This is a genomic window from Kitasatospora sp. NPDC048722 (assembly GCF_040650235.1).
Taxonomy (GTDB): Bacteria; Actinomycetota; Actinomycetes; order Streptomycetales; family Streptomycetaceae; genus Kitasatospora.
Map to the genome: position 1 here is coordinate 1 of NZ_JBEZGX010000046.1, position 57,671 is coordinate 57,671.

Annotated in this window: 46 protein-coding genes and 1 rRNA gene (1 of these 47 running past the window's edge); 29 read left to right on the forward strand and 18 right to left on the reverse strand. The window is 73.4% G+C overall.

Going from position 1 to position 57,671, the window contains the following annotated elements; genetic code table 11:
- From rrf to AB0C76_RS29050, 5 genes are all read left to right on the forward strand, one after another.
- Positions 1-92: ribosomal RNA gene (gene rrf / locus AB0C76_RS29030) — 5S ribosomal RNA — on the forward strand; the annotation flags it as partial.
- A gap of 186 nt (positions 93-278) precedes the next feature.
- Positions 279-1,268: a phospholipase gene (locus tag AB0C76_RS29035; RefSeq protein ID WP_359971253.1), complete on the forward strand. Its 990-nt coding sequence runs from the start codon at positions 279-281 to the stop codon at positions 1,266-1,268.
- A gap of 160 nt (positions 1,269-1,428) precedes the next feature.
- Positions 1,429-2,067, forward strand: a complete 639-nt coding sequence (locus AB0C76_RS29040; protein WP_359971255.1) for a hypothetical protein — start codon at positions 1,429-1,431, stop codon at positions 2,065-2,067.
- A 363-nt stretch (positions 2,068-2,430) separates the two neighbouring features.
- A complete protein-coding gene (locus AB0C76_RS29045) occupies positions 2,431-4,395 on the forward strand; it encodes an FG-GAP-like repeat-containing protein (RefSeq protein WP_359971257.1) in 1,965 nt (654 codons plus the stop codon).
- 213 nt (positions 4,396-4,608) lie between these two features.
- Positions 4,609-6,180 carry an FG-GAP-like repeat-containing protein gene (locus AB0C76_RS29050; protein ID WP_359971259.1) on the forward strand — a complete coding sequence of 524 codons (1,572 nt, stop codon included), beginning with the start codon at positions 4,609-4,611 and terminating at the stop codon, positions 6,178-6,180.
- 98 nt (positions 6,181-6,278) lie between these two features.
- Here the strand turns inward: AB0C76_RS29050 and AB0C76_RS29055 are convergent, their stop codons facing one another.
- Positions 6,279-6,731, reverse strand: coding sequence for a MarR family transcriptional regulator (locus AB0C76_RS29055; protein ID WP_359971261.1), 453 nt, complete (start codon positions 6,729-6,731; stop codon positions 6,279-6,281).
- A 186-nt stretch (positions 6,732-6,917) separates the two neighbouring features.
- On the opposite strand from AB0C76_RS29055, the gene AB0C76_RS29060 reads away from it, so the two are divergent.
- From AB0C76_RS29060 to AB0C76_RS29090, 7 genes are all read left to right on the forward strand, one after another.
- A complete protein-coding gene (locus AB0C76_RS29060) occupies positions 6,918-7,865 on the forward strand; it encodes a saccharopine dehydrogenase NADP-binding domain-containing protein (RefSeq protein WP_359971262.1) in 948 nt (315 codons plus the stop codon).
- Positions 7,866-7,870: 5 nt separating this feature from the next.
- Entirely contained in the window at positions 7,871-8,629 is a 759-nt protein-coding gene (locus tag AB0C76_RS29065; RefSeq protein WP_359971264.1) for an MBL fold metallo-hydrolase, read from the forward strand.
- Between the two features lie 94 nt (positions 8,630-8,723).
- Positions 8,724-10,856, forward strand: a complete 2,133-nt coding sequence (locus AB0C76_RS29070; protein ID WP_359971265.1) for a SpoIIE family protein phosphatase — start codon at positions 8,724-8,726, stop codon at positions 10,854-10,856.
- Between the two features lie 205 nt (positions 10,857-11,061).
- The gene (locus AB0C76_RS29075; RefSeq protein WP_359971367.1) at positions 11,062-13,689 is read left to right on the forward strand and encodes a SpoIIE family protein phosphatase; all 2,628 of its coding nucleotides are present in this window, start codon (positions 11,062-11,064) and stop codon (positions 13,687-13,689) included.
- A gap of 62 nt (positions 13,690-13,751) precedes the next feature.
- Positions 13,752-15,950: a glycoside hydrolase domain-containing protein gene (locus AB0C76_RS29080; protein ID WP_359971267.1), complete on the forward strand. Its 2,199-nt coding sequence runs from the start codon at positions 13,752-13,754 to the stop codon at positions 15,948-15,950.
- 17 nt (positions 15,951-15,967) lie between these two features.
- Positions 15,968-16,291: a hypothetical protein gene (locus AB0C76_RS29085; RefSeq protein ID WP_359971268.1), complete on the forward strand. Its 324-nt coding sequence runs from the start codon at positions 15,968-15,970 to the stop codon at positions 16,289-16,291.
- Between the two features lie 45 nt (positions 16,292-16,336).
- On the forward strand, positions 16,337-17,038 hold the full coding sequence (locus AB0C76_RS29090) for a hypothetical protein (RefSeq protein WP_359971270.1): 702 nt from the start codon (positions 16,337-16,339) through the stop codon (positions 17,036-17,038).
- Between the two features lie 70 nt (positions 17,039-17,108).
- Here AB0C76_RS29090 and AB0C76_RS29095 read toward each other — a convergent pair whose 3' ends face one another.
- Together AB0C76_RS29095 and AB0C76_RS29100 are read right to left on the reverse strand one after the other, a co-directional pair.
- On the reverse strand, positions 17,109-18,347 hold the full coding sequence (locus AB0C76_RS29095; RefSeq protein ID WP_359971271.1) for a trypsin-like serine protease: 1,239 nt from the start codon (positions 18,345-18,347) through the stop codon (positions 17,109-17,111).
- Positions 18,344-19,189, reverse strand: a complete 846-nt coding sequence (locus AB0C76_RS29100; RefSeq protein ID WP_359971273.1) for a hypothetical protein — start codon at positions 19,187-19,189, stop codon at positions 18,344-18,346. Before AB0C76_RS29100 ends, AB0C76_RS29095 begins: the two co-directional genes overlap by 4 nt.
- Before the next feature lie 291 nt (positions 19,190-19,480).
- Here AB0C76_RS29100 and AB0C76_RS29105 point away from each other — a divergent pair, with 291 nt between their 5' ends.
- On the forward strand, positions 19,481-21,730 hold the full coding sequence (locus AB0C76_RS29105) for a tetratricopeptide repeat protein (RefSeq protein ID WP_359971275.1): 2,250 nt from the start codon (positions 19,481-19,483) through the stop codon (positions 21,728-21,730).
- A gap of 110 nt (positions 21,731-21,840) precedes the next feature.
- Here AB0C76_RS29105 and pntB read toward each other — a convergent pair whose 3' ends face one another.
- The 3 genes from pntB to AB0C76_RS29120 all read right to left on the reverse strand — a co-directional run bounded on the left by pntB (position 21,841) and on the right by AB0C76_RS29120 (position 26,121).
- Complete coding sequence (gene pntB / locus AB0C76_RS29110; RefSeq protein ID WP_359971276.1) at positions 21,841-23,301, reverse strand: Re/Si-specific NAD(P)(+) transhydrogenase subunit beta; 1,461 nt, start codon at positions 23,299-23,301, stop codon at positions 21,841-21,843.
- A gap of 5 nt (positions 23,302-23,306) precedes the next feature.
- Complete coding sequence (locus tag AB0C76_RS29115) at positions 23,307-24,944, reverse strand: Re/Si-specific NAD(P)(+) transhydrogenase subunit alpha (RefSeq protein WP_359971277.1); 1,638 nt, start codon at positions 24,942-24,944, stop codon at positions 23,307-23,309.
- 163 nt (positions 24,945-25,107) lie between these two features.
- Complete coding sequence (locus tag AB0C76_RS29120) at positions 25,108-26,121, reverse strand: hypothetical protein (RefSeq protein WP_359971278.1); 1,014 nt, start codon at positions 26,119-26,121, stop codon at positions 25,108-25,110.
- A 99-nt stretch (positions 26,122-26,220) separates the two neighbouring features.
- Between AB0C76_RS29120 and AB0C76_RS29125 the strand changes: the two genes are divergently transcribed.
- Both AB0C76_RS29125 and AB0C76_RS29130 read left to right on the forward strand, forming a co-directional pair.
- Positions 26,221-27,987, forward strand: a complete 1,767-nt coding sequence (locus AB0C76_RS29125) for a gamma-glutamyltransferase (protein WP_359971280.1) — start codon at positions 26,221-26,223, stop codon at positions 27,985-27,987.
- Positions 27,988-28,192: 205 nt separating this feature from the next.
- Entirely contained in the window at positions 28,193-29,338 is a 1,146-nt protein-coding gene (locus tag AB0C76_RS29130; protein WP_359971281.1) for a serine hydrolase domain-containing protein, read from the forward strand.
- A gap of 30 nt (positions 29,339-29,368) precedes the next feature.
- Here AB0C76_RS29130 and AB0C76_RS29135 read toward each other — a convergent pair whose 3' ends face one another.
- Positions 29,369-32,176: a hypothetical protein gene (locus AB0C76_RS29135; protein ID WP_359971283.1), complete on the reverse strand. Its 2,808-nt coding sequence runs from the start codon at positions 32,174-32,176 to the stop codon at positions 29,369-29,371.
- Between the two features lie 609 nt (positions 32,177-32,785).
- Between AB0C76_RS29135 and AB0C76_RS29140 the strand changes: the two genes are divergently transcribed.
- The 3 genes from AB0C76_RS29140 to AB0C76_RS29150 all read left to right on the forward strand — a co-directional run bounded on the left by AB0C76_RS29140 (position 32,786) and on the right by AB0C76_RS29150 (position 34,379).
- Positions 32,786-33,298, forward strand: coding sequence for a hypothetical protein (locus AB0C76_RS29140; protein ID WP_359971285.1), 513 nt, complete (start codon positions 32,786-32,788; stop codon positions 33,296-33,298).
- 47 nt (positions 33,299-33,345) lie between these two features.
- The gene (locus AB0C76_RS29145) at positions 33,346-33,687 is read left to right on the forward strand and encodes a hypothetical protein (RefSeq protein ID WP_359971287.1); all 342 of its coding nucleotides are present in this window, start codon (positions 33,346-33,348) and stop codon (positions 33,685-33,687) included.
- A gap of 104 nt (positions 33,688-33,791) precedes the next feature.
- A complete protein-coding gene (locus tag AB0C76_RS29150; RefSeq protein WP_359971288.1) occupies positions 33,792-34,379 on the forward strand; it encodes a hypothetical protein in 588 nt (195 codons plus the stop codon).
- Between the two features lie 125 nt (positions 34,380-34,504).
- On the opposite strand, the gene AB0C76_RS29155 is transcribed toward AB0C76_RS29150, so the two are convergent.
- The 3 genes from AB0C76_RS29155 to AB0C76_RS29165 form a co-directional block, all read right to left on the reverse strand.
- A complete protein-coding gene (locus AB0C76_RS29155) occupies positions 34,505-35,683 on the reverse strand; it encodes an alpha/beta hydrolase (RefSeq protein ID WP_359971289.1) in 1,179 nt (392 codons plus the stop codon).
- 167 nt (positions 35,684-35,850) lie between these two features.
- Entirely contained in the window at positions 35,851-36,954 is a 1,104-nt protein-coding gene (locus tag AB0C76_RS29160; RefSeq protein WP_359971291.1) for a HAMP domain-containing sensor histidine kinase, read from the reverse strand.
- Positions 36,947-37,639: a response regulator transcription factor gene (locus tag AB0C76_RS29165; RefSeq protein ID WP_359971293.1), complete on the reverse strand. Its 693-nt coding sequence runs from the start codon at positions 37,637-37,639 to the stop codon at positions 36,947-36,949. Before AB0C76_RS29165 ends, AB0C76_RS29160 begins: the two co-directional genes overlap by 8 nt.
- A gap of 86 nt (positions 37,640-37,725) precedes the next feature.
- Between AB0C76_RS29165 and AB0C76_RS29170 the strand changes: the two genes are divergently transcribed.
- From AB0C76_RS29170 to AB0C76_RS29180, 3 genes are all read left to right on the forward strand, one after another.
- Positions 37,726-38,799: an endonuclease/exonuclease/phosphatase family protein gene (locus tag AB0C76_RS29170; protein ID WP_359971295.1), complete on the forward strand. Its 1,074-nt coding sequence runs from the start codon at positions 37,726-37,728 to the stop codon at positions 38,797-38,799.
- 209 nt (positions 38,800-39,008) lie between these two features.
- Entirely contained in the window at positions 39,009-39,386 is a 378-nt protein-coding gene (locus tag AB0C76_RS29175) for a hypothetical protein (protein WP_359971296.1), read from the forward strand.
- A 143-nt stretch (positions 39,387-39,529) separates the two neighbouring features.
- Positions 39,530-40,960 carry a WGR domain-containing protein gene (locus AB0C76_RS29180; RefSeq protein ID WP_359971369.1) on the forward strand — a complete coding sequence of 477 codons (1,431 nt, stop codon included), beginning with the start codon at positions 39,530-39,532 and terminating at the stop codon, positions 40,958-40,960.
- Positions 40,961-40,978: 18 nt separating this feature from the next.
- Here the strand turns inward: AB0C76_RS29180 and AB0C76_RS29185 are convergent, their stop codons facing one another.
- Complete coding sequence (locus tag AB0C76_RS29185) at positions 40,979-41,524, reverse strand: hypothetical protein (protein WP_359971297.1); 546 nt, start codon at positions 41,522-41,524, stop codon at positions 40,979-40,981.
- A gap of 156 nt (positions 41,525-41,680) precedes the next feature.
- On the opposite strand from AB0C76_RS29185, the gene AB0C76_RS29190 reads away from it, so the two are divergent.
- The 3 genes from AB0C76_RS29190 (at position 41,681) to AB0C76_RS29200 (ending at position 44,686) form a co-directional block, all read left to right on the forward strand.
- Complete coding sequence (locus tag AB0C76_RS29190) at positions 41,681-42,652, forward strand: winged helix-turn-helix domain-containing protein (protein ID WP_359971299.1); 972 nt, start codon at positions 41,681-41,683, stop codon at positions 42,650-42,652.
- A 168-nt stretch (positions 42,653-42,820) separates the two neighbouring features.
- Positions 42,821-43,894, forward strand: coding sequence for a hypothetical protein (locus AB0C76_RS29195; RefSeq protein WP_359971301.1), 1,074 nt, complete (start codon positions 42,821-42,823; stop codon positions 43,892-43,894).
- Positions 43,895-44,152: 258 nt separating this feature from the next.
- Positions 44,153-44,686 (forward strand): hypothetical protein, encoded by a 534-nt coding sequence (locus tag AB0C76_RS29200; protein WP_359971303.1) that lies wholly within the window; start codon positions 44,153-44,155, stop codon positions 44,684-44,686.
- Positions 44,687-44,940: 254 nt separating this feature from the next.
- Here AB0C76_RS29200 and AB0C76_RS29205 read toward each other — a convergent pair whose 3' ends face one another.
- From AB0C76_RS29205 to AB0C76_RS29225, 5 genes are all read right to left on the reverse strand, one after another.
- Complete coding sequence (locus AB0C76_RS29205) at positions 44,941-46,602, reverse strand: phospholipase D-like domain-containing protein (protein ID WP_359971305.1); 1,662 nt, start codon at positions 46,600-46,602, stop codon at positions 44,941-44,943.
- A gap of 156 nt (positions 46,603-46,758) precedes the next feature.
- A complete protein-coding gene (locus AB0C76_RS29210; protein WP_359971307.1) occupies positions 46,759-47,985 on the reverse strand; it encodes an acetylhydrolase in 1,227 nt (408 codons plus the stop codon).
- 169 nt (positions 47,986-48,154) lie between these two features.
- On the reverse strand, positions 48,155-48,415 hold the full coding sequence (locus tag AB0C76_RS29215; RefSeq protein WP_359971309.1) for a hypothetical protein: 261 nt from the start codon (positions 48,413-48,415) through the stop codon (positions 48,155-48,157).
- Positions 48,416-48,573: 158 nt separating this feature from the next.
- A complete protein-coding gene (locus AB0C76_RS29220) occupies positions 48,574-48,765 on the reverse strand; it encodes a WGR domain-containing protein (protein ID WP_359971311.1) in 192 nt (63 codons plus the stop codon).
- Positions 48,766-48,867: 102 nt separating this feature from the next.
- Complete coding sequence (locus tag AB0C76_RS29225) at positions 48,868-49,359, reverse strand: Lrp/AsnC family transcriptional regulator (protein ID WP_359971313.1); 492 nt, start codon at positions 49,357-49,359, stop codon at positions 48,868-48,870.
- Positions 49,360-49,526: 167 nt separating this feature from the next.
- On the opposite strand from AB0C76_RS29225, the gene AB0C76_RS29230 reads away from it, so the two are divergent.
- Together AB0C76_RS29230 and AB0C76_RS29235 are read left to right on the forward strand one after the other, a co-directional pair.
- On the forward strand, positions 49,527-51,200 hold the full coding sequence (locus AB0C76_RS29230; RefSeq protein WP_359971315.1) for a histidine decarboxylase: 1,674 nt from the start codon (positions 49,527-49,529) through the stop codon (positions 51,198-51,200).
- A gap of 178 nt (positions 51,201-51,378) precedes the next feature.
- On the forward strand, positions 51,379-52,326 hold the full coding sequence (locus AB0C76_RS29235) for a hypothetical protein (RefSeq protein WP_359971317.1): 948 nt from the start codon (positions 51,379-51,381) through the stop codon (positions 52,324-52,326).
- A 67-nt stretch (positions 52,327-52,393) separates the two neighbouring features.
- Here AB0C76_RS29235 and AB0C76_RS29240 read toward each other — a convergent pair whose 3' ends face one another.
- A complete protein-coding gene (locus AB0C76_RS29240; RefSeq protein ID WP_359971319.1) occupies positions 52,394-53,386 on the reverse strand; it encodes a DJ-1/PfpI family protein in 993 nt (330 codons plus the stop codon).
- A gap of 153 nt (positions 53,387-53,539) precedes the next feature.
- Between AB0C76_RS29240 and AB0C76_RS29245 the strand changes: the two genes are divergently transcribed.
- The 3 genes from AB0C76_RS29245 to AB0C76_RS29255 all read left to right on the forward strand — a co-directional run bounded on the left by AB0C76_RS29245 (position 53,540) and on the right by AB0C76_RS29255 (position 55,851).
- A complete protein-coding gene (locus tag AB0C76_RS29245) occupies positions 53,540-54,130 on the forward strand; it encodes an isochorismatase family protein (protein WP_359971321.1) in 591 nt (196 codons plus the stop codon).
- A gap of 542 nt (positions 54,131-54,672) precedes the next feature.
- Positions 54,673-55,038, forward strand: coding sequence for a hypothetical protein (locus AB0C76_RS29250; RefSeq protein ID WP_359971322.1), 366 nt, complete (start codon positions 54,673-54,675; stop codon positions 55,036-55,038).
- 33 nt (positions 55,039-55,071) lie between these two features.
- Positions 55,072-55,851, forward strand: a complete 780-nt coding sequence (locus AB0C76_RS29255) for a hypothetical protein (RefSeq protein WP_359971324.1) — start codon at positions 55,072-55,074, stop codon at positions 55,849-55,851.
- A 165-nt stretch (positions 55,852-56,016) separates the two neighbouring features.
- On the opposite strand, the gene AB0C76_RS29260 is transcribed toward AB0C76_RS29255, so the two are convergent.
- Positions 56,017-57,671, reverse strand: the 3' portion of a protein-coding gene (locus AB0C76_RS29260; protein WP_359971326.1) for a cellulase family glycosylhydrolase. Its footprint extends 274 nt past the window's final position; 1,655 of the gene's 1,929 nt are visible here — the last part of the coding sequence; its start codon lies off the right edge, out of view; its stop codon occupies positions 56,017-56,019.

Sequence of the window (57,671 nt, forward strand, 5' to 3'; positions counted from 1 at the left end):
CGCCCGGTTACATTCCGAACCCGGAAGCTAAGCCTCACAGCGCCGATGGTACTGCAGGGGGGACCCTGTGGGAGAGTAGGACGCCGCCGAACAATCATTCAAGAGAAGCCCCATCCGGCAAACCGGATGGGGCTTCTCTGTTTTTCGTGCTCCGGGGCCCGCGGCGGCGCCGGTCGGGATCGTACGTGGCCGGATCTCGTTTATCGATCGTTTGCCGTGTGTCAACATGCGCTTGGTGAGATCGGCTGAACGAACACCGACAAGAAGGAGTACGTACCTTGAGCACTCGTCTCAGGCGTGGCACCGGCCGGCGGCTGTTGTCGGCGCTGACCGCAGGGCTGTGCGGGATCCTCGGCGTCACCGCGCTCGGCACGACCCCCGCGGCGGCGGCCGACACGCGTCAGGCGGTCTACGCGATCGCGCACCGGGTGGACACGTTGGACGGTGTGGACGCGGCCCTCAAGCACGGAGCCAACGGGATCGAGATCGACGTCTGTTCCTGGTGGAACCCGAACGAATGGCGTGCCTACCACGACTGTTCCTCGGCCGGTGAGAACCGGCTGGGCCCGAGCTTCGACAGCATGATCGACCGGATCGTCTCCAACGCCAACGCGGGGCGCCGGCTGTCCCTCGTCTGGCTGGACATCAAGGACCCGAACTACTGCGGTGAGCAGCCCAACCGCACCTGCAGCGTCGCCGGCCTGCACGACAAGGCGCAGCGGTTGACGGCGGCCGGGATCCAGGTGATCTACGGCTTCTTCGAGTACCACGGCGGCAACACCCCGGACGTGGGCGGCCGGGGCTGGCAGAGCCTGGCCGGGAAGCTCGGGCCGCTGGAGGGCATGACGACCACCGGGTCCCGGGACAAGATCCAGAGCGCTTACAGCCAGTTCGGCGGTGGCGTCCCGGTGGGTCGCCGGGCGATGGACTACGGCGACTCGGACATCACCAAGGGTTTCGGCAACTGCACCGAGGCCACCTGGAACACCTGCGCGGAGCTGAAGAAGGGCGCGGCGGACCGGGCCGCCGGACGGCTCGCGGCCACGCTGTCGTGGACGACGACCTACAACGACCCGTGGTACGTCGACAAGTTGCTGGGCGACGCCCGGGTGGACGGCATCATCGCGGGTTACGGCGCCTTCACCGGGGTGCGCGAGTACGACGACAGCTGGCAGTGCGCCAACGCGATCTCCATGATCCGCGACTGGGTGAACCACCACAGTGGCACCCACCGCATGGCCAACAGCGGCGACCGGATGTTCCACTGATGGCCCCTCGCTGACCCACGGCGCCGGAACCGGGGACCGTACGCCCTTCCTTCGCGGGGAGCGCGTGCGGTCCCCGGTCGTTCGCGTTCGGCGCCCCGCCGTGACCGTGGAGGGCGCGGGGGATTACCCACCGGCCTCCCACCTGGGAGATCATTCCTCCATGGACACCGAGATCGACACCGAGACCCTCGTACGCACCCGCCGCTCCCTGCACGCCGTGGCCGAACTGGTCCTGGCCGGCCCGCAGTACCGCACCGACGGCACGATCCGGCTCAAGGCGAGTGCGGGCGGGTTCGCCACGTCCGTCGGGGCGGAGCTGCGGGTGGTCGGGGCGGAGCTGGTGGCGCCGGGGCAGGTGCTGTCCCTCGAATGGACCACGTGCGCTGCGCTCGGAGCGGCCCTCGGGCTGCAGCCCGGCGCACCCGCCGGGCTGTACGGGGACGGGGCGGGCCGGGCGGCCGACGACTCGATCGAGGTGGACCCGGCTGCCGCCCACCGGCTGCTGGAGGGCTTCGCGGTCGGCGACGCCGCGCTGCGCGGGCTGTTCCCGGGGTCGGAACCGGTCATCTGGCCCGAGCACTTCGACATCGGTGTGACCGTCGGTGACGTGAACTACGGCGTCTCGCTCGGCGACTCCTACCTCCCGTCGCCGTACGCGTACGTCGGCCCGCACACCCCGCGGGAGGGGGGCTTCTGGAACGCGCCGTTCGGCGCAGCCCGGCCGCTCGGTGAACTCGTGGGCGTCATGGGCGTGATGGCGTTCCTGGAGGAGGGGCACCGGCTGGCCGCCGGTGCCTGACGGGTCCGAAGGCCGTGACCCGAAGGCCGGTGCCCGGGTCGCGGTTCGGGTGGGCAGGAAGTTCCACTCGGGCCGCGGATACCCGGAGAGGGGCTGTGATACCGCTCACGGCTCTATTTCCCGCCGGTGATTTCACGTGCCCTGATTGCCCGATATACCAGTTTCATGGCCCTGCCGATGGCGGATTGACACCGGATTGACGGGCGGTCGGGCCGACCGCCCGTCAGTTCCCGCCACCAGCCGGGATCCGGTCCGTTTGACGTACGCGAAATGCACCCAGTAGCTTTCGGAAAGTTTGTTTGAACTTTGCCAGCTCGGGGGCGTTGGCGATTCCCCGGGCATGTCGATTTACGGGGAGTTGTTTTGCGAATAAGCCGGAGACTGATAGCGCCACTGGCGGCGGCACTGGCCGTTCCCGCACTGGCCACGTTCCCGTCCTCGTCGGCGACGGCGGCGGAGCCGGCCAAGCCTTCCGCGGCCGAGGACTTCTCCTACCCGGGTGCGGCGAAGGTCCTGGCGGACCGGAACATCACGCTCAAGGCGGGCGACGGGCACATCGTGCTCGCCGACTGCGCGTCGGGCCCGGGCCTGGTGGAGCTGTACAGCCGGGCGGCCACTCCGAGCCAGGTCTGTTTCAGGATCACCGGGCCGACGGGGTACCTGTCGCTGGAGATCCCGCAGATCTACAACATCAAGGGCGACGACCACACGATCAAGGCCACGCTGAACACCGCGGGCACCGTCAGCAGCGTCGACGTCAACAAGAACGCGTGGACCCCGGTCGGCGAGGGCGGCACCAGCGGCTCGACCACGCTGCTGGAGCTCAACGCCACCGACGGCCCCTCCACGACGCCCGCGGCCGGGCCCAACCCGGCGATCGGCACCGTCACGGTCGGGCAGCCCGGCCACCCGGGCTCGCGCTCCTGCACCGGCACGCTGATCGCCCCGCAGTGGGTGCTGTCGGCGGCCAGCTGCTTCACCGACAAGCCCGACGACCCGAGCACCGTTCCGGCGGGCATTCCGAAGGCCCAGACCACGGTCACCATCGCCGGTCACGGGTACGACGTCTCCACGCTCGTGCCCCGGAACGACCGCGACGTCATGATGGTCCGTCTGGTCGAGCCCGCCAACGGCGTCACCCCGGTGGCTGTCGCGACGGCCGCGCCGGCCGCGGGCGAGGACCTGCAGGTGCTCGGCTTCGGCCGCACCAAGACCGACTGGCTGCCGGCCCAGTCCCACAGCGCGACGCTGACGGCCGGTGCCGTGGCCTCTGCCAGCGTGGACCTCACCGCCAAGACCGTGGCCGACACCGTCTGCAAGGGCGACGCCGGTGCCCCGGCGGTGCGTGCCAAGAACGGCGGTGTCGAGCTCGCCGCCGTCATCAGCCGTGCCTGGCAGGGCGGTTGCCTCGGTGAGACCGAGACCCGCCAGGGTGCCACCGAGACCCGGGTCGACGACATCGCCGGGTGGATCGCGGACACCCGCGACCACCGGTCCGCGACCGCGAACGAGGTCGGCGGCAGCGGTCGGTTGCGGTTCGCCGACTTCGACGGCGACGGCAGGCCCGACTACGTCACCATCGAGGACGACGGTTCGGTCAACGCGTGGCTCAACCGCGGTGGTGACGGGGCCGGTGGCTGGCAGTCGCTCGGCAAGGTCGCGACCGGTGTCACGACCGACCGCAGCCGGGTCCGGCTGGCGGACTTCGACGGCGACGGCAAGGCCGACTACTGGGTGATCAACCCCGACGGTTCGGTCAACCTGTGGCTCAACCGCGGCGGTGACGCGGCCGGTAGCGCCGGTTGGCTGCCCCTCGGCCGTGTGGCCACCGGTCTGACCACCGACCAGGACCAGGTGCGGTTCGCCGACTTCGACGGCGACGGCAAGGCGGACTACTGGCTGATCAAGCCCGACGGCTCGGTCACCGTCTTCCTCAACCGCGGCGGTGACCTGGCCGGTTCCGGCGGCTGGCAGTCGCTCGGCAGGGTGGCCGTGGGTGTCACGACCGACCGCAGCCGGGTCCGGCTGGCGGACTTCGACGGCGACGGCAAGGCCGACTACTGGGTGATCAACCCCGACGGCTCGGTCAACCTGTGGCTCAACCACGGAGGCGACACGGCCGGTGGCTGGCAGCCCCTCGGCCGCGTCGCGACCGGCCTGACCACCAACCAGAACTCCGTGTACTTCACGGACTTCACGGGCGACGGCAAGGCCGACTACCTCTGGAACCCCGGTGACGGCAGCACTCGTGGGTTCGCCAACAAGGGCGGTGACCCGGCCGGTCCGAGCGGCTGGGCCGACCTCGGCCGGATCGCCAGCGGCGCCTGACCGCAGGGCTGCCCGAGTCCGCGGCGCCCGAGCCCGGGGCGCCCGACTCCGGCGCGGGTGGCGGCCGTTCGCTGCGGTCGTCACCCGCGCCGCCCCACCGGCCGGCCGCTCCCCCCGCCGCACGGCGCGCGGAGCGGCCGGGCCCACCCCGTGCACCACGTACCCCACGGCCGGCCAGAGCGCCGGCCCCGTTCGAAGGCCGTACTCCCTGCCATGAAACCTCGCGTTCCCCGGACGCTGGCGGCACTGCTCGCCGTGACCGGCGTCGGCCTCGGCCTGGCCCCGACCGCCGCTCAGGCCGCCGCTCGGCCCTCGCCTCCACTGATCAAGGTCATGCCGCTCGGCGACTCGATAACCTGGGGGGCCGGCAGCCTCACCGGCGACGGCTACCGCGCGCCGCTGATGGACCTGACCGCGCGCCAGTCCCCCTACGCCATCGACATGGTGGGATCGAACTCCTCCGGTACCCAGGTTGACCCGGACAACGAAGGCCACAGCGGTTACAAGATCCGGCAGATCCGCGACGGCATCGACCAGTGGCTGACCGCGGCCGACCCGGACGTCGTCCTGCTGCACCTGGGGATCAACGACGTCAAGTTCGACAAGACCGACCCGGTCACGGCCGCCACCGCGTTGTCCGAGCTCGTCGACCGCATCTACACCGACAAGCCGCGGGTGACCGTCGTCATCCAGGGCCTGCTCACCGCCACGCCCGGACTCGAGCAGCAGACCGCAGAGTTCAACCGCACGATCGGCGCCCTGGAGGCCGACCGGCAGCGGGCGGGCCGGCACGTCCGTTACGTGGACCCGGCGGACCTCGACCCGGCCCGCGACCTGCCCGACCAGCTGCACCCCAACGACGACGGCTACCGCAAGATGGCCCAGGTCTTCCACACCGCCCTCGACCGCGTCGTCGCCGACGGCTGGGCGCCGCGCCCCTCCGTCCCGCGCGCCGGCACCGAGGCCGGGGACAGCGGCCGGGTGCGCTGGGCCGACTTCGACGGCGACGGCAGGCCCGACTACGTCACCATCGAGGACGACGGTTCGGTCGACGTGTGGCTCAACCACGGAGGCGACCCGGCCGGTTCCGGCGGCTGGCAGTCCCTCGGCCGCGTCGCCACGGGTGTCACGACCGACCGCAGCCGGGTCCGGCTGGCCGACTTCGACGGCGACGGCAGGGCGGACTACTGGGTGGTCAACCCCGACGGTTCGGTCGACGTGTGGCTCAACCGCGGCGGCGACCCGGCCGGTTCCGGCGGCTGGCAGTCCCTCGGCCGTGTGGCCACCGGTCTGACCACCGACCGGGAGCAGGTGCGCTTCGCCGACTTCGACGGCGACGGCAGGGCCGACTACTGGCTGATCAAGCCCGACGGCTCGGTCACCGTCTTCCTCAACCGCGGCGGCGACGTGGCCGGCTCCCGCGGCTGGTACGGCCTCGGTCAGGTGGCCACGGGTGTCACGACCGACCGCAGCCGGGTCCGGCTGGCCGACTTCGACGGCGACGGCAGGGTCGACTACCACGTCGTCAACCCGGACGGCTCCGTCTCCACGTGGCTCAACCGGGGCGGCGACGGCCACGGCGGGTGGCAGTACATCGGCCGGACCGCCACCGGCGTGACCACCGATCACACCAGCGTCCAGCTCGTCGACTTCACCGGCGACACCCACGCCGACTACCTCAGGACCGACCCGGTGGGACACGTCACGGCCTACGCCAACAACGGCGGCGACCCGAGCGGCCCGGACGGTTGGACCGGCCTCGGCCAGATCGCCGGCGGGGCGTGACCGGCGGGGCCTGACCGGCGACGCGTGACCAGGGGGTGGTGGCAGATGCCACCGCCCCCTTCCTCTCGGCCGGAGGCGGGCTCCCCAGGGCCACGGCGCTAGCGCGGGAAGCGGCTGCGGATGGCCCGGGCGGCGTCCGTGCCGTCGAGGAGGCTGTGCAGCAGGGTGGTGAGGGTCTCGACGTCCTCTGCCGTCAGGCGGGCGCCCATCTCGCCGGTGAGGCGGGACGTCGCCTCGCCCAGTTGGGCGGCCAGGGCGCGGCCGGCGTCCGTGAGGTGGATCAGGACGGCCCGCTTGTCCTGCTCGTGCGGGACGCGGCTGACGAGGTCGCGCTGGACCAGGGAGTCGACGAGTCGGCTGGGGCTGCCCTGTTCGCAGACCAGCAGGCGGCCCAGGGCGGCCAGGGTGACCGGCTGGTGGGCGGCCAGGACGTCGAGCACCTCGGCCTGGGCGGGCGTGAGGCCCAGGTGGCGCAGGGCGTCGCCGAGTCTGCGGCTGCCCTCGCGCTGGGCCGCCAGGAGCAGGTAGCGCAGTTCGTCGTGGGTGGCCACGGGTTCTCCTTCGGTGGTGGACCGGTGTGACGGGTGCGGGTGCGGGTGCGGGTGCCAGCCTATCCATGACACGACATGAATGCTGGAACATTGATGCCACAACATTGATGACATGACATCGATGTTGTGTCATTGTTGTGCCTCGTCACAGACGGAAGCCCGCCCATGGGCGGAAGGAGCAGGACCATGCGCACCGATTTCGTCGTTCTCGGCGCCACCGGCGTCACCGGCGGCCTGATCGCCGAGCACCTCGTCCGCCAGGGCGCCACGGTGACCCTGGCCGGCCGGGACACCGACCGGCTGGCGGGGACCGCGACGCGGCTCGGCGGCGGCGCGGGGGCCGTCCTGGCCGTCGACCTCGCGGACCCGCAGTCCGTCGCCGCGGCCGCCCGGGCGGGAAAGGTGCTGGTCAACACCGTCGGCCCGTTCACCCGGCTCGCCCCGGCGGTCGTGTCGGCCTGCCTCGGCGCCGGCACGGCGTACGTCGACCTCGCCAACGAGCGGGCCGCCGTCCGCGCCCTGCTCGACCGGGACGCCGAAGCGCGCGACCGGGGCGTCGCACTGGTCACCGGCGCGGGCTTCGGGCCCGCGGCGACGGAGGCGCTGGTGCTGGGCCTGCTGGCGCGGGTGCCGCACCCGGCGGGCGTGACCGTCGCCTCGGCGGCCAGCAGCGCGTACGACACGGCGGGCGTGCGCAGCACCGTCGCCGAGGCCGTCGCCGACGGCGCCACCACCTACCGGGCCGGCGAACTGGTCCGCTCGCCGCTCGGGGACGGTGCCACAGCGCTCACCTTCGGCGGCGCCGTCCGGACGGTGATCCCGGTGCCGGTCGGTGACCTGGAGGCGGCGCGGGACGCCAGCGGGGCGCCCGACGTCACCGCGTACGCCGTGCCGCGCGGCGGCGCCGGGGACGGCCGCTCGTACGGCTACGCGGAGCTCACCGGTGCGGACGGGCGGCGGCACACGGCCGAGTTGCGCACGGGGGAGGGGTTCGCCTTCACCGCGGCCGTCGCCGCCGAGGCCGCGGCCGTGCTGCTCGGCGGCTCGCGCGCGGGGGCGTGGACGGCGGCGCGGCTGCTCGGCGCCGAGCGCGTCGCCGCCCTGCCCGGCACCACCGTCACGACGGGCCGGTGAGCGCGATGAGTCCTGCTCCGGTCACCACGCCCACCGCACATCGGCTGGGCGACCCGCTGGTCAACTTCTACCTCGTCGACGCCGGCCCGGCCCTGGTGCTGGTCGACGCAGGACTGCCCGCGCACTGGGGCGGGCTGCTGGACGCGCTGGACCGCCTCGGCCGTCCGGTCACCGACATCGCGGCCGTCCTGATCACCCACGGGCACCCCGACCACGTGGGCATCGCCGAGCGGGTCCGGGTGGCGGCCGGGGCGGACGTGTGGGTCCACGAGTCCGACGCGCCGATCCTGGCCGAGCCGCGGCGTCTCACCAAGGTGTGGCAGCCCGAGCGTTCGATCCTCGGTTACGCCGCCCGCCGCCCGAGCGCTCTGCGGGCGCCGCTGCACCTGGCCCGCGGGGGAGCGCTCCGCACGCCGGCCGTCCGGGAGTTCCGCACCTTCACCGACGACACCCGGCTCGACGTCCCCGGCGGCCCGTCGGCCGTGCACACGCCGGGCCACACGCACGGCAGCACCAGCTACCTGTTCCCGGACGCCTCGCTCGCCTTCACCGGCGACGCGCTGGTCACGAAGGACTCCGTCGCCGGGCACGTCGGGCCGTGCGTGATCTGCCGGGCCTTCACCCAGGACAGCGGGGCGGCGCTGGCCTCCCTGGAGAAGATCGCCGAGCACGAGATCGCCACCGTCCTCCCGGGCCACGGTGAGCCGTGGCGGGACGGCCTGGCGGAGGCGGCGCGACGGGCGGTGGCCGGCGGGATCCGGTAGCGGGGCCGACGGTTATTCGCGCCGGCGAGGGGACGTACGGCGCCCGGCCGGGCCACTATGGGAGGGGGCCGGTCGGCCGAATGGGGTAATCGCGATGGGCGTGGCACGGCAGGCGTCCTCCGAGGGCGCCGGGACGGCGGCGGGGCCGGGCCTGGAGGCCGTCGGGCAGGCCCTGCGGTCGGTGCCGGAGCGGCTCGGCGCGCACCTCGGCGGGGTCTACCTGCTGTCGGAGGACCGGCAGGTGCTCGAACTGGCCATGACGCTGGGGGCCGTCCGGCAGTTCACCAGGCCGTGGCAGCACGTCGGCATGACCGCGCCGATCCCGGTGGCCGACGCGGTGCGCAGCGGCCGGACCGTGTGGGTGGCCGGCGCGGAGGAGCTGGCGCGCCGGTACCCGAGGGTCGCGGTCGCGATGCCGTACGCGTTCTGCCTGGCCGCCGTGCCGCTGGTCGCGCGCGGGACGACGTACGGCGCCCTGTTCGTGCTGTGGCCCGCCGCGCACGCCCCCGAGCTGTCGCCCTGGGAGCGCGACGCGCTCGACGCGCTCGCCGGGCGCCTGGCCCAGGTGCTGGCCGGGGCCGCCGACGCCGGGCGGCCGGTCCGGTCGGGCCCGCGGCCGGCGGTGGCGGAGCGGCGTCCGGTCGAGCCGGTCGCGGCGATGGCGGCAAGGCTCCCGGAGGGCGTCTGCGCGCTGGACCTGGACGGCCGGCTGGCCGCCGTCACCCCGCTCGCCGCCGAGCTGCTCGGCGAGCCGGTCGAGCGGCTGCTGGGCCGGCGGCCGTGGGCGGTGCTGCCGTGGCTGCGCGATCCGGTGTACGAGTACCACTGCCGGGCGGCGGTGATCAGCGGGCAGTCGGCGGCGTTCGTCGCCGTCCGGCCGCCGGACCGCCGGCTGTCGTTCGAGCTGTTCCCGGACCCGACCGGCCTCACCGTCCGGATCGCCCCGATCACCGCCCTCGCCACCGGTCACAGGGAGCGGCCCGCGGGCACGGCGGCCGAGCCGGCGGTGCACACCCGGCCCGGCGCGCTGTACCACCTGCTCCACCTGGCCAGTGCGCTCACCGAGGCGATCGGCGTGCAGGACGTCGTGACCATGGTCGCCGAGCAGATCGTGCCGGCCTTCGGCGGTCGGGCGGTGGCGGTGCTGCTGGCGGAGGGCGGCCGGCTGCGCATCGCGGGCCACCGCGGTTACCCGCCCGGCCTGGTCGACAAGTTCGACGGGACCCCGCTGACCGAGCCGACGCCCGGCGTCCGGGCCTCCACCCACGCCGTGCCGGCCTACTTCGAGAGCCGCACGGAGCTGGAGCGGCTCTACCCGGGCCGCCACGAGACGCAGGACGGGATGGCCGCGTGGGCCTACCTGCCGCTGGTGACCTCGCGCCGGCTGATCGGCACCTGCGTGCTGGCCTTCGCCGAGCCGCACCGCTTCGACCTGGAGGAGCGGGCCGTCCTCACCTCCCTCGGCGGCCTGATCGCCCAGGCGCTGGACCGCGCCCGGCTGTACGACACCAAGCTCGGCCTCGCCCACGGCCTCCAGGAGAGCCTGCTGCCCCGGGCGCTGCCCTCCGTGCCGGGTCTGGACGTCCGCGCGCGCTACCTGCCGGCCACCGAGGGCATGGACGTCGGCGGCGACTTCTACGACCTCCTCCGGGTCGGGCCCGACGACGTCGCCGTCGTCATCGGCGACGTCCAGGGCCACAACGTCAACGCCGCCGCGCTGATGGGCCAGGTCCGCACCGCCGTGCGCGCCTTCGCGTCCGCCGACGCCGACCCGGGCACCGTGCTGTGCCGCACCAACCGCCTGCTGGCCGACCTGGACACGGCGCTGCTGGCCAGCTGCGCCTACCTGCGCATCGACCTGGCCCGGCGGGAGGCGCGGCTGGCCGACGCCGGGCACCCGGTGCCGCTGCTGTACCGGCCGGACGGCCGGGCGGAGGTGCTGGAGCCGGACATCGGGATGGTGCTGAACGTCGACCCGGCCGCGGAGTACCCGCAGATCCTGGTCCCCCTGCCGATCGGCACGACGCTGGTCCTGTACACCGACGGTCTCGTCGACACCCCCGGGGCCGATCCGGACCAGGCGCTGGCCGGCCTCGTCGCGACGCTGGCCCGGCGTGGCGACGAGCCGCTCGACCGGCTGGCCGACGCGCTGATCGAACGGGCCGGGCACGGAGAGCACCGCACCGACGACGTGGCGCTGCTGCTGATCCGGTCCGTTCCCCGCTGAGCCCATGAGCGCGTCCGTCCGACGTTTCCGCCCCCGCCCGGGGCGGGATCATGGGGGTATGGCCGCGGACCAGGGCCCCACGCCCCGGCTGCCCCCGCGCCGAACGGGTGGCCGCCGGGAGCGACGACACCCGAATCCGGTACCCCGGGAGCCGTCGTCGCGGCGCCCGCGGTCGGTGCTGGGGATCCACAGCGTCGCCGGCCAGATGTTCATCATGCAGGTGCTGATCGTCCTGTTGCTCGTGGTGGTGGCCGTCGTGGCGCTGCTGGTGCAGTCCCGCAGCGACCGGTTCGACGCGGCGCGCGACCGTTCGCTCGCCGCGGCCGAGGCCTTCGCCCACAGCCCCGGCCTGGTGGCGACGATGGAGGGGCCGAACCCCAGCGCCGTCCTCCAGCCGCTGACCGAGGAGGCCCGCAAGGCCGCCGGCGTCGACTTCATCGTGGTCACCGACCGCAACGGCATCCGCTACACCCATCCGAAGCCGGAGCTGATCGGCAAGAAGTTCGTCGGCACCATCGGGCCGTCCCTGGAGGGCAAGGTCACCGTCGAGCAGGTGCACGGACCCCTCGGCCTGGAGTACCAGGTCGTCGTCCCGGTGGAGGACGCCAACGGCGCGGTCGTCGGCATCGTGTCCTCCGGGATGAAGGTCGCCAACGTGAGCAGCGCGATCGACCGCCAGCTGCCGGTCGTCCTCGGAGCCGGCGCTGTCGCGCTCGGCGTCGCCACGGCCGGGACGGCGCTGGTGGGCCGACGTCTCCTGCGACAGACCCACGGCCTGGGGCCGGAGGAGATGACGCGGATGTACGAGCACCACGACGCTGTGCTGCACGCGGTGCGCGAGGGCGTGGTGATCGTCAGCGGGGACGGCCGGATCCTGCTCGCCAACGACGAGGCGCGGCGGCTGCTCGACCTGCCCGCCGACGCGGAGGGGCGCGCCGTCAGGGACCTCGGCCTCGCCGCGCGCACCGCCGAACTGCTGGTCTCCGGCCGCGAGGTGAGCGACGAGGTGCTTCCCGTCGGCGAGCGCCTGCTGGCTGTCAACACCCGGCCCACCGACAGCGGGGACGGCCTCTCCGGCAGCGTCACCACGCTGCGTGACTCCACCGAGCTGCGCGCCCTCGCCGGGCGGGCCGAGACCGCCCGAGGCCGGCTCCGGCTGCTCTACGACGCGAGTGTGGCCATCGGCACGACGCTGGACGTGCGGCACACCGCGCAGGAGCTCGCCGGCATGGCCGTCCGGGAGTTCTGCGACTACGCCACCGTGGACCTCGCCGAGGAGGTCCTGAGCGGCGAGGAACCGCGGACCCTGGCGGTCGGCGCCCCGGTGGAACTGCAGCGGGTCGCGCTCGACGGGATCCGGGACGACTCGCCGCTCTACCAGCAGGGGGAACGGGTCCGGTGGGCCGGGAGCACCCCGCAGGCGGAGGGTTTCGTCAGCGGGCGTTCAGCGCTCGTCGCGGAACTGGCGGGCGATGTCGGCTGGCGCCGGCAGGACACCGAACGCACCCAGGCGGTGCTGGAGTTCGGTCTGGGCTCGCTGATCGCCGTGCCGCTGACGGCGCGGGGCGTGCTGATGGGGGTCGCGTGCTTCTGGCGAGCCCGGGACCGGGGCCCGTTCGAGGAGGACGACCTGTCGCTGGCCGAGGAGCTGACCGCCCGGGCCGCCGTGGCCGTCGACAACGCCCGCCGTTTCACCCGCGAGCACACGATGGCCGTCACCCTCCAGCACAGCCTGCTGCCGCAGGCCCTGCCCGAGCAGAGCGCGGTGGAACTCTGCTACCGGTACCTGCCGGCGCAGGCGGGAGTCGGCGGCGACTGGTTCGACGTGATCCCGTTGCCGGGCGCCCGGGTCGCGCTGGTCGTCGGCGACGTGGTCGGCCACGGGCTGCACGCCGCCGCGACCATGGGCCGGCTGCGCACCGCCGTCCAGAACTTCTCCACCCTCGATCTGCCGCCGGACGAGCTCCTCGGGCACCTGGACGAGCTGGTCACCCACATCGACCAGGAGACGGCCGATTCCGACGGGGAGCACGCGATCACCGGCGCGACGTGCCTGTACTGCATCTACGACCCGACGACCGCGACCTGCGCCATGGCCCGGGCCGGGCACCCGCCGCCCGCGCTCGTCCACCCGGACGGCACGGTGGAAGTGCCCGTCCTGCCCGCCGGTCCGCCGCTCGGCCTGGGCGGGATGCCCTTCGAGGCCACCGAGTTGCGGCTGAACGCGGGCAGCGCCCTGGTGCTCTACACCGATGGTCTCATCGAGGACCGCACCCGCGACATCGGGGTCGGCCTGGACCTCCTCACGGCCGCCCTCGCCCATCCCGTCCGAGCGCCCCAGGAGGTCTGCACCGCCGTGCTCGACGCGCTGCTTCCCGAGCAGCAGACCGACGACATCGCGCTCCTCGTCGCCCGCACCCGTGTGCTGGCGCCGGACCGGGCGGCCGGGTGGGAGGTGGCGGCGACGCCCGAGGCGGTGGCGCAGGTCCGGGCCGAGGCCACCCGGCGGCTCACCGGCTGGGGCCTGGACGACGCCGTCTTCGTCACCGAGCTGGTGCTCAGCGAGCTGGTGACCAACGCCATCCGGTACGGGACCGCACCGATCCGGGTGCGGCTGCTGTACGACCGCACGCTGATCTGCGAGGTCTCCGACTCCAGCAGCACCTCCCCGCACCTGCGCTACGCGGCCGACGAGGACGAGGGCGGGCGCGGCCTGTACCTGGTGGCCCGGCTCACGGACCGCTGGGGCGTGCGCTACACCACCGAGGGAAAGATCATCTGGGCCGAGCAGTTCCTGCAATCCAACCGCCAAGGCCAGGAAAAGCCCTGGTAAAGTTCGTGGTCGTGCCGCGGCGGAGGAGCCGCGGCGAGGCGCGAACGGGGGGATCGCAGCCCATGGCTGACGAGATGGTCCGGCTGGCTCAGAGGTTCGTCAACACGACCTACGGCAACGGTGCCACGCTAGGGATTTCGAAGCTGGAGGAGGACGGTCGCACCGGCTGGACGGTGATGTACGCGCTGACCCGTGCGCTCCAGTACGAGATGGGCATCACCTCCCTCTCGAACTCCTTCGGCCCGACCACGCTGTCGACGCTGCAGGCCAAGTACCCGAAGCTGGACGAGACGACCGTCCCGTCCGCGAACTTCTGCCGGATCCTGCAGGCCGCCCTGTACTGCAAGGGCTACGACGGCGGCGAGATCGACGGCACGTACAACGGCCGGGTCAAGGCGGCGGTCGCCAAGCTCAAGCTCCACATGGGCCTCGACGGGGTGTTCCCGGGCAGCGCGCTCGAACCCAAGGTCGTCAAGGGCCTGCTCAACATGGACGCCTACGTCACCGTCGGCGACGGGACGGACGGCATCCGGGCCATCCAGCGCTGGCTGAACGGCCGTTACGTCAATCGCAGGGACTTCTTCGTGATCCCCTGCGACGGGCACCACTCGCGGGACGTCGCCAAGTCGATGCTGTTCGCGATCCAGTACGAGGTCGGCATGGCCGACGGCACCGCCAACGGCGCGTTCGGGCCCGGCACCCAGGCGGGGCTCAAGAGCCACACCGTCTCGGTCGGCGCCACCGGCACCTGGCCGATGCTGTTCACGGCGGCGATGGTCCTCAACCGGCGGGACGTCGCGTTCGGCGACTTCACGGCCGCCGTGAAGAGCGGGGTCGAGGCGTTCCAGGCCTTCGTCAAGCTGCCGGTCACCGGCGTCGGCGACTTCCAGACCTGGGCCTCGCTGCTCGTCTCCTACGGCGACCAGAGCCGGCGCGGCAGCGCCTGCGACGGCGTCACCAAGGTCACCCCGGCCCGCGCGCAGGCCCTCAGGGACGCCGGCTACCAGTACGTCGGCCGGTACCTGTCCAACCCGTCGACCACCAGCCTGCCGGAGAAGCAGATCCAGCCCGGCGAGCTGGACACCATCAAGCAGTACGGGCTGCGCTGCTTCCCGATCTACCAGACGTGGAGCCGGTCGGCCGACTACTTCAGCTACAACCAGGGCACCAACGACGCGTTCCGCGCGATCGAGTGGGCGCGCTTCCACGGCTTCAAGGCCGGCACGACGATCTACTTCGCGGTCGACTACGACGCCATGGACGGCGAGGTCAGCAGCTACGTCATCCCGCACTTCCGCGGCGTGCACCACACCGTGAGCGAGAACTCGTCCTACCAGGTCGGCGTCTACGGGCCGCGCAACGTGTGCCAGCGCGTGGCCGACGCGGGCTTCGCCCGGACGAGCTTCGTCTCCGACATGTCCAGCGGCTTCTCCGGCAACCTCGGCTACCCGATGCCGAGCAACTGGGCGTTCGACCAGATCGCCACCGTCACCGTGGGCAGCGGTGCGTCGGCCATCGAGATCGACACCGACATCGCCTCCGGACGGGACACCGGCCAGGGCGACTTCGACCCCGGCGCCGGCACCGTCGCCGGGCTCGACACCGACCTCGACAAGACCGCCTACCGCGACGCCATGCTGCGCGACGTGCAGGGCTACCTCACCTCGATCGGCGTCCCGGAGACCGGCGGCGACGGCTGGACGGACAAGGACTGGGCCACCCTCGGCGGCGTCTCCACCACCAAGGCCTTCGACCTCGTGCTCAGCGCCGACTGGCTGTTCACCGCGCTGGCCCGCGAGTTCAGGCTGCGCAAGGCGCTGATCCAGGCCCCCGTGCTGTGGGAGCTGCGCAAGCTCAACGCGCTCGACTTCGCCGCCGACGCCGCGGTCCGCAACGGCCTCAAGGACGACTGCAGCACCGGCTGGGGCCAGATCTTCGCCCGGATCGCCATCGAGGCCCGCAACCACTGCCTGAGCGAGGGCCTGATCAACGGGACGAAGCTCACCGAGGCCGACCTGCGGGCGGTCTGGGACAACCTCCAGGACCCGGCCTACAACATCCGCTCGGTCACCTACCTGACGATCTACAACTCCCGCCAGCTCGGCATCGCCCGGCCCGGCCTGACCACCAGCCCGGCCGACACCCAGGCGCTGCTCGCCCGCTACAACGGCCTGGGCGACGCGGCGCAGCAGTACGGCCGCGAGCTGATCGGGCTGTACAACGTGCTGGAGAACTACAACCTGCTGTCGCGCAGCAAGTGAGTCCGGGGCACGAGCACATGCGCACGTACTCGCCGGCCGCCGCCGCGGTGAACCTCCTGCTGGGTCTGCCCGCCGTCGTGCCGGTCTGGCTGCTCTGGTACTTCGCCGCCAACTGGCCGCTCGCCGCCCTGGGTTGGACCACGCGGGAGCCGACGGAGAACGACGGCGTCCTGCCGATGCTGCTGGTCCTGGTCCCGGTGGTGGGGGTGTTCACGCTGCTGTGGTGGCTCGCCAACCGGGCCGTGCGGCGGCGGACGGCCCCGGGCGGGGGGCGGGCGTACTGGCCGGTGAGCGCGCTGCTGCTGCTCGTGCCCACACTCGTGCTGATCGTCGTTCTGTAGAAGACAGCGTTCCAGGACATAGGGGGACACAAGGAAATGGAAGACGTGCAGATCGGATTCACGCGGCGGGCCGCGGTCAAGGGTGCCGCCGCCGTCGGCGCGGCCACGGCCCTGGGCGCGCTGCTCCCCGGCACCGCCACGGCAGCGCCGTCGAAGGGGACGGCCGAGCCGGGCGTCCCGGCGAAGAAGCTCCCGACCAGCGCCAACGGCTGGACGATCGAGAAGGAGGCGAACCACGTCTCCACCGTCTGGACCCGCCCGGTGGCCGGTACCGGCCTCACCGTCGACATCCGGATCGGCGACGCGGAGGAGATCCTCGTCCACGTGATCCGGCGCTTCCACTACGAGGTGGAGGAGCTCCCGAGCGGCGACCTGCTCGGCTGGCAGGCGATCGGCGGCCTGCGCGCGGGCGCTCCGGAGTCGAACCTCGCGTCCGGCACCGCGGTGCGCATCCGCCCCGGCGCCTCGGCGAAGGGCGGGCTCTTCGCCTACCAGGAGCTGGTGCTGCGGGACATCCTCGCCGAGTGCGAGGGCGTCGTGCGCTGGGGCGGGGACGACGAGGAGGTGGACGAGTCGCTGTTCTACCTCGTCCCCGGCCCGGAGGACCGCCGGGTGCGGCAGCTCGCCGACCGCCTGCGCGGCTGGGGCGCCCGTCCCGGCGAGGGGGCGGGCACCCCGGTGGACGTGCTCGCCCCGGCCCGCCGCGGTGAGGCCGACCGGCTCGCCCGGGCGCAGCGAGCGTCCTGACGCACCGTCGGGATCGCTGAAGGGCGCCCGGCCCGCCGTCGCGCAGGGGCGACGGCGGGCCGGGATCCGCTTACCAGAACTGCTGGTTGGTCCATCCGTTGCAGTCCCACAGCTGGACCTTCATCCCGTTGTGGTAGCCGCCGGATATGTCCGCGTCGAGGCACTTGTTGTTGTAGGCGCTCTTGATCGTGTAGCCGTCGATGATCCAGGTCTCGTTCGGGGCGGTCCAGGTGTGGCAGGGCTGGAGGAGCACCGGCATCCCGTTGTAGCTCCCGTGGCTGATGTCGGCGCTCATGCAGTAGTTGTTGCGGTCGTTGAAGATGTGGTTGTTCACCGTGTACCAGAACTGGTTGCGCCAGCCGTTGCAGTCCCAGAGCTGGACCTTCATCCCCGGGACGTGGTCGCCGTTGGCGACGTCCCCGTCCATGCACTTGCCGTTGACGTAGAAGGGCGCGTGGTCGCGGTCCTCCTTCATCTGCTGGATCCAGTTGGAGAACGCGGCGACCCGGGTGTAGGTGCCGGGGTAACCCGCCTGGTCGCAGCCGTTGTTGCCGCCGCCGGAGATGATCCCGATGACCCAGCCGTTGCGGATCAGCGGACCGCCGCTGTCGCCGTTGCAGGCGTCGTGCTTGGCGTCGCCGGCGCAGATCATCTGGCCGACCCGGAACAGCGAGCCGTACGGGCGGGTGCACGCCGAGTCCGGCAGGATCGGCACCATCGACGAGTTGAGGCTCTCCTTGATGCCGCCGTGCATGTCGACGTTCTCCGGCGACCAGCCCAGGATCAGGCCGTTCCCGCTGAGGGTCTCGTCGGCCGGGATGTGTGCGAACGGGATCGTCGGCACGCCGACCATCGGGTTGTTGAGGGTCACCACCGCGACGTCGCCCTGGTGGATGTCGTACTTCTTCGAGTCGCCGCTCTCCTGGTCGGGGGAGAACTGGGGGCTGATGTCGATCCGGCCGATGGTGTAGTTGGTGCCGCCCTCCAGGATGGTCGTCTGGCCCTGGACGACGACGGAGTGGTCCAGCTTGCCCTGGTACTCCCGGCCGCAGTGGCCGGCCGTCAGGACCTTGTCCGGGGCGATCAGCACGCCGCCGCAGCTGTAGCTGAAGAGCGAGTACTTGCTGGTGTCCCGGAAGTGGACCATCCACGGGTACTGCCCCGTCGTGGCCGGTCCGCCGCCGGTGACCGCCGACGCGGGGGTCGCGATCCCGGCGAAGGCCAGCGTCAGCAGCATCGAGACGGCGACCACTGCTGCCCGGAGTGCCCTCCGTGCGAGGGAGTTCGGCGCTTGCGTCGTGGTGATCACCGGCAGTACCCCCCGGAGTACTCGGACGCCGGGAAGACCGGCACCAGGGACTTGACCTTCACGCACTTGTGGTCGCTGTTGGCGTTCCACGCCACCCGGGAGATGTTCCCGGCGACCATGGCGCCGATCAGGTTGAACGGCGGCGGGGCGAACGCGAACATGGCCGCGGTGAAGCCCGCGTCGGAGGCCATGTGCGAGGTCTCGTTGCGGTTGAAGTACACCGTGCCGGTGATCCAGCCCCAGGTGTAGTGCGGGTCGGCCACGACCGGGAACGCCGCGCCGCGGGTGTCGACGTGCTGGGTGACGGTGTCACCGTCGACCGTGTAACGGGTCGGCAGCGCACGGCCGTTGGCGTCGTACGCCCACGGCGCGCTGATCCGGCTGTCGGCCCGGCCGGTCGTCCGGTCGACCAGCAGGACGCCGCCGAGCGGATCGGCGACCAGCCGGCCGTCGAAGCCGTCGACGGTGAAGCTCACGTCGGTCGCGGCGCGCGCGGTGCGGAGCACGAAGACGTGCGAGACGGCGGTGGTGTCGGTGATGACGGCGCTGTCGGTGTCCGGCAGCGCGTCGGGCGACACCGACACCTGCGAACGGACCTGCGAGGCCGCGCCCTTGGCGCCCTTCAGCGCGATCCGGGCGGGCGCCTGTGACTGCTCGGCCGCCGCCCCGGCCCTGGTCGGAGCGTGCCCGGTGGCGGGCAACAGGCCCTGGACGTGCCCGAGTTCGGCGAGCACCCGCTGCGTGGCGGGCGTCGCCGCGTCGGCCGGCTGGGCCAGTGCGAGGCCCGCGAGTCCGACCACGCCGGCGACACCCGCCGCCAGCGCGGACTTGATGCGTTTCACGATTCCCCCTGGTCTTCCTGGATCTCCTGGATGTCCTGGTCTTCGGTGTGCGGTGGTGCCCCGGGCGCCTCGGGCACGGCGGGTGCCGCAGGTCTTGCGGGCCCAAGGGGTCCTTGGGATCCTTCGCGTACCGCCGGGTGCCGGCTTCCGGGCGGACACGAGTCTTGGCCCGGCGGGGTCGGCGGTCCATGGCGTGGTCCCTGCGTTCGGCCTGCGTTCCCCGCGCCACGCCCTGGCATGGCTCATGCCATAGTTGGCGGCGGCATCTCGGCGGGGGCGATGGGGGTTGTCGTGCGTTTCGGGGACATGGTGCGCGAATACCGGCTGCGCCTCGGGTGGACCCAGGAGGGCCTCGCCGAACGGTCGGGCGTCTCCACGCACGCGATCGGCATGCTGGAGGCTGGGCGGCGCAACCCCCGGCTGAAGTCGGTCGCCGCGCTCGCCGACGCGCTGGGACTGGCCGACGGCGACCGGGCCGAGCTGATCGCCGCGGCCCGTGCGGAGCCGGCCGGGCGCCGGACGGACGCCGGTGCCGGCGAGCCACGCCCGGCAGCCGTCCGGGCTCCCGCTCAACTCCCGGCGGACCTGCCGGACTTCACCAGCCGCACGGCGGCGCTGGACTCCGTTCGGCACGCGCTCGACCGCGACGGCGCCGCCGGGCGGACCCCGGTGCTCGTGGTCACCGGCCCCGGCGGGATCGGCAAGACCAGCCTCGCCGTGCACGCCGCACACGCGCACCGGGACCGCTACCCCGACGGCCAGCTGTTCGCCAACCTGCGCGGCGCCGGCCAGGCACCCGTACCGGCCGCCGAGGTCGCCGCGCGGCTCCTGCGGGCGCTCGGCGTGAGCCCCACCGACGTCCCCCCGGCGCTCGACGAACGCGCCGCCCTCTACCGGAGCCTGCTGACCGGACGGCGGGTCCTGATCGTGCTCGACGACGTGCTCGACGGTGCCCAGATCCGGCCCGTGCTCCCGGCCAGCAGCGGCTGCGCGGTGCTGCTCACCAGCCGCAGCCGGCTGCCCGAACTCGACTGCCTGGAGCGGATCGAGCTCGCCGCGTTCACCGACACCGAGGCCAGGGACCTGCTCGGCCGCATCGCCGGCCCCGCCGTGCTGTCCTCGGAACCGGACGCGACCACCGACCTGCTCGCCCACTGCGCCGGCCTGCCGCTCGCGCTGCGCATCACGGGCAGCCGGCTCGTCACCGAACCCGGCCGCACGGTGCGGATGCTCGCCGAGCGGCTCGCCGACGCACGCGGACGGCTGGACGAACTCCGGGTCGGCGACCGCGCGGTGCGGGTCAGCTTCGAGGCCAGCTACGCCCACCTCACCCCCGACCAGGCCGCCGCGTTCCGGCTGCTGGCCCTGGTGCCCGGTCGGTCGGTCGGAGTGCCGGCCGCCGCCGCGTTGCTGGACCGCGACCCGGCGCCCAGCGAACGGCTCCTCGCCGAACTGACCGCCCACCACCTGCTCCAGGCGCCCGAGCCCGGTCGTTACGGCTTCCACGACCTCATCCGGCTGTACGCCCAGGAGTGCGCCCGTACCGAGGACGCCCCGGCCGGGCGGCTCGCCGCCGAACGGCGCCTCGCCCTCTGGTACCTGCACGCCTCCCGCGGGGCCGGGATGCTCCTCGTGCCGCACGCCCGTCTCGCCCCCGCCGCACCGCCCCCGCCCGGCCTGCCGCTGCCGGACTTCGGCGGCGCCGAGGCGGCCATGGCCTGGTACGAGGCCGAACGCGCCAACCTCGTCGACCTCGTGCGGCATGCCGCGGGCCGGGACGACGACCCGCTGTGCTGGCAACTCGCCCACAGCCTCTGGCCGTTCTTCACCCTGCGCAAGTACTGGGGGGACTGGAACAGCGCCACCGAGCTCGCCCTCGGCCACGCCCGCCGCTCGGCGGACCGCACCGGCGAGGCCCTCATGCTCGTCCAGGCCGGCACCCTCGCCCACGCCCAGGGTGACTACCGCGGGGCGATCACCCGCTACCGGCTCGCCGACGGCCTCCTCGGCGACGGCGACCCGGAGGCCACCGCCATGATCGAGGCCAATCTGGGCGTCAGCCACCGCCAGCTCCAGGACTACGAGACGGCCATCGGCCACCTCACCCGCGCCGCCGACGCCTTCCGCGCCGCGGGCGACCGCTACGGCGAGGCCGTCTGCCTCCTCAACCTGATCCCCGCCTACCGCGTCCTCGGCCGGCACGAACCCGCCCTCGTCAACTGTCGCCTCGCCCTGGCCGCCTTCCAGGCGCTCGGCTCCCGCTACGGCGAGGGGCACGCCCTGCACGTCACCGCCCAAGTCCTCCAGGACACCGGCGACTTCGCGAGGGCCCTGGACCTGGCCGGGCAGGCCGTGGCGATCCGCGAGGACATCGGCGACCGCGACGGCACCGCATCCGCGCTGGAACAGCTCGGCATCATCCGCCACCGCCTCGGCCAGGCCTCGGCCGCCGCCGAGGCGTGGCGCCGCAGCCTCGCGCTCTACGAGGAACTCGGCTCCCCGAAGGCCGAGAACGTCCGGCGGCTCCTGACGAAGGGCTGAGCCGACGGGGCCTCGGGGCGGCCCCTCGCCGGAGCCGGCCCGGTGGCCGTCCGTCCCCGTGCGGCGGGCGGACCGTCCGGGCACCGGGCCCGGACGGTCCGCCGCGTCCGCTAACCCGCCGTCGTCGTCTGGCGGAGGGCGGCGGCCGGACCGCCGCGGCCCTCGGGCAGGGCCCGGAGGATCGCCTCCACGCTCTCCCGGGCGTCACCGAACAGCATGCCGGTGTTCTCCCGGAAGAACAGCGGGTTCTGCACGCCCGCGTAGCCGGAGGCCATCGACCGCTTGAAGACGATCACCTGCTCCGCCTCCCACACCCGCAGCACCGGCATGCCGGCGATCGGGCTGGACGGATCGTCGGTGGCGGCCGGGTTGACGGTGTCGTTGGCGCCGATGACGAGGACGACCGAGGTCGCGGCGAGGTCGTCGTTGATCTCGTCCATCTCCAGGACGATGTCGTACGGCACCTTCGCCTCGGCCAGCAGGACGTTCATGTGCCCGGGCAGGCGGCCCGCCACCGGGTGCACGCCGAACCGCACCCCGATCCCGCGCTCGCGCAGCCGCCTGGTCAGCTCCGCCACCGGGTGCTGGGCCTGGGCCACCGCCATGCCGTAGCCGGGCGTGATGACCACGGACCGGGCCGCCGCGAGCAGCCCGGCGGCCTCCTCCGCGTGGATCTCGCGGTGTTCGCCCTGCTCTCCCGCGGATCCCGACGGGGCCTCGATGCCGAACCCGCCCGCGATGACCGACAGGAACGAGCGGTTCATGGCCTTGCACATGATGTACGACAGGTAGGCGCCGGAGGACCCGACCAGGGCCCCGGTGACGATCAGCAGATCGTTGTCGAGCAGGAACCCGGCCGCCGCCGCTGCCCAGCCCGAGTAGCTGTTCAGCATGGAGACGACGACGGGCATGTCGCCGCCGCCGATCGAGGCGACCAGGTGCCAGCCCAGGGCGAGCGCCAGGACGGTGACCGCGATCATGAGGCCGAGGCCCGGACTGGCCGCGAACCAGGCCGTCAGCACCGCGAACGCCACCAGCGCGCCCACGTTGAGCGCGTTCTTGCCCGGCAGCACAAGCGGGCGCGAGGCGATCCTGGCGGACAGCTTCAGGAAGGCGACGACCGATCCGGTGAAGGTGACCGCGCCGATGAACACGCCGATGAAGACCTCGGCGTGGTGGATGCCCAGCAGGTCCCCGGCCACCCGGGTCTGGGCGGACCCGTGGGATTCGACCTCCAGATAGCCGTTCCAGCCGACCAGGACGGCGGCGAGGCCGACGAAACTGTGCAGGACGGCGATGAGCTCGGGCATCTGCGTCATCTCGACCCGGCGGGCCCGCCACAGTCCCGCCGCCCCGCCGAGCGCCATCGCGAGGACGATCAGCGCGACCGCGCCGGCGGAGACGTCCTGCGCCGCCACCACGACGGTGGCGACCAGGGCGAGGGCCATGCCGGCGATGCCGTAGACGACGCCGGCGCGGGAGGTCCGGTGCTGGGACAGCCCGGCCAGACTGAGGACGAACAGCAGCGCGGCGACCAGGTCCGCGGCATGGGAGGCCGTCGTGGAAGTCATCGGACTCAACGCCTTTCGGAGGACGACGGGGACGACGGGGACGACGGGGACGCCGGGGAGGTGGGGGCGGTGGGGGCGGTGGGGGAGACCGAGAACATCGACAGCATGCGGCGGGTGACGGCGAAACCGCCGAAGATGTTCACGCTCGTCAGCAGGACCGCCACGAAGGACAGCGCCGTCACGAGCCGGCTCTCGTGCCCGATCTGGAGCAGGGCGCCGATCACCACGATTCCGGAGATCGCGTTCGTCACCGACATCAGCGGAGTGTGCAGGGCGTGGTGGACCTTGCCGATGACGTAGTAGCCGATGACGACGGCGAGCGCGAACACCGTGAAGTTCTGCGCCAGTTGGGCCGGAGCGAAGGCGGTCAGGAGGAAGGCCGTCAGCATCCCGAGGCCGATCAGCCCGAAGCGCAGCGGCGGGGTGAGCCGGGACGGCTTCGCGGCGATCGGCGCGGCAGCCGGTCGGCCGGGGGTGGTGGTGGTGGCGGCCGACACGGCCACGGGCGGCGGCGGCCAGGTGACCTCGCCCGCCCGGACGACCGTCACCGCCCGCTGCACCACGTCGTCGAAGTCGACGACCAGCCGCCCGTCCCCGCCCGGCGTCAGCAGCTTCAGCAGGTTCACCAGATTGGTGCCGAACAGCTGCGAGGCCTGGGCCGGCAGCCGGGCCGTCAGGTCGGTGTAGCCGATGATGGTGACCCCGTTGCCGGTGACCACCGCGCGTCCGGGCACGGTGCCCTCGACGTTGCCGCCCTGCGCGGCGGCCATGTCGACGATGACGCTGCCCGGCCGCATCGCCGCCACGTCCTCGGCCGTGAGCAGCCGCGGCGCCGGCCTGCCGGGGATCAGTGCGGTCGTGACGACGATGTCCACGTCCCGCGCCTGCTCGTGGTAGAGCGCGGCGGCGGCCCGGTCGTACTCGGCCGACGTCGCCTTGGCGTAGCCGTCCGAGCCCGCCTCCTGGGCCACCTCCACGGCCAGGTACTCCCCGCCCAACGACCGTACCTGGTCGGCGACTTCGGGCCGCGGATCGGTCGCGCGGACGATCGCGCCGAGGCTGGACGCCGCACCGATCGCGGCCAGCCCGGCCACACCGGCGCCCGCCACCAGGACCTTGGCCGGCGCCACCTTTCCCGCGGCGGTGACCTGCCCGGTGAAGAACCGCCCGAAGACGTGGGCCGCCTCGATCACCGCCCGGTACCCGGCGATGTTGGCCATCGAGCTCAGCACGTCCATCGACTGCGCCCGGGAGATCCGCGGGACGGCGTCCAGCGCCAGCGCGGTGACGCCGCGTGCCGACAGCGCCTTCAGCAGGTCGGGGCGCTGCGCCGGGGCGAGCAGGGCGACGAGGGTCGCGTCATCACCCAACCGGGCGATCTCGTCGCCCGACGGCGGGTTGACCTTCAGGACGACCTCGGCCGCCCAGGCGTCACCGATGCGCGCGCCGGCCTCGGCGTACGCCGCGTCGGTGAAGCCGGAGGCCGTCCCGGCCCCCGACTCGACGACGACCTCGTAGCCGAGCCCGAGCAACTGCCGCACCGTCGGTGGCGTCGCCGCGACGCGGGTCTCCCCGACGGTCGACTCGGCGACCACGCCGACGCGCTGGGGTGGATGGTGGTGGACCGGCACCTGTGCAGACATGTCTGGTACCTCTCTTCGCCGGAGGCGCTGCGGACCGGAGCAACTGCGATCGAGGGGGAGTCGGGATCCCCACCCGGTGGTCGCTGGAACGTACACCTACCCAGCTCGCGGGCCGATGGAGCGAACCAGTGACGAGCCTCACCCCGTGGCGCCGTCCGTCGCGTCAGCGCTCCTCGGCCGGCTGCCACAGGTGCACCGAAGTCCCCTGCTCGGAGACCGTGAACCACGCGCCGTCCCCCGCGGCCCGGGCAGGACCCGAGACCGGGACGGGATAGGCGATCTCGCCGCGCAGGGTCATCGTCGCCGCGTCCACGAGCCAGTGCCGGACCGGTCCGTACCCGGCGTCGCTCTCGGACGTGCCGGCGACGACGGTGCCCTCGTCGGGGAAGGCCGCGTGGTGGTCCCAGTACACCCTGCCCTCGCCGGTCGGGTCATCGGGGTGCGCCGGCACGGTGCCCTCGGCCTCCAGGTCCCGGGCCCGCGGGCCGTCGTGGACGGTGAGGGACCACTGCCCGAGGTCGACGGAGAGGACCTGCCGGCCGGAAGGGCTCGTCGCCAGGAGGATCCGCTCGGCCCGGACCTGCTCGACGGTCAGCCGGCGTCCGTCCCACCGGCCCCACAGCGCGGGCGAGTCCTCCTCGCCCTCGCCGATGCTCAGGCCCATCCGCGCGGGGTCCGGGTGCGGCGTGTGCACGGAGCCGGAGGCCACGGTCGCCGTGCCGGCGCGCCCGAGGACCGTCCCGTCGGCGGCGTCCAGGACCAGCCACTGTTCCTCGTGGCCGTCGGCGGCGTCCGTGTCGTCGCCCGGCACGCCGAGCACGTGGGCCCACACCACGGCGCCGTCCGCCCCGAAGGCGACCGAACCGCCGTCACCGTCCTCCCAACGCCCGTGGCGGACCTCCCAGCGCGTCGCGCCGTCCGGCTCCACCGCCCGCAGCGACTCGGGGCCGGCGAACACCGCCACGTCACGCCGCGGCGACACCGCCACCGACCCCGAGCGGCGCGGCCAGGGCGCCGGGAACCGGACGTCACCGGCCCCGTCGAGGGCCACGACCTCGGTGTCCCCGTGCTGGACGAGGAACCGCCGCCCCGGGAAGCACGCCACCTCCGGGGCATCGGCCGACGCCCGGTCCAGCGGAGCGGTCATGGTGGTGACAAGACGAGCGATGATGGTCACGATGTCTTCCAGGCGCAACGGGGACGGAACGGGGACGGCGAACGGCGGGGCCGACCCTACGCGGCCGACGGGTCGTTCGGGCGAGTGGGAGGGGTACCGGTGTTCACGACTCGACCGACCTTGCAGGGGACGTTCGGGATGGTCTCGTCGACGCACTGGCTGGCGTCGGCGGCCGGCCTGGCGGTGCTGGAGGACGGCGGGAACGCGTTCGACGCGGCCGTGGCCGCCGCGTTCACGCTGCACGTCGTCGAACCGCACCTGAACGGGCCGGCGGGCGAGGTGCCGATCATCCTCGCGCCCGCGGACGGGCCGGTGCGGGTGCTGTGCGGGCAGGGGCCCGCGCCCGCCGGGGCGAGCATCGGGCACTACCGCTCGCTCGGCCTGTCCCTCGTCCCGGGGACGGGACCGCTGGCGGCCGCCGTGCCCGGGGCGTTCGACGCCTGGCTGCTCCTGCTGCGCGACCACGGGACCAAGCGGCTGGCGGAGGTCCTGCGGTTCGCGATCGGCTACGCCGCGCACGGGCACCCGGCGGTCGAGCGGATCGGGGCGACCGTCGAGACCGTCCGGGAGCTCTTCGAGCGGGAGTGGACGAGCTCGGCGGAGCTCTACCTGCCCGGCGGGCACGCGCCGCGCCCCGGCGCACTGCTCACCAACCCGCCGCTCGCCGCGACCTGGCGGCGGCTGGTCGCCGAGGCCGAGGCCGCCGGGAACGGGCGGGAGGCGCAGATCGACGCGGCGCGGCGGGTCTGGCGGGAGGGCTTCGTCGCCGAGGCACTGGCCGGCTTCGCGGCCCGTCCCGCGCTGGACACCTCCGGCGGGCGTCACGCGGGCACGCTGACCGGCGACGACCTCGCGGCCTTCGAGGCGCACTACGAGGAGCCGGTCACGCACACCTGGAACGGGTGGACGGTCGCCAAGCCGGGGCCGTGGAGCCAGGGCCCGGTGTTCCTCCAGCAACTCGCCCTGCTGCCGGACGACTTCGGGACACCGGACGAGGCCGAGTACGTCCACACCCTCGTGGAGGGCACCAAGCTCGCCATGGCCGACCGCGAGGCCTGGTACGGCGACGCCGCCGAGGTGCCGCTCAAGGCGCTCCTGTCGCCCGGGTACAACGACGACCGCCGCGCCCTGATCGGCGGCCGGGCGTCCTACGACCTGCGGCCCGGCAGCCCGGAGGGGCGCGCACCAAGGCTCGCCGAGTACGCGCCCGCCGAGGCGGCGCCCGGCTCCGGCGAGCCCACCGTCGCCAGGGACGGCGGCACCCGCGGCGACACCTGCCACGTGGACGTCGTGGACCGCTGGGGCAACCTCGTCTCCGCCACCCCGAGCGGCGGCTGGCTCCAGTCCAACCCCGTCGTGCCGGGCCTCGGCTTCCCGCTCGGCACCCGCCTCCAGATGGCCGCCCTCACCCCCGGACTGCCCAACTCCCTCACCCCCGGCCGCCGTCCGCGCACCACCCTTTCACCGTCCCTCGCCCTGCGCGGCGACCGGCCGGTCCTCGCCTTCGGCACACCGGGCGGCGACCAGCAGGACCAGTGGAGCCTGCACTTCCTCCTCGCCCTCGCACGGCGCCCGCCGGTGCGCGGCGGGCTCGACCTCCAGGGCGCGATCGACGCGCCGAACTGGCACACGGAGAGCTTCCCCGGCTCCTTCTACCCGCGCGCCGGCCGGCCCGGCAGCCTGTTCGTCGAGTCCCGCCTCGGCCCGGACGTCATCGCGGGCCTGCGCCGGCGCGGCCACGACGTCACCGTCGGGGACCCGTGGTCGGAGGGGCGCCTGTGCGCCGTCGCCCGCGACCCCGAGACCGGCGTCCTGTCGGCGGCCGCCAACCCGCGGGGCATGCAGGGCTACGCCGTCGGCAGGTGAGCGCGGGGTCGTGTGGACGGGGTGGTCTGGACGGGGTCGCGCGGACGGGGCGCGGCGGCCCTGGCCGACCCGTCGTCAGGTGATGTCCACCCAGGGGACGTTCCAGGGGCGATATCGGGGTGATCACCGATGCGCCGCGACGGTCCCGGGACGCAGAGTCGGAGCCGTCAGAACGTTCCGACCGTGCTGTTCAGGAGAGATCCCGATGCGCATCCGCCGCGCCGTCACCACCCTCGCTCTGGCCACTGCGCTCACGACCGGCGCGGCCGTGTCCGTGGCCGCCGCCGCGCCGGTTCCCGGCGGACCGCCGTCCGCCGCGCCGTCCACGGCGCCGACCGCCGTTCCGTCCGCAGGGCCGACCGTCCAGGACATCCTCGGGCACCTGCCCGACGGCGTCGTCGCCGGCGCGGTGGTCCGCCAGGACGGTGTGGGCCGGACCGCCGGACCCGTCACCACCGACGCGTACGTCCGGATCGGCAGCGTCACCAAGGTCTTCACCAACACGGTCGTCCTCCAGCTCGTCGCCGAGCACCGGATCGGCCTCGACGCACCGGCCCGGCAGTACGTCCCCGAGGTGCTGCCGGAGGACTACGGCCGCGTCACCGTGCGCCAGCTCCTCGACCACACCAGCGGCCTGCCCAAGCCCGCGCGGACCCCGGGCCCGGCCGACGGTCCTGGATGGCAGCTCGCGTCCGTGAGCCCCGTGGACCTCCTGCACGAGTCGTTCGCCGCAGCCGCCGGGGTGATGCCGCCCGCGACCCCCGCCGCGCAGCAGTACAACGGGCTCAACTCCATGGTCCTCGGGCTGATCGTCGAGAAGGTCACCGGCCGCCCCTTCACCGCCGAAGTGGAGCGCCGGATCATCCGCCCGCTGCACCTGCGCCACACCAGCCTGCCCGCCGCCGACGACCCGACGATCCCCTCGCCCCACGCGGAGGTGCACCTGGACGGACAGGACGTGACCGAGCAGAGCCCGTACCCGTGGGCCGAGGGCGGCATGATCTCCACCACCGCCGACCTGGACCGCTTCCTCACCGCGCTGTTCCGGGGGCGGCTGCTCCCGCCCGCCCAGCAGGAGCTGGTCTTCGCGGTGCCCGACGTGTCGAACGCCGCCGACAACACCAACTGCGCGGGCCAGAGCGCCTGTTACAGCGTCGGCGGGCTCATGCGCTACCGGCTTCCGAGCGGTGAGTACGCCTGGGGCAAGACCGGTTCGCGCCCCGGCTGGGACAACGGGTTCTTCGCCACCCGCGACCTCCGGCACCGCGTGGTCTACTCCCTGAACCCGACGGGGACCGGCGACGACCTGCCCTACGTCAGGGCGCTCGTCGACGCCGGGCTCGGAGGCTGACGACCGGGCCGTCCGTCGGAGGGGGACACGTCACGGGCCGGCCCCGGTGCGAACGGGCAGGGCGATGCCGGGCGTCAGGTGGAAGCGCTCCGGTCCGACGACCGGGCGGCGGTCGGCCGGGGCCGTCCCGTCGCGGCGCTCCAGCCAGGCCCGCAGGCGGTCCCGGGCGCTGCGGTCGCGTTCGGCGTCGGCGGTCGCCGGGGGTGTGGTGGTGGTCTCGCGCAGCAGGACGCGGGCGGGGCGGGTCGCGCCGTCGCCGGGGACGGTGTCGAGGACGGTGAAGGTGCTGCCGGGGGAGAAGACGACCTGCGGCACCTCGCCGTCGGCGGCGAACACGGCCGTCCGGCGCCCGGTCGTCGACCACACGGCGAACTCCACCGGGGTGCCGAGGTCGGCCGCGGGCGAGGAGACCCCGGTGACCGGCGCCGGCTCGACCAGGACCAGGCCGGGAGGGTAGGCGTCGAGGACGGCGGGCGGCAGGTCGGCGCCGAGCAGCACTGCGCCGTGGTGGCTCGGCAACCGGCGCAGGCCCGACGCCAGGCAGGCGAGGTAGGGCGCGAGCGGGCCGGGCGCGCCGCTGCGGGCCCCGGCGACCAGCGTGGCCGGGTCGGCGGGCACGTCGGCGCCCTCGTGGTGCAGCAGCACGGCGACCAGGTCGGGCTTGAGGTCGTCCCGGCCGGTCGACCGCAGGCCCGGCAAGCGGGTGGTGGCCGGTTCGACCCGGCCGGCGCCGCGCTGGTAGTGGTCACCGAGGAGCGAACGGAAGGCGTCCCGGTCGGCGCCGCTGCTCACGGGGGCGAGCGGTGGGACGTCGGCGGGGGTGAAGTAGCGGGCCGTCAGGGCGAGGGGCTGGGCGGGTGCTTCGGGCTCCTCCAGCTCCTGCGCCACCTCCAGCTCCTGCGCCACCTCCAGCTCCTTCGCCGACTCGGGCTCCTTCGGTTCCGCCGGCTCCGGGGCCACGGGTGGTTCAGGCGTCGGGGCTACGGCCGGCTCGGCCGAGGCGGTGGGCCGCTTGGCCGGGCGCTCGGCGACGGGAGCCCCGGCCGGAGCGGTGGCGCTCGTCGTCGCCTCCGCCGTCGACGGGCTCGCAGCGGTGGCCGGCCTGCTCACCGGCGCCGTGCCACTGCTCGTGGCGAGCCCGACGGGTGGGGCGGTCGGGGGAGCGAGCTCCGCGTCGGCGGGTGTGACCCGTCCCGTCACGAACCCCTCGTTCCGGTGCGACGGCAGGGCGAAGCGTTCTGGAACGTTCGGCGTGTTCGGCCGGCTCGGAGCGTCGAGGCCGCCGCCCACCGCGTACGTCGTGGGCAGGGCCGGTGCCGGTGCCGGGAGACCGTTCTGCGCGCGAGCGGGCGGGTTGTGCCACACCAGGCCGTACATCCGTGCGAAGAACCGGGCGCTGCTCTCGGACGCCGCGTCGACCAGGCCGTGCAGCAGCAGCCCGAAACCCCGTGCGCCGTCACCGGGCAACTGGTCCAGCAGGGCGGACAGTTGCTCCCACACGTCGTGCGGGATCAGCCGGGCCTGCTCGCCCACCACGAGCAGCGGGCGGGCCGGGTCCGGGCGCAGGAAGCGCGGCGCCCACGCGTACGGCGGCTCGGGGCGCAGCCAGAGCCCGGCCGGGACGGCCTCCAGGCACCAGAACGGGAAGGCGCGGAACAGTCCGGGGCCGACCGTGTCCCACCCCGCGCCGCCGTTGCGCCAGGCGGTGCTGACGGTGTCGTGACGGCCGCCGGAGGTCAGCCGGATCAGGTACGGCTCCCAGGTGGTGGCGCCGCGGTGGTCGAGCACCCGGGTGGTGAACGCGCCGTCGCCCGCGACCGGGAGGCCGACCGAGGCGTGCACGGGCCGCCCGAGCCGCTCGGCGAGCGCGCCGGACAGGGCGGCGAGCGCCCCCGGGTCCGCCCAGGGCGCGCTCACGACGAGCTGGTCCGAACCAGTGGGCAGGGACAGCGCGGCGTCGGCGAACTCCTCGGGGGCCAGGACGGGGCGGGCGGGCGTGCCGACGAGCAGCGGCGTCGTGCCGGGAGGCGTCGCGAGCTGCTGGAGGAACGGCATCCCGGCCTCCGGGCGGGCCGTCGCGTGGCTGAGCCAGAAGCCGTTGGCGAGGCGCTGGACGACGACCGAGGCGGGCAGCACGCTCGGACCCGCCGCGGCGACCGTACGGGTGGGGACGGCGGGCGGCGGCCACGCGGCCGGCCCGGTGGCATCCCACGCCGGACCGGCCGGCGCCGGCCACGACGCGGGCTCGGGCCTGGCCGGCGCCGCCGGGACGGGCTCGGCAGGGGTGGTCGCGCCAATGGTCCTGCCCAGCTGTTGCGGACGGCCGCCCGGCGGGCAACTCCACCACGCGGCGGCTTCCGTGGCGCCGTCGGGCGCGGTCACCTTCAGGGTGCCGTCGGGCTGGATGGACACCAGGCCGTCAGGGGCCACGACCGGCAGTCCGGCCTTGTCGGCGACCACCTCGGCGGGGCGCCGCCCACCCGGGCCGAGCGCGGCGAGGCCGGACGCCGCGAGGACCAGCCTGGCAGCGCCCCGGGTCCGGGCGATCAGTCCGAGCTCGGCCATCTGCTCGCGCAGCACCGGCGCGGCGTCGGCCGCCGCCGCCACGACGACGAGGGCGTCCGGCACCGGCCGCAGGCTGCCCATCGCCGCCGACAGCTCGTCGTCGCCCACCTCGCGCGGGGCGATGACGTAGTGCGGCCCGAACGGCCGCAGGATCGACCGCGAGGGCCCCCGCCGCCCAGCCGGTACGGGCGGCGGGGCGGACGACGCCCCACGACGGCCGAACCGGCGACGCAGAGCCGGCACGGACGAGCCCGCGGACTGCGGCGCGGTCATCGCGTCCCCCGGGGAGCGGGCGTCGGGCAGTAGGACGGGATAACCGCTTCGGAGACGGCGTGGACGGCACCGGCCCGCCGGTGCGCGCGCCCGGCCTGGGCCGGTGTCCGGTGAGGCTCCACCTCGGCCATCGGCGTACGCCTCCCTGATCGGTCGTCGGGACCCCCTCGATCGGTGCCCCGCCCACCTATACGGCCCACGCGGGCCCGGCGGTTCACCCCCGGCCGGACATTCGCCCATCTGCTGTGACGCGGATCACGCTCTGGTTCTCCGGATTCTTTGTCGTTGTGCCCCGCCCCCGTCCCCAGAAGCAGGGCCTGCTCGTACGAGTCGCAAAGGAGAGTCATCGCCGTGTGCATCGACGGTGTGTGCATCGAGTTCCGACCGGGCCCGGGGCTGCCCCGGCAGTTCCTGACCGAGGAGCCTTTGCCTGCCACCGGAGCAGGAAGTCGGCCGGTACGACTTCCTGCTCCGGTGGCACGTCGGAGGCCGGCGCACGCCGTCGCGGTGACGTGGAGCGGGCCGTCCGGTGGTCGCGCGGGCGATCTGTGTACGCCGCCGCCCAAAAGCGTTCGACAACCCCGACCGGCCGCCCGATAGGGTGCCGACGTGGACATGGAACGAGCCTGGCAGGCCGCCGAGTTGCGGTGGAAGTGTGGCACGCTCGCCGGGTTCGTCGCGGCCTGCACCGGCGTCGAGGGGCGTGCCCGGGAGGCGGCGGGGCTGGCCGGGGAGGTGTTCGCCGCCGACCCCGGGGATCTGGAGGCGTTGCAGGCGATCCACGGCGTTCTCGCCACCTGGGCCGACGAGTTGGGGGACCACCCGCACCGGCCCGCCGTCCGGCGGCCCGAGGAGGCGGATCGCCGCATCCGTGACCACCTCAAGGACGTGCTGCGCACGCAGCTGCCCGTCACGGCCCGAGACCGCCTGGCTGCCGTCCAACTCTCCCTGGACGTCGACTTCGACGTGCTGCGCCGGCTGCGGACGCTGTCCGCCGAGGAGCGTGAGGACGTCTTCTACGTCTACGGCCGCGCCACGGCGGCCCTCGACCTCGGTCACCTGGAAGAGGCCGAGCGCGGGGCGAAGCGCCTCGACGCCCTGCGACGGCAGCACGCCGGCTAGTACCCGTTTCGGCGGCGCGACACCGCGCCCGGGAGAGGAGGGCCGGCATGACGACGAGTCCGCTTCCGCTGGACCTGCACGAGGACATGCAGGTCTGGTCGTACCGCGTTTCGCATCGGACGCTGGTGTTCCGCAGCTTCTGGACGCAGGGGAGGGACACGGCCACGGAGGTCGAGTTCGTCAGTGTCCTGGCCATGAAGACGCGGTCGGGCTACCAGGGCCTGGAGATCCGGGCGGCGGGCCCCGACCCGGAGATCGAGGCTCTGGTCGACGTGCCGGGCCCGGCGTCGCCCCGCTTCCTGCGGCTCCATCTGCTGAGCGGTGGTGTGCCCTCGGGCTTCGTCGTCTGCGGCGACGTCCGGGTCCGTGAGGTGCCGGTGGACGAGTGACCCCCGGCCGGTCGAACCCGGTCGAACCCCGGAGGGCCCGCCGCCCGTGGTATCTGCTGAGGCCGGTCGGCGACCGGCGCGAGGACGGACGCGGGAGGACGACCATGGCCTGGTACCAGGGACCGAGCCGGATCACGGTGACGGCGGTGGAGGGGCCGTGGCCGCAGCGGGCGGTGGTGACCGTGCGGGGTGCCGCGCCGGTCGAGATCCCGGCGGCGGTCGGCGCCGTCCACGTGGTCGACGCCGCGAGCTGGCAACTGGACCTGGAGCACTGCCACGAGGGCGAGTGGAGCCCCAACATCCGTGCGGTCCAGGGACGTTGGCAGGAGATCCGGGGCGTGCCGACGCAGCAGGTGCACAGCCGCAACCGCGACCGGGGCGGCGAGCGCCAGGACCGCAACCTCGTGTTGCGGATCGAGCGGATCGAGCCGGGTGGCGGCACCCCGGTCACCACCCCCGGCCAGCCCGCCGCACGCCGCACCGCGACCGCCACTCCGAGGGACGCTTCGGCGGGCGCCGCACGGACCACCACGGCGGGCGGACCGGCCGCCACCACGTCGGGCCCGGGCGCACGCACGACCACCTCGACGGCCGGCTCGGACTTCCTCCAGCCCGCGGCCCCGTCACGCCCGACCACCGCAACCGGCTCGACGGGCGCACGGACCACGACCTCCTGGGGTACGTCGACTTGACCGGGCCCCGAAGGACCGGGTTTCCGAAACCGCGCTCGTCGAGTTCAACGGCGAGAAGGACCACGTCCAGCCGGCCTGCGCCTTCGTGCCGTGGCCGGGGTGGGGCGCGGCTGCCGGCGCTCCGGTCACGGGTGCTGGAAGGAGACCTCCGGGTTCGCCGCCGACGGGCCGTCGAGCAGGGGCTGGTGGACGCCCTTCAGGGTCTGGTCGAAGAAGGCGCCGACGTACTCCCGCGTCAGCTGCATGCCGCGCTCGGGCGAGGTGGTCGTGCCGGGAGGGAGCGGGAGGCCGGCCTCGGTGGCCAGGACCGGGACGTCCGTGAAGCTGGCGTGCGCGGTGCCGGCGACGGCCAGCCAGGGCTTGTAGCCGTCCCAGCCCGCCCAGGCCTGCCCCCACGACGGGTCGCCGCTGCCGGCGGAGTGGTCGCTCTGCTTGCCGAGCAGGAGGAACGCGCGTCCGTCGAGCCTGTCGGTCGGTGTCGGCGGGGAGAAGGATCCGTCCATGTTCACCCCGGCCAGGATCCGTTCGTCCCCGGCCATCGCGTTCAGCGTCGATGCTCCGCCGATCGAGTGCCCGGCCATGCCGATGCGGTCGCGGTCGATCAGGTGCGCGAGGCGCCAGGCCGGGTGGTGCCCGGTGAGCTGGTCCAGGACGAACGACACGTCCTTCGCCCGGCTGTCCGGGAGCGAGTCCGGAGCCCCGCCGTCGCACAGCGCGCACCCCGGGGTGCTGCCGTCGGCGAGCGTCTCGCCGGAGTCCTCGTAGGTGTGGCCGACCAGGGCCACCACGTAGCCGCGGCTCGCCAGGTCGGCCGCCAGGCCGGTCAGCGTGGCGCGGGGGTTCTCGAAGCCGGGGGAGAGGACCACCAGCGGGTACTTCCCGCCCGCGGCCTTCGCACCGGTGTACGCGTGGGTCCTGGTGCCGACGAGGTCCTGCGGTCGGAGACCGGTGCCCGGCGGCACCCGCGTCGCCAGGAAGTTCTGCGCCTCGCCCGGGGTCATGTACGGCGCGGCCTCCCCGGTGCCGGGCCGCGCCGGGTAGAACATCGACACCGCCAGTTGCCGCGGCCCGGCCGCGGGCACCCACGGATCGGTGCGGTTCGGGTCGGTCAGGTGCAGCACCTCCTCACCGGCTGCGAACGGCCCGGTGGGGCGGGGCAGTTCACCGTGGAAGGCGGCAGGCGCGGAGGAGGCGGCGACAGCGGCGGCAGGCCGCGCGGGCGAGGCCGTCGCGGCCCCGGCCAGCGGGAGCGGGAGAGCGAGGGCGAGGGCGGCGACGGCGGCTGCGCGAAGGGATCGGTTCATGTCGTCGAGACTAGGTTCGGGGCCAGGACCCTCGAATCCGTCCGCGGATGCAAGTTCTGGCTCGTCATCAGCCGTCCGACTCACCGGCATCATCCCTTTGGATGACCACCCCGTTGCCTGCGCGAGGTGGTGGTCATTCCCGGGTCGGGCATCTGAGCGCGGGCCGCTCAGGCGGCCGCCGCGGGCAGCTCCACCGTGACGCGCAGCCCGCCCTCGGGGCGCGCGCTCAGGGTGAGTGTCCCGTCGTGCGCGCGGGTGATGGAGCGGACGATCGCCAGGCCGAGTCCGACGCCCGCGTGGTCGGTGCGGATGCGTCCGGTGCCGCGCTGGAACGGCTCGGTGAGCGTCGCGACCAGTTGCGGGGCTAGCTGCTCGCCGGTGTTGTCGACGGTGAGCAGCACGATGCCGGGGCGGGTCCGGGTGTCGATCCGCACCGTTCCCCCCTCGGGCAGGTTGTGGACGATCGCGTTGTGCACGAGGTTCACGGTCAGCTGTAGCAGCAGCGCCGGCGATCCGGTCGTGGGGGCGACGGTGCCGGAGGTCTCCAGGGTGACGCCGTGCCGTTCGGCGAGCGGCAGGAGCGTCTCGGTCGCCTCCTCCGCGAGGAGGGACAGGTCGACCCGCTCCCGGGTGAAGGAGCGCTGGTCGGCCCGGCTGAGCAGGAGCAGTGCCTCGGTGAGCTCGATCGCCCGGGTGTTGACGACGTGGAGGCGGTCGATGATCGCGGCGACGTCCGGGTCCGGATCGGTGCGGGCGACGTCGAGGAGCGCCTTGGAGGTCGCCAGCGGGGTGCGCAGCTCGTGCGAGGCGTTGGCGGCGAACCTGCGCTGTTCGTCGACGTGGGCTTCGAGCCGGGCCAGCATGGTGTCGAAGGCGTCGGCGAGTTCCCGGAACTCGTCCGCGCGGCCCGGCAGCCGGATCCGGTGCTCGAGCGATCCGGTCGAGGCCAGCCGGGCGGCCTCGGTGATGCGGGTCAGCGGGGCGAGCACCCGGCCGGCCAGGAGCCAGCCGCCGACCAGGCCGAACACCAGCAGGAACGCCAGCACCAGGGCCGCCCTCGGGGCGAAGACGTGCAGGAGGTTCGACCGGACGGGGAACACCCCTCTGGTCGGGGTGTCGGTGGCGCCGGCGATGAGGAACGCCCGGTCGGGGACGTACCGCAGCAGGAACAGCCACACCGCGGCGAGCAGCAGGACCGCGGCGACCATCAGGAATCCGGCGTAGCTGAGGGCGAGCTTGAGGCGGACGCTCGGTCCGGGCGCCCTATCCACGCCCGCCTCCACTGCTTCCGGCCGGTGCGGCGTCGATGCGGTAGCCGACGCCCGGCACGGTGGCGATGATCCAGGGCGCGCCGAGTCGCTTGCGCAGGGCGGAGACGGTGATGCGCACGGCGTTCGTGAACGGGTCGGTGTGCTCGTCCCAGGCCCGTTCCAGCAGTTCCTCGGCGCTGACCGCACCGCCCTCCGCGGCGACGAGGACTTCGAGCACCGCGAACTGCTTCCTGGTCAGCGCGACGAAGCGGCCGTCCCGGTAGACCTCGCGCCGGAACGGGTCCACCCGCAGGCCGGCGAGCTCCAGCACCGGGGGCCGGGTGTGGCCGCGTCTGCGGTCCAGGGCCCGGAGCCTGAGGGCGAGTTCCCGGAGTTCGAAGGGCTTGGTGAGGTAGTCGTCGGCGCCGAGTTCGAACCCGGAGGCCTTGTCGTCGAGACGGTCGGCCGCGGTGAGCATCAGGATCGGCATGCCGCTGCCGGAGGCGACGATGCGCCTGGCGATCTCGTCGCCGGGCGTCCCGGGGACGTCGCGGTCGAGGACGGCGATGTCGTAGGCGTTGACGCCGAGCAGTTCCAGCGCGGTGTCCCCGTCACCGGCGATGTCGGCCGCGATCGCCTCCAGCCGCAGGCCGTCCCTGATGGCCTCGGCCAGGTAGAGCTCGTCCTCGACGATCAACACGCGCATCCCCCGATGCTACGAGCCCGCACATATCGTCGGCGTATCGGAAATCCCATACGCCCCGGCAACGCCGCACTCCGTTGACTGGCGCAATGAACCTCGAGCAGGACGCGACGACGACCGCCGGTGAGCGCACGCGAACGGAGGAGCCGAGCGCACGGCGCACGGCGCTGCACCGGGCGCTCCGCGCCGTCTCCCGGCCGGAGCCGTGGAAGCGCGGCCCGGCCCTGACGGCGCTGGCGCTGCTGCTGGGCCTGGTCATGCTCCTGCACGCGGAGATCCCGAACGGCGTCTGGCACCTCGGCAGCCTGGTGGAGAACCTCCTGCCGTGGCTCGGCCTGTTCGTCCCGCTGCTGCTGGTCGCGGCGCTGTGGCGCCGCTCCGCCGCGGCCGTGGTGGCCCTGCTGCTGCCGGTCGCGGCGTGGCTCAACCTCTTCGGCGGCCTGCTCACCGACAAGTCCCGCCCGGGCGGCGACCTCACCGTGGCCGAGCAGAACGTGGACGCCGACAACCCCGACCCGGGCGGCACCGCACGCCGCCTGGCCGCCTCCGGCGCGGACCTGCTGGCCCTGGTGGAGCTGACGCCGCAGTCCGTGGGCGCGTACGAGACGGGGCTCGCGGCGGCGTACCCGTACCACGTGGTCCGGGGCACCGTCGGCCTCTGGAGCAGGTTGCCGCTGGGCGACGCCCAGCCGATCGACGTCATGGACTACGGGCCGCTGGCGGACACCCGGGCGGCGGACGGCAGGACGGCCGAGAACCGGGCGCTGCGCACCACGGTGGCCACGGACCGCGGGCCGCTGACCGTGTACGTGGCGCACCTGGGGTCCGTCCGGATCCTCCCGTCGTCGGGCTTCTGGACGGCCTCGCGCGACATCGGTGTGCAGGCGCTCGGCCGGGCCGTCGCCGCCGACGCGAGCGAGCGGACGCTGCTGCTCGGGGACCTGAACGGCAGCCTGGACGACCGCGCGTTCGCCGCTCTCACCGCACGGATGCGCTCGGCGCAGGACGCGGCCGGGGACGGCTTCGGCTTCAGCTACCCGGCGTCGTTCCCGGTGGTGCGGATCGACCAGATCCTGGTCCGCGGTGTGACGGCGACGAGCTCCCGGGTCCTGCCGGACACCGGCAGCGACCACCTGCCGGTCGCGGCGGGGATCAGGTGGTGAACACGCGCCGGGCAGCGCGGTCCAGCGGCGGCATCCACGCCGGACGGTCCGCGCACACCCGGTGGGCCCGGGGCCCGAAGTCCCCGGCCCGCTGCGGGCTACGAGCACTTCCGGGACAAGGAGGAGATCTTCGTCCGGGTCCTGCGCGAACGCGCCCCCGCCTCGCCGACGCCGTCGCCGAGCTGCCGGACCGCGCCGGGCAGGGCACCGTGCGCGAGCACCTGGAGATGCTGGTCCGGGTGGCCGTCCCGTTCTACTGCCGGTCGTTCCCGATGGCCGGCTCCCTGCTCGCCAGCCCGGACCTGCTCGCCGCCCACCGCGGCACGCTCGGCGACGCCGGCCCGCACCGGGTCGGCGTCCACCTCGCCGAGTACCTGGCCGCCGAACAGCGCTTCGGCCGCGTCCCGGCCGCCCTCGACCCGCACGCGGCGGCGCTGCTCCTGATCGGCGCGTGCTTCCACCGGGCGTTCCTGGAGGTCTTCTACGCCGACGAGGCTCAGCCCGGCGTACTCCTCCCGCCGACGGCGGAGGAGTTCGCGACGGAGACGGTCCGCGCCCTCCTCGACGGCCTCACCCCGCGGGCCTGACCCCGGCTCACCGCCCCTCTGTCAGGCCCGGTTGTCAGTGGCAGCGCCTAGATTTCGAGGAGTCGGCGGGCGGGCGCAGCGTCCGGACCGCCGGCGGAATCCGACTCCGTTGCCCGAAAGGGGTGTTCGCCGTGCCCGTCGCCGTGAATGAGCAGGTCACGTACCTGGAGCTGTCGGAGGACGCCGGCACCGCGCACAAGTTCTACGAGGTGCGCGTCGCCGACCGCGTCGTGACCGTGCGCTACGGGCGGATCGGCGACGCCGGGCAGGTGAAGGCGACGAGCTACCCGAGCCCGGAGAAGGCCGCCGCGGCCGCCGCCAAGAAGGTGGGGGAGAAGGTCCGCAAGGGCTACGCCCCCGCCGTGCAGGGCGTGCGCCAGCGGCGCGCCACCACCCGGCGGCAGATCGTCAGCAGCCGTTCCACCGCCCGCCAGGCACCGCTGCTGTGGCGCTTCCGCTCGGGCTCGCCCGCCTTCGGCATCTTCGTCGGCGAGGAGCACGCCTGGGTCGGCAACGAGGCCGGCGACGTCTACACGCTCACCCACGACGGCGAGGTGACGGCCCGCTTCGGCCTGCCCGACGGCGTCAAGTGCATCGTCGCGGACGACTGGTGGATCTACGCGGGCTGCGACGACGGCAAGGTGTACGACCTCGGCGGCAAGGTGCCGCGCGTCGCCTACGAGATCGCCGAGGACGTCGACATCTACTGGCTGGACATCCACGACGGCGTGCTCGGCGTCGCCGACGAGCGCGGCGGGCTGACCACGGTCGACCACGAGGACGAGTTCCAGTGGCGCCGCAAGGCCGAGGGCCGCGACGGCTGGATGGTGCGCTGCGACGCCGACGGCGTCTACCACGGCCACTCGCGCGGCGTCGCCCGCTACGCCTCCCGCGGCGGCGACCAGCTGTGGCAGGCCGACACCAAGGGCGGCGTCCTGTTCGGCTGGCAGGTGGCCGACGACGTGTTCGCCGGCACCTCCCGGGGCTGGGTGCACCGGCTGCGCAAGTCGGACGGCGCCGAGGTCGCGGCCTACCGGTGCGACGCCGCCGTGTTCTCCTGCGCGGCCTCGCCGGACGGCGCGTACGTCTTCGCCGGTGACAACCACTCCTCGGTGTACTGCTTCGCCGCCGACGGCACCCGGCTGTGGAAGCTCGCCACCGGCTGCGGCTCCGCGTACAGCATGCAGTACCGCGACGGCCGGCTCTACCTGGTGACCACCGACGGCTCCCTGGCCTGCCTGGACGCGAGCGAGGCCGCCATCAGCGCCGCCGAGGCCGGCACCCTGCCGCGGACGGCCGAGGTGCGCGGCGCCGACGTCGAGCGCGTGCTGCCGGGCCGGGCACTGGAGACGGTCACGGCGGGCGCGGGCCTCGGCGGCGTGGAGGTGGAGTGCGTGCAGGACGGCGCCCGGCTGCGGGTGCGCGTCGTGTCCGCCGGATACGACCCGACCTGGCGCGTGCAGTTCCCCAAGGACGTCCGGGTCGCCGGGGCGCGCTACCTCGTGGCGGAGGTCCGCGAATCCGCCGGGGGCGGCTTCTACCGGGCCCGTGGGGACATCAAGCGTCTGCTGTGAAGGGCCACTTGGCCGTCGTCACGCGAGCGTCTCGCACAGGTTCTCCACCTGGTGCCGAACCAGCACCTGCGGCTGCCCGTCCGGGTGGACCAGCAGTGTCACGCCGCCGCTGAACAGGAAGTCGCCGGGGGCGTGGTACGGGTTCCCGGCGCGGACGCGGGCGGAGATGTGCGAGTCCTTCGGGATCAGCCACAGGACGCTGCGGTCGGGCAGCTTGTACTCGGTGGCCTTGCCGCTCTGGTCGCGGTCGACGCTGCGCCCGCTGTCCACGTTGGTGTAGCGCAGTACCAGCGGGCCGCGCCACAGCACCTCGGCCGGCGAGCCGTCGGGGTAGCGGGCGGCCACCTTGGTCTCCTCACCCTCCACCAGCACCCCGATGTGCAGGTGGAACGGGCAGAGCGCGCCGGCCGGGAAGTCCTCGTCGCCGCTCGTGTACGGCTGCCACCCGTCGTCACCGCCCGCGTGGGCCTGAGCAGTCGGTGCCACGGCCAGCAGCGCGGCGGCCAGCGCGGCGACGACGGCGAACGGTCGGGCCCGGCGCAGGGACGAGGTGGGGTGGGACATGACGGGCCTCCTGGCGTGTCAGGGACGGGAGAGGGGTGCGCGCCCCCTCCCCTGCGGGGGGCGCGGTGGCTATCGTCGAGCTGCGGACGCGTCACCCGCGATGCTTTCGGCCGAGGCCGAAACCGACCAGGCCGCGCAGAAGGCGGAGGGGGCACGGTGCTGCGCATCCACTTCACCGCCGAGGACCTGCTCGGCGTCCGTTTCGCCGACGGACCGGCGCCGCTCCTGGAGCTCGGCCTGGCCGTCGCGATGCTCCAACGCCACGACGGCGGGCCGGGGTTCGCCCGATGGCGCCGCTCGCTGAGCACGCCCCGCGCCCGGGCCGCCGTCGCCCCGCTGAGGCAGCTGGTGCCGCCCAACGGCGCCGGTCCGCTCTTCCTCGACCCGCCGAGCGACGACCTCGACCAGGGCCTGGAGGCCGTCCTCGGCTCGACCGGCGCGCTCGTGCGCCGCGAGCTGACCCGCGTCACGACCACCGGCGGGCTGCCCGCCACCACCCTGCTGCGCCACCTCGCGGACCAGGACCGGGACGCCTGGCAGTACCTGGAACGCGCCATGCGCGCCGCCTACCCGGACCTCGTCGGTACCGTCTGGCCCCGCCTGCGCACCGGCTTCGACACCGACCTCGCCTGGCGCGCCCGCGTCCAGCGCGAGCACGGACTGCGCGGGATGCTCGCCGGCCTCCACCCGGGCAGCCGGTGGCGCGGCAGCGTCCTGGAGATCCCTGCCGAGCGAGAGGTGGACGTCCGGCCGGGCGGCGCCGGACTGGTGCTGATGCCCTCCGCGCAGTGGACCGGCGGCCCGCTGGCCGGCCCTTACCCGCTCGGCACACTGCTCGTCTACCCGGCCGTCACCCCGCTGCCGCTGCTCCCGGAAGCCACGCCGGAGGGCGGCCCGCAGGACGACCCGATCGCCGTCCTGCTGGGCCGCACCCGCGCGGCCGTGCTGCGCCTGGCCGGCCGCGAGCCCACCACCAGCCAGCTCGCCGCGGAGCTCGGCATCAGCCTCGCCTCCGCCTCCGAGCACGCCCGCGCGCTGCGCCGGGCCGGGCTGGTCACGACCGTCCGCAGCGGCCGGGCCGTGCGGCACAGCCGGACGGGCCTGGGACACCGGCTGCTGTCGCCGTGACCGGGCGTCAGGCGTCACCCCGGAACGGCGTCGGGTGGTCGGGTGATCATTCGTTCGGCGGCGCAGACCGCGACCTCGCCCGGTGGGCCGACGGCCCCTCCCGATGGGCTCGAACGTGCATGCGATAGGTTCGCGCGACAACGAACCATCAGCTCTCCGGGGGGACACATGCACCGCCGTTCACTGCTCAAAGGCCTGGCCGCCACCACCGTCGGCGGACCGCTGGCCACACTGGCCCTGCCCGCCACCGCGGCCCAGGCGGACGGCTCGTATCACATCGCCCTCTGCGAGCAGTTCAAGAACCAGATCCTGCTCCACGACTCGGCGGACGAGACCTGGACCCCGGCCAACCGCAAGTGGACCTGGACGCCGCCGGCGGACACGGCTGACAACCGCGCCACCTGGAGGAACCTCTCCGACATCAAGTTCCGCAGCACCACGGCGCACGGCTGGGTCGCCCTGGTCACCGCCTCGTACGGGAAGGTCGGCATCGTCGACATCGGCGACCTCAACGACCCGAACGCCCCGCTGCTCTGGCATGAGACCCCCTACGGGAATCCGCACGGGATCGAGCGGATCCCGGGCATCGGGGCCATCGTGGTCGCCTCCAGCGAGCCTGGACTCCTGACCGTCTATGCGCCGGCGCCCGGTCAGACTGACGACATGTCCACCCTGCAGAAGGCCCTCGCATTCGACTACGAGGGCGCGCACGGCGTCTGGTACGACGGGACCTTCCTCTGGGTGCTCGGCACCAAGTGGCTGATCAAGTACAGCTGGTCGGGCACCTCCTACAAGGACTTCGCGCTCAAGAACGAGCAGATGATCGCCGTCACCGGTGGTCACAGCCTGGACACCGACCTGAGTGCCTCCGACTACCTCCTGATGACCGATGGCTCCACTGTCAACCAGGTCTCCAAGTCGACCGGCAAGGTCGTTCCGTGGCACCCGACGGACTACGCACGACCGGCGAGCTATCCGGTGGTCGGTCCACACTGGATCGGGCCGATGGAGCCGCTCCCGACGATCGGGGTGAAGTCCCTCGCCCGGGTCGCCTCCGGCGAGAGCTTCTGGCTCCAGGCGATCGGTGCCACCGACCCGACCCGCCAGGGCGACTGGTGGAACGACCACATCGACTTCTTCGACGCCCAGGGCAAGCGCACGAGGTCGAAGGGGCTCGATGCAAGCTACGGGTACACGCCCCGGTTCTACCGTGCCCGGGTCTCCCAGGTCGCCTTCGCCTGAGGAATTTCGATCTCCTCGCCGCTTCGGCGCGCGCGGCCGGGACTCGGGGACTCGGGGCGCGGGAGCCGATGGCCGAGGAGGAGCGGGACGGGGCATGCGTGTGGGGCAATTCGCCGTTCGACGCGCTGAATCCCGCCCCGGCGTCGCCACTTGCAGATGTGGAACTGCAACTCGTTCGTGTGAATCCGAGTAGTGCCCGGGGCTGTCGCTGCGCGCTTGTGCTGTTCTGGTGGTCACGCAAGCGAGTACGAGGTGGACATGCAGCGAAAGTGCAGGAAGTTCGGTCTGCGCGGGGCCGTCGTCGTTCCCGTCGCCGTCGCGGTGGCGCTGCTGGGCCAGGGGCCCGCGGGCGCCTCCACCGCGGGGTGGTCGGTGCCCAGCTCGGGGACGCCCGTCGAGCCGGGCTCCTGGGTGGATCTCGGGCCCCAGTGGTACTGCCGGCAGGGCCCCTGCTCCTACGACCACGACTCCGTCTTCCGGCTGCAGGCCGTCAACGACGCCGCCTTGGGCGCCGGTACGATCCCGCACCTGGTCACGGGAAGCTCGGGGGCCACGGTGGGGACGTGTTCGCTGGACTCCCAGGCGCTCGTGTGCCGTCCCACCGGCAGCGGCACGCTGAACTCGGGCGACAGGCTCGTCCTGGACAGCACCGTGGCGGGGAGGGCCTCCAGGAGCGCCTGCACGGCGAGCTTCTACGTCGACTGGTTCGACGCGGCCGGCGTCACCCCCGACCCCACCCAGGAGGAGACCGGCCAGGTCGAGGAGTGGGACACGAGCGGCAGCTGCGGGTGACGCACTGACGGTCCGCAGCAGCACCGGCACCGCATCGGCGATGCCGAGAGACCTTGTGAGCCCCGGGCCGGGCCGTCCGTCCGTCGGGCGGCCACCGGGCCGAGCGCGTCGAGGGCACTGAGCGTCCGTCAACGACGAGGTGTGAAAAGGCCTGCAGGATCAGGCGACATGGGGGGGATCTTCGCGGCCGAGGCTCGCGAAGATCACTCCCTCACTCCTCACTCCATGCGGTCGATCACGTACCCGACACGTTCTCAGGCGTTGCAGATCCCGCGCGCGTAGTCGACCGTCGCGGCGGCCTGCGAGTACTGCCACTGCGGGGACAGGAGCTGCGCGTCCAGCTGCCCGGCGGCCGCGCGGTCCTCGACGACGTACCCGAAGTCCTGGAGCCAGGCCGGGTAGAGGTTCTTGGAGCCGATGTAGAACGCCGAGCCGTCGACCGAGACCAGCTTGTGGTGCAGGGCGTACGGGTGGCCGTCGGCCCAGGTCGCGGCCGGGGTGGCGCGGAAGCTCGCGAGCTGGAGGTTGCGGCACATGGTCGTGCGGGCCTGCGCCTGGTCGCCGAGGCGGGCGGCCAGGCGGGCCTTGAGGACGTCGCTGATCTCGTTCAGCGACTTGATCTGCGAGTAGCCGCCGCTGCCCACCGCGCCGCGGTTGGCCGGGTCGCTGACGACGATGCGCACCTTGACGCCGTCGGCCAGCTTGGCGGCGAGCAGGTCGTAGAGGCGGGCGTCGTAGTGGGGCATCGGCGGGCAGGTGCCGTTGAGGTCCTGCTGGGAGATCTCGATGTGGCTGCCGGCGGCGCCGACGAGCGCCCGCAGGGCGTTCTCCTCCGGGTTGACCGTCTCGTAGTCGCGGTCGCCGTTGGTGTTGTCGTGCAGGCCGATCGGGCCGCACTTCACGTCGGCGGGGTTCGGGAGGTCCTGCGGCCGGTAGGCCGAGGCCGGGTCGGCGTCGCGGATGCCGACGCCGAGGCCGCCGACGGCGATCACCGGGACGCCGCCGGTCGCGGGCGCGTCCTCGGCGGCCGGGTTGAGCCGCTGCTCCAGGTCGGGGGTGCACGGGGTGCCGCCGGTGGAGGCGAACCACGCGGCGGAGAACGTGCCGGTGTTGCGGCAGGTCCAGTCCCACAGGGTGTCCAGGTAGGCGCCGGCGGAGGCGGCGGCCGGGCCGTTCAGCGCGAGGTCGACGTCCGAGACCGGGTGGCCGGTGTCGAGGTAGTCCTTCTTCCAGTTGTTGATGCCGCCGGTGATGACGGTCCGTCCGTCGACGACCAGCAGCTTGGAGTGGTTCCAGGAGAAGGCCGTCTTCGACGTGGTCATCGAGGCGACTTCGAGCGTGACGGCCGATGCGGCGTCACCGAGCCTGGCCACCAGGTCGTCCCGGTACTTCGACGGGAGGGCGCCGATGTTGAGCAGCGGGGCGGCGCCGGCCAGGACCCGCACGTGCGGCCGGTTCCCGGCGGCGACGGAGGCCTTGAGGCCGGCCGCGATGGCGTCCTGGAACGCGCCGTCCGGGAAGGGCGCGAGGGTGGATATGTCGACGGTGCGGGTGGCGCGGGAGATGTTCTCGCGCATCTTGTCGAGCAGGCGGCGGGTGCCGGGCCGGTCGGCGCAGGACGGGTCGCCCCAGCAGCCTGGGGTCTGGAGCAGCCAGGCGCCGGGGTCGTCGGCCGGGGCGTCGAGCCGGTTGCCGGCGGTGCGCTGCCAGACCGTTCCGTCGAGGCCGGGCGAGACCTGACGCAGGGTCGCCTCGACGGCGTCGAGGTACGGCGTGGCGCCGGGCTGCACGGGGGCGGGCACGGGCGCGGATTCGGCGACGGCCGGGGTCGCGGTCAGGACGCCGAGGGCGGCGGTGAGCGCGAGCGCCGAGGCGGCGGTCCGGCGGAGGGAAGAGGTGGGACGGTGGCGGTGCATGTACGAGTCCTTCACGAGGGTCCGGTGATATTCACCCGGTTGACCCCGTAAAATTACCTTAAGTTAACCCTATCGAGTGTCAGGACCCCATCAAGGAACGGGTTTCGGCCACGCGCAGGACGGCGGCGCCCGTACGGGGCGCCGCCGTCCACCGCCTCACGGCACGTACGTCACCGCCGGGAAGTCGCGTGACGGCCCGTCGAGCAGGTGTCCCCCGCGGTGGCGCAGGTGCTCGTCGAAGAACGCGAGCGGGTACGCCTGCTGGATCCGTACGGCCTCGTCCGGATCGAGGGTGCCGATCACGCCCTGGAGCTGCTGCGGGCTCCAGCCGAGCAGCTTCGCCACCTGCGGGTACAGCGCCTGGCTGTCGCCGTAGGACGCGTGGAGGGCGCCCTGGGCCTGGATGTTGAGCCGCCAGCCGCGCAGGTGCTCCCAGAACTGCTCGGCGGTGGGGTCGGTGGCGCGGGTGAACTCGGCGGTCATCATCATGAACGGCCGGTCCAGGTCGCCGCTGAGTGCCGGCCGCATCTGCATCGGGCCGTCGAGGCTCAGTCCCGCTCGGATGCGCCGGTCCGCGAGCGTGGCGCAGGCGGTGGCCGTGCCGCCCTTCGACCAGCCGAACGCCCCCATGCGCTGCGGGTCGAGGGAGCCGAGCAGCCCCTTCGGCAGCTCCCGCCCGTCGACGTCGGGGTTGGAGCCGGCGGCGAGCTGTTCGGCGCAGTCGAGGAGGAAGCGCAGGTCGGCGGCGAAGTCGCCCGGGAACGTGGGCGTGTTCGGGCCGCCGCCGGGCACGGCGATCCGGCCGTCGGGGAACTCGGTGAACGAGTCGTAGGCGTGGGCGACCGTGATGACCGCGTAGCCGTGGCTCGCGAGCTCCTGGACCATGATCGTGTGGTCGCCCTGGTGGCTGTGCGCGCCGTGCGCGTACACGACGACGGGCAGCCGTCGGCCCGACCGCCGCACCGGCGCGCCCACGTGCCCCGAAGTGAGCGGCGCCAGCGCGGGATCGAGGGCGACGCCGACGTCGGCGAGGAACGCCTTCAGTGCGCCGGCCGGCATCCACGGCGCCACCGGGTACCGCTCGACGTCCCGCGCCGGGTACCAGACGGTGGCCATCAGCTCGCGGAACTTCCCCGGCCCGGCGATGGCGTCCGGGCGCGACCGGTCGACGAGGTGCAACGGCACCTGGCCCACCGGATGCGGCCCGGTGGGCTCGGGCAGCGTGAGCCGCCCCGGGGTTCCAGCCGTCGGGGCCGGTGCCGCCCACGCGGGGCCGGCGACGGCGACGGAGGCGAGCGGCACGGCGGCCCCGGCGGCCAGCGCGGCGCCCAGCATGCGGCGGCGCGACAGGCCGACCGGCTCGGTGAACTGCGTGGTGGTCACGAATCCTCCCCGTGGTGACGGATCGTCAGTCGTGCCGCGACGGAGAGTCCGTGGGCACGGGAGGAACGCTGTCACGCACCCTTCCGGTGCGGCATCGGCCCACGGATTGATCACCGGGGCGGGCATGGGCCCACGGGTTTACACCCGTGGGCCGATGCGGGCACGGAGGCTACGGCGCCGTCACCGCCTCCCGGTCGGCGAGCAGCTCGGAGGCGACGACGGGGTCGAGCTCGCCGAGGAGCAGCGGGTCCGGGAGGCGGACCGTCGCGTCATCGGGCAGGTCGAACCCGGCGTCCTCGACGTCCGCGATCGCCCGGACCTCCTTCTTCAGCGCGCCGAGTCGCTTGCGCTCGGCCGGGGCCAGCTCCTGGTCGTCCCGGACGCCCGGGGCGGGCAGGTCCTTGAGCCGTCTGCCGGCCTTGTCCAGCACGTACGGGCGCAACTCCTCGTCGAAGCCGGCGGTGAAGCGGCGCGGGCCGTGGTCGACGACCGTCGTGCCGTCCGCGTCCGCGTCCGCGTCCGAGCCCGAGGTCCGGCACGGGCCGGTCGGAGAGCCGGTCGCCGGTGAGGCCCAGGTCTGCGACCCGCCTACCCCTCGCGCTCCTTCTCCGCGACCAGCTTCCCGAACTGCGCCAGCGCCGCCTCGGCCGAGCCCAGCTCCTTGACCTGCGCGCGCCCCTCCGTGCCGATCCGGCCGTGGCGCACGCGCACCGAGGCGCCCTCGACCGCTGCCTCCCAGGACTTCGCGGATCCGTCCGCCACGAATTCCCGGCGCCGCACAGCTCCTCCTCCGCCTTCCACGACCCCCACCGGCCCGCTCGGTGATCACCGAGGGGAGCGCCAGCGGTACCCATGGACCATCGAGCCGGTCTCCGGCCCAGGTCAGCGCGGGGGAGCGAGGTACCGGCGGCCGGGTATCTGCTCGAAGATCAGGTTGGTCCGGGTCTGGGCCACCGCCGGGTGCGTGGTCAGGTGGTCGACGACGAAGTCGCGCAGCGCCTCCGGGCCGGCCACGCCGACGTGCAGCAGGTAGTCGTCGGAGCCGGCCATGTGGAACACGGCCAGGACGCCGGGCAGGTCGGGCGCGGTGTTGCGGAAGCTCTCGTTCTGCTCGCGGGTGTGGGCGCGCAGGCGCACCGAGATCATCGCCTGGAGCGGCAGCCCGATGGCCGCCGGGTCGACCTCGGCGCGGAAGGCGCGGATGATGCCGCGCTCCTGCAGCGCCCGGACCCGGGCCAGGCAGGTGGAGGGGGCGATGCCCACCGCCTCGGCCAGGGCGTTGTTCGGGATGCGGGCGTTGTCGGCCAGGGCGCGGATGATCGCCCGGTCCACGTCGTCCACGGAGGTCCGGGGGGCCTGCGGATTGTTCGGCATGCCCGCCAGGATGGCAGCCGTTTCCGAAGAATCGCAAACATGATCCGGTTCCGGACGAATTTCCTGCGGAGGAGCTTCTCAAAGGCGCCGGGAAGTTCCATCCTTGGGCCCGCGGGCGACGTCGCCCGCACCCCACACCCTCACCGACCACCCCGGAGCGCCCCCGCATGAGCCCGACCGCCACGTTCAGCGCCGGCACCGCTGGAACCGCCGGAACCGCCGTCGACCCCGGCCCGGAGCTGGACGTCGCCGAGTTCGTGCTCCCCGTGGACGGTCTGGACGAGGCGCAGCGCCAGCACGCGCTGGACACGGTCGACGAGTACCTGTCGCGCAAGCGCAAGCACCTGGTCGGCTACCAGGCCACCCAGGACATGCAGGGCACCGCGCTGGACCTGGCCCGGTTCATGCCGAACAACATCAACAACCTCGGCGACCCGTTCCAGAGCGGCGGCTACAAGCCCAACACCAAGGTCGTCGAGCGCGCCGTGCTCGACTACTACGCCCGGCTGTGGAACGCCGAGCGCCCGCACGACCCCGCCGACCCCGAGTCGTACTGGGGCTACATGCTGTCGATGGGCTCGACCGAGGGCAACATGTACGCGCTCTGGAACGCCCGCGACTACCTGAGCGGCAAGGCGCTGATCCAGCCGCCGGCGGCCCCGTTCGACGCGCTGCGCTACGTCAGCGCCGCGCCCGACCGCCGCAACCCCAACGCCCACCGCCCGGTGGCGTTCTACTCCGAGGACACCCACTACTCCTTCGCCAAGGCGGTGTGCGTCCTCGGCGTCGAGACGTTCCACGCCGTCGGCCTGGAGAAGTACGCGGACGAGTGCCCGCTGGTCGACCCGGTCACCGGGCGCCGCGAGTGGCCCACCGAGGTGCCCTCCCGGCCCGGCCCGTCCGGCCTCCCGTGGGACGGCACCGGCGAGATCGACGTCGACGCACTCGCCGTCCTGGTCGAGTTCTTCGCGGCGAAGGGCCACCCGGTCTTCGTCAACCTGAACCTCGGCAGCACCTTCAAGGGCGCGCACGACGACGTCCGCGCGGTGTGCGAGCGCCTGCTGCCGATCTTCGAGCGCCACGGCCTGGTCCAGCGCGAGGTGGTCTACGGCACCGACCCCGCCACCGGAGAGCCCCTGGTCGACGTGCGCCGCGGCTTCTGGATCCACGTGGACGGTGCCCTCGGCGCCGGCTACGCGCCCTTCATGCGGCTCGCCGCGACCGACCAGCAGTACGGCTGGACGCCCGAGGTCGAGCTGCCCGAGTTCGACTTCGGCCTGACCCTGCCCACCGCGGAGCACGGCGACGTCGACATGGTCTCCTCGATCGCCATGAGCGGCCACAAGTGGCCCGGCGCGCCCTGGCCCTGCGGCATCTACATGACGAAGGTGAAGTACCAGATCTGCCCGCCGTCCCAGCCCGACTACATAGGCGCGCCGGACACCACCTTCGCCGGCTCCCGCAACGGCTTCTCGCCGCTGATCCTCTGGGACCACCTCTCCCGCCACTCCTACCAGGACCAGGTGGACCGCATCCGCCGCGCCCAGGAGCTCGCCGGCTACCTGGAGCGCCGCCTGCGCGCCCTGGACGCGGCCCTGGGCGTCGACCTCTGGACGGCCCGCACCCCCGGCGCCGTCACCGTGCGCTTCCGCCGGCCGAGCGCCGACCTGGTGGCGAAGTGGTCGCTGTCCTCGCAGGACGTCGTGATGGTCCCCGGCGACGAGTCCACCCGCCGCAGCTACGTGCACGTCTTCGTGATGCCCTCGGTCGACCGGGCCAAGCTGGACGCCCTCCTCGACGAGCTCGCCCACGACCCGGAGTACCGCGCGCAGGCCGTCTGACGGCCCGGACCGGGGCATGCGCCCCGGTGCCGGACCCTGCTTGCGGGTGCTCCCCGGCGATCCGGTACGGTCACGGCCTCACGTCTGTTCAGTTCCGGTGACGGTCCGTGAAGACCGCCACCGGGGGAGCGGTGAGGCCCCACCCGCACCGTGCACCACACCACTAGGGAGCTTCCTCGTGCACCAACCCCTGCGCCGGAGTCTTCCGGCTGCCCTCGCCGCGCTCGGCATAGCCGTCGGCACCCCGCTGCTCACCGCCGGCACCGCGCACGCCCAGGGCGAGTACGCCTGTGGCGACGTCAACGTGCTCTACTCGGTGGACGGCGGCAAGTCCTGGGCCGACGAGGGCCGGATGAAGCAGCCCCACGGCGTCGTCCAGGTCCGCCTCGTCGGCGACATCACCGAGGGCTGCGACTACGAGGTCTCGCTGGCCTCGTACGACACCGAGGGCCCGACCTGGGCCACCTCGGGCAAGCAGACCTTCCTCGGCTGGGCGACCACCACGCTCAACAAGGGCCACCGTCAGGCGACCCTGGACGTCAGCGCGCACATGCCGAAGTGCTTCGGCCAGATCGACCTGTACAACAACGACCAGAAGTTCGACGGGGTCGCCAACCCGCTGCCGAAGTACCCGAACGGCATCTTCCCGAACGACCTGATCACGGCCTGGAACGGCGGCAAGGCCTGCACGCCGACCCCGACCCCGACCGGCACGCCGACCTCCACGGGGACACCGACCCCGACCGGCACGCCGACCTCCTCGGCCTCGCCCACGGGTACCCCCACCCAGCACCCGACCGGGACGCCCACGGCGACGACGACTCCGTCGACCAGCGCCTCGCCCTCGGCCTCCACCAGCACCAAGCCGTCGGCACCGGCCACCACCGGCACCCCGTCGGCCTCCCCGGCCGTGCCGGCCCCGTCCGCTCCGTCCGACAGCGCCGACACCACCGGCCCGACCGGCAAGCCGAGCGCCAAGCCGGTCTCGACCAAGCCCGCGCCGGTCCTGGCCAGCACGGGTGGCAACAGCAGCCAGATGATCGCCTACGGCGCCGGTGGCGCCGCGCTGCTCGCCGTCGGTGGCGGCGCGCTGGTGATCGCCCGTCGCCGCGGTTCCCGCAGCTGACGTTCCGTCACTTCACGCACGACCCGGACGCCCGCGCTCCTCGGAGCGCGGGCGTCCGGCTGTTCGTTCACCCCTGGACGGTCCGGAAGCGGCGCCGGTACTCCGTCGGCGTCGTGTCCAGCCGGCGCCGGAACGCCCGCACGAGCGTGTCCGTGGTGCCGAACCCGCAGGTGGACGCGATGCGTTCGAGTGTCTCGTCGGTGGTCTCCAGCCGGTTGCGGGCCCGCTCGACGCGGGCCGACTCGACGTAGGCGCTCGGGGTCGTGCCGAGCTCGGTCTTGAAGATCCGGGTCAACTGCCGCTCCCCGACGTGGGCGTGGGCGGCGAGGTCGGCCACGGTGAGCGGCGCCGTGAGGTTCGCGGTGATGTGGTGGCGCAGGTCCTCGATCCGCCGGGTCGTCGAGAGCGGTTCGAGCGGGACGCTGAACTGGCTCTGCCCGCTCGGGCGCTTGAGGTACATCACGAGCTGCCGCGCGACCCGCAGCGCCAGCTCCTCGCCGAAGTCGTCGGCCACGAGCGCGAGCGACAGGTCCAGGCAGGCGCTGATGCCCGCGCCGGTCCAGACGTCGCCCTCGCGGATGAAGATCGGGTCCGCGTCGACCTCGATCTCCGGGTACTCGGCGGCGAGTTGGCCCGCCGTGGACCAGTGCGTGGTGGCCCGCCGGCCGTCCAGCAGCCCGGCCGCCGCCAGGATGTGCGCGCCGACGCAGACGGAGGCGACCCGCCGGGCGCGGGCGGCCAGTTCCTTCACCCGGGCGACGACGGCCGGATCGGTGACGGCCTTGACCCGGCGCTCGCCGTCGACCTCGACCGCGCCGGGCACGAGGAGGGTGTCGATCGCCCGCCCGGCCGCCTCGTCGAAGGTGAGGTCGGGCAGGACGCGTACCCCGGCGGCGGTGGTGACCGGAGTGGCCGTCTCGGCGGCGAGCACGACGCGGTAGCCGGTGGCGTCGTCCGTCTCGCGCCGCACGAGCGAGAACACCTCGGGCGGCCCGGTGACGTCGAGCAGGTCGACGCCCTCGAACAGGACGATGACGATGAGTCGTTCGGCGGGGGCCACGGCCTCTCCCGGGTTCGATGATGTCGGAGTCGGTGATGTCGGTTTCTGCATGTTAGACGGCATTGCCGACGTGCGGGGTCCCGCATAGCGTTGTCGTCGCAGGTCACCGCGGTGACCGACATCCCTTTTGAACCGACCCGAGGCGGTACACCCATGTCCACGACCACCCTGCGCGCCCTCAACGACCTCGACGAGACGCCCGCGTCGCTCGCCGCCGCGACGCTGATCATGGTCGACTACCAGAACACCTACACCCGCGGCGTGATGGAGCTCGACGGCTGGCAGGCCGCGCTGGACGCCGGCGCCGCGCTCCTCGCCCGGGCCCGGGAGGCCGGGGCGACGGTGATCCACGTCGTCAACGACGGCGGCGAGGGCACCCCGTACGACGTCCGGGCCGAGATCGGGCGGATCCACCCGGCGGTGGCCCCGGTCGAGGGCGAGGCCGTCGTGGTCAAGCAGGTCCCGGACGCGTTCGTCGGCACCGACCTCGGCGAGCGCGTGGACGCGGCCGGGAACGAGGATGTCGTCGTGGCCGGCTTCATGACGCACATGTGCGTGGCCTTCACGACGGCCGGCGCCTTCCTGCGTGGCAACCGGCCGACCGTCGTCGCCGACGCGTGCGCGACGCGGGCCCTGCCGCTGGGTGGTGTTGAACTGCCCGCCGTACAGATCCACGACGGCGCGCTCGCGACGATCGCCGACCTGTACGGCGTGGTGGTGCCGTCGCACGCGTCGCTTGTCTGAGCCCGGCCCGCGGGGTGCCGGCCCTCCGGCACCCCGCGAGCGACTTCACGCCCGGAGGCCGTAGTTGTGCTCGACGTCCAGGTCGACGGTCCCGAGGGCCGCCGCCCGTGGTGAAGCTGCGCGCCTCGCTGTCGTCGAACCGCTGCCAGGGGCGCCCGGTGGTGGCGAAGCGCGTCCAGTCGCGGGTCACGCGGTCGGCGCGGCATCCTGCCGGCTCGTTGCCGACGGCGTGCGGAGGCCATTGTGGGTTGGTCCCGCAGAGACTTCTACGCCCTCGCAGCGCAATGCGAGGTCCTTGACGCCGAGGGTCTGCTGCCCGGGCGCTGGGGACGGCCGCCGGCGCGCGAGCTGCTGACCTTCGCACTCGGCCCGACGGCTGCCGCGTCCTCCTGCGAGGCGACATCGTCCCGGTCTGCCGACCGAGAGCACCGGCCCGCCGAGTCGTGAAGTTCCCGAGTCGTGCCGAACACCGTTTCTCCCCAGGGCAACTCGGCTACGCTGGCGGCGATCCGGCTCGAGATCGAGCGATGGGGGACGCACCCATGCCGTACGAGACCGGCACGAGGGTCAGGCTGACCGGGGATACGCAGGTCACCGCAGGTGACGCGGCTACCAGGATCGGCGTCCCCGGCCCGCTGTTCCTCGCCGAGGGCCTGGCGGGAACCGTCATGAGCTCGACCACGGAGGCGGGCGGTGCCGGCCAGGACCACCTCGCGAGCTTCGATCGGCACATGCGCGGCCACCGGCTCGACGGCTTCGCGGCGAGCCTCGTCGAGGACCTCCGCCAGAAGGTCGCCCGGGTGGGAGCGTACGACGCCGGATCCGGCGCTCGGACCACCTACCGGGTGCGCTTCGACAACGGATTCGTCCTCGACGGTCTTGAGGAAGGCCGGCTGGCCCAAGCCTGAGCACCCGCCACCTCACCACCACCGAGGAGATCCATGGCCGACACCGTCACCTCACTGACCGCCCGCGTGCACGATCTGACGGTGGCGGTCATGACCCACGGCCTCGCCCCACGGGGCGTCGACGTCACCGCGGGCCTCCACGACGTCGTCGCGCGCGCCACGGCGCTCGGCCCCGACGGCAGGTGGCTCGTCGCGTCGGGGCACTCGGGCCTCGGTGGTCTGGCCATCGCGCAGGGGCAGGTGGACCAGGGCCTCTTCCACTTCGACGCCGCCGTGGCGAACGGGTTCAACGACTGCGTGGCGTTCCACATGCCGCTCGTGCGCCCGCTGCACCACGATCCCCGGTTCAGGGCCCTGTACGAGCGGATGCGGGTCACCCCGGCCGACCTCGACGAGTTCCTCTGGCTGCACCGGGAGATGCAGATCGCGGCGAGGGAGGCCCAACAAGCGACCGTCGACAACATCGGCCGCCTCGACACCGGGGTCTCGCTGCTCCCGCAGGCCCCCATGCCGACCCGCGAGCCGAACACCCCCGGCGTGCTGATCACCCGCCTCGACCTCGCCGCCACGCAGACGGCACTCCGGCAGGCCGCCGTGAAGGCGGACTTCCAGCGCAGCGCCGGCAACGTCAGCCTCGGTCTCATCGACGACTCGTGGGACCACACCCGCGCCAGGAATGACGCCTGGTACGCCGACGATCTGGACACCCGACGCCAACAGGCCGCCGAGGCCCGGGCCTTCGTCGAACGCCCCGGCATCGGCACGATGCTCATCCCCTGCCCACCGCTGGGCTCGATCGTCTACCCGTCCTGACGAAGGACAGGCCTGTGCGCAGGAAGTCGGCCAGGCCGACTTCCTGCGCAGGGCAACCGGCTCCCGCTGTGCTCGAAGTGCCGCGGTCGGTGGGTGATCAACCAAGTCCGCGACCCAAAGCGGAGATTGGGCCGCCCCGTCCGGAGGGCGGCCCGGGGGAGCGGCTCAGCCGAGCGGGCGGCAGAGCAGCGCGTCCGGCACGCCGTACTGAAGCCGGCGCCACGTCATCGCGACGCCCGCGACGTACTCGCCGGCCGCGCACTGGCCCTTGTAGGAGCCCGGGGCCCAGTCGCTGGCCGCCGAGTCGGAACCGGTCGACGCCGGCGGCCTGTTGTCGCCGTGGTCGAACCACAGGACGCGTCCGGTGGTCGGGAGCGGGCCGGCGGCCGGTGCGCACAGCAGGGCCGACATCGCGTTGCTGCGGACGCTGTAGCCGACGGCGAAGTCCCCGTCCGGGCACTGGAGCTTGTTGTAGCCCGAGGCCCAGTCGCCGCCCGTGACGTAGCGTTCGTCGGTCACCACGATCCAGTCGCCCGCCCCGGTGCCGGGTCGCCCGGTGTCCGTGCAGAGCCCGCGACCCGAACCGCGGCCGAGGCCGATCAGCCGCTGTCCGTCCGGGCAGTCGCCCTTGCGGTTTCCGCTGCTCCAGTCCGGCAGGGCGAGCATGTGCCGGGAGACGTTCCGGTCGGCGTGGTCGAGGTCGAGCATGTTCCAGTGCGGCGCGTCCGGCACCCGGCCGGTGTACGAGGGGGCGGTGACCAGCCGGTTCCAGTCGTCGGCGCGCCAGTCGCCCGGGTCCTCCATGCTCAGCCGCCGCCCGGCCGCGTCGTAGTGCAGCAGTGCCCAGCTGTCCTGCGGTACACCGTTGTCGTGCCAGCCGACGAGCGGCCACACGGCGAAGTCGGCGTCGCGGGCGGCGAGGAGCGCGGTGAAGGCGTCGAACCAGGCGTGTTCCTTGGCGTCGGTCGAGCCGCGCCCGCCCGCGCCGAACTCGCTGATCCACACCGGCGCGGTGAAGTGCTGACCGGTCCGGGTGACGAAGAGCGCCTCGTCGTCCACGGCCGCGGCGAGCTGCTCGGGAGTGAAGTCCTGGTAGCGCGGGTCGCTCGTGGCGCCGGGGCCGCTGCCCGCGCCGGTGTTGGCCGGGCCGGTGTAGGCGTAGAAGTGCGCCGAGTAGACCAGCTTGCCGGAGTCGACGAGGGTGTTGGAGAGGGTGGCGACCGGTGTGAGCATCGGCCGGCCGTGCGGCAGGCCCGCCAGCGGGATGCCCTGCCAGTTGATGCCCTCCATGATGATCAGCAGGTCCGGGTCGGCCTGGAGGATCCGGTTGCCCGCCTCCTCGAAGGCGGCGTACTCGTCGTGGGCGTCGCCCATGCCCCAGTTGGGGTCGTCCCAGGTGTCCCGCCGCACCTCGTTGCGCAGATCCGCGCCGACGACGCGCTTGTTGTCGCGGTAGCGGTTCGCCATGAACAGCCAGTCGTCCTCCCACTGCTGGGTCGACTGGCTGCTGTTCCACCGCTCGTTGCCGTCCAGCCCGCAGCAGAACCGGTACGTGGTCGTGTGGTTGTTCAGGACGACGGCGAACCCGTCGGCCGTGAGGGCGGCCACCACGGCGTCGTACACCTGGAGCGGAGTGCTGCCGCGCAGTTGCGGGTTGGCCGCGACGGCGGCGTCCGGGACGGCCGTGCCGTCGTGGATCATCGCGTTCGCGAACGGCAGTCGCACGCTGTTCAGCCCGAGGCCGTGGAAGTCCGCCAGGATGTCCGCCAGGGGCGCCCGGTCGAGGCCGAGCGGGATGTCGTGCGAGACCTGCCCGGCCT

What these genes read in the sequence shown, in the direction of transcription:
- AB0C76_RS29245 (WP_359971321.1), top strand. Translation starts at nt 53,540, where the DNA reads ATGTCCACGACCACCCTGCGCGCCCTCAACGACCTCGACGAGACGCCC.
- AB0C76_RS29050 (WP_359971259.1), top strand. Translation starts at nt 4,609, where the DNA reads ATGAAACCTCGCGTTCCCCGGACGCTGGCGGCACTGCTCGCCGTGACC.
- AB0C76_RS29205 (WP_359971305.1), bottom strand. Translation starts at nt 46,602, where the DNA reads ATGCACCGCCACCGTCCCACCTCTTCCCTCCGCCGGACCGCCGCCTCG.
- AB0C76_RS29165 (WP_359971293.1), bottom strand. Translation starts at nt 37,639, where the DNA reads ATGCGCGTGTTGATCGTCGAGGACGAGCTCTACCTGGCCGAGGCCATC.
- AB0C76_RS29195 (WP_359971301.1), top strand. Translation starts at nt 42,821, where the DNA reads ATGCACCGCCGTTCACTGCTCAAAGGCCTGGCCGCCACCACCGTCGGC.
- AB0C76_RS29150 (WP_359971288.1), top strand. Translation starts at nt 33,792, where the DNA reads ATGGCCTGGTACCAGGGACCGAGCCGGATCACGGTGACGGCGGTGGAG.
- AB0C76_RS29085 (WP_359971268.1), top strand. Translation starts at nt 15,968, where the DNA reads ATGCGCACGTACTCGCCGGCCGCCGCCGCGGTGAACCTCCTGCTGGGT.
- AB0C76_RS29255 (WP_359971324.1), top strand. Translation starts at nt 55,072, where the DNA reads ATGGCCGACACCGTCACCTCACTGACCGCCCGCGTGCACGATCTGACG.
- AB0C76_RS29225 (WP_359971313.1), bottom strand. Translation starts at nt 49,359, where the DNA reads ATGCCGAACAATCCGCAGGCCCCCCGGACCTCCGTGGACGACGTGGAC.
- AB0C76_RS29200 (WP_359971303.1), top strand. Translation starts at nt 44,153, where the DNA reads ATGCAGCGAAAGTGCAGGAAGTTCGGTCTGCGCGGGGCCGTCGTCGTT.
- AB0C76_RS29040 (WP_359971255.1), top strand. Translation starts at nt 1,429, where the DNA reads ATGGACACCGAGATCGACACCGAGACCCTCGTACGCACCCGCCGCTCC.
- pntB (WP_359971276.1), bottom strand. Translation starts at nt 23,301, where the DNA reads ATGACTTCCACGACGGCCTCCCATGCCGCGGACCTGGTCGCCGCGCTG.
- AB0C76_RS29170 (WP_359971295.1), top strand. Translation starts at nt 37,726, where the DNA reads ATGAACCTCGAGCAGGACGCGACGACGACCGCCGGTGAGCGCACGCGA.
- AB0C76_RS29130 (WP_359971281.1), top strand. Translation starts at nt 28,193, where the DNA reads ATGCGCATCCGCCGCGCCGTCACCACCCTCGCTCTGGCCACTGCGCTC.
- AB0C76_RS29080 (WP_359971267.1), top strand. Translation starts at nt 13,752, where the DNA reads ATGGCTGACGAGATGGTCCGGCTGGCTCAGAGGTTCGTCAACACGACC.
- AB0C76_RS29230 (WP_359971315.1), top strand. Translation starts at nt 49,527, where the DNA reads ATGAGCCCGACCGCCACGTTCAGCGCCGGCACCGCTGGAACCGCCGGA.
- AB0C76_RS29070 (WP_359971265.1), top strand. Translation starts at nt 8,724, where the DNA reads ATGGGCGTGGCACGGCAGGCGTCCTCCGAGGGCGCCGGGACGGCGGCG.
- AB0C76_RS29145 (WP_359971287.1), top strand. Translation starts at nt 33,346, where the DNA reads ATGACGACGAGTCCGCTTCCGCTGGACCTGCACGAGGACATGCAGGTC.
- AB0C76_RS29060 (WP_359971262.1), top strand. Translation starts at nt 6,918, where the DNA reads ATGCGCACCGATTTCGTCGTTCTCGGCGCCACCGGCGTCACCGGCGGC.
- AB0C76_RS29185 (WP_359971297.1), bottom strand. Translation starts at nt 41,524, where the DNA reads ATGTCCCACCCCACCTCGTCCCTGCGCCGGGCCCGACCGTTCGCCGTC.
- AB0C76_RS29250 (WP_359971322.1), top strand. Translation starts at nt 54,673, where the DNA reads ATGCCGTACGAGACCGGCACGAGGGTCAGGCTGACCGGGGATACGCAG.
- AB0C76_RS29115 (WP_359971277.1), bottom strand. Translation starts at nt 24,944, where the DNA reads ATGTCTGCACAGGTGCCGGTCCACCACCATCCACCCCAGCGCGTCGGC.
- AB0C76_RS29135 (WP_359971283.1), bottom strand. Translation starts at nt 32,176, where the DNA reads ATGACCGCGCCGCAGTCCGCGGGCTCGTCCGTGCCGGCTCTGCGTCGC.
- AB0C76_RS29075 (WP_359971367.1), top strand. Translation starts at nt 11,062, where the DNA reads ATGTTCATCATGCAGGTGCTGATCGTCCTGTTGCTCGTGGTGGTGGCC.
- AB0C76_RS29065 (WP_359971264.1), top strand. Translation starts at nt 7,871, where the DNA reads ATGAGTCCTGCTCCGGTCACCACGCCCACCGCACATCGGCTGGGCGAC.
- AB0C76_RS29155 (WP_359971289.1), bottom strand. Translation starts at nt 35,683, where the DNA reads ATGAACCGATCCCTTCGCGCAGCCGCCGTCGCCGCCCTCGCCCTCGCT.